This is a genomic window from Ruegeria sp. CG3 (assembly GCF_056537205.1).
In genome coordinates this window covers 53,385-109,163 of the sequence record NZ_JBQFRC010000003.1, presented here as the reverse complement: position 1 = coordinate 109,163, position 55,779 = coordinate 53,385, and the positions used below count along the sequence as shown (strand labels likewise).

56 protein-coding genes (2 of these 56 running past the window's edge) are annotated in these 55,779 nt (G+C 62.0%); 22 read left to right on the top strand and 34 right to left on the bottom strand.

Annotated elements, in window-relative coordinates; genetic code table 11:
• The 9 genes from ACR0NB_RS13815 to ACR0NB_RS13775 all read right to left on the bottom strand — a co-directional run.
• A protein-coding gene (locus tag ACR0NB_RS13815; RefSeq protein ID WP_093963455.1) for an ABC transporter ATP-binding protein crosses the window boundary here: on the bottom strand, positions 1-1,419 show its 5' portion. The gene continues 111 nt to the left of window position 1, outside the view; only the first 1,419 of its 1,530 coding nucleotides appear in the window; it begins with the start codon at positions 1,417-1,419; the stop codon falls past the left edge of the window.
• A 112-nt stretch (positions 1,420-1,531) separates the two neighbouring features.
• Positions 1,532-2,530, bottom strand: a complete 999-nt coding sequence (locus ACR0NB_RS13810) for a BMP family lipoprotein (RefSeq protein WP_093963454.1) — start codon at positions 2,528-2,530, stop codon at positions 1,532-1,534.
• Between the two features lie 159 nt (positions 2,531-2,689).
• Positions 2,690-3,103 (bottom strand): GNAT family N-acetyltransferase, encoded by a 414-nt coding sequence (locus ACR0NB_RS13805; protein WP_170438471.1) that lies wholly within the window; start codon positions 3,101-3,103, stop codon positions 2,690-2,692.
• Positions 3,100-3,690 carry a tRNA (adenosine(37)-N6)-threonylcarbamoyltransferase complex dimerization subunit type 1 TsaB gene (gene tsaB, locus ACR0NB_RS13800; RefSeq protein ID WP_480775979.1) on the bottom strand — a complete coding sequence of 197 codons (591 nt, stop codon included), beginning with the start codon at positions 3,688-3,690 and terminating at the stop codon, positions 3,100-3,102. The genes ACR0NB_RS13805 and tsaB overlap by 4 nt, the downstream gene beginning before the upstream one ends.
• On the bottom strand, positions 3,680-4,243 hold the full coding sequence (locus ACR0NB_RS13795; RefSeq protein WP_093963451.1) for a NifU family protein: 564 nt from the start codon (positions 4,241-4,243) through the stop codon (positions 3,680-3,682). The genes tsaB and ACR0NB_RS13795 overlap by 11 nt, the downstream gene beginning before the upstream one ends.
• A gap of 68 nt (positions 4,244-4,311) precedes the next feature.
• Complete coding sequence (locus tag ACR0NB_RS13790) at positions 4,312-4,905, bottom strand: 2-hydroxychromene-2-carboxylate isomerase (protein ID WP_170373067.1); 594 nt, start codon at positions 4,903-4,905, stop codon at positions 4,312-4,314.
• Positions 4,905-5,360, bottom strand: coding sequence for a universal stress protein (locus ACR0NB_RS13785; protein ID WP_170342153.1), 456 nt, complete (start codon positions 5,358-5,360; stop codon positions 4,905-4,907). Before ACR0NB_RS13785 ends, ACR0NB_RS13790 begins: the two co-directional genes overlap by 1 nt.
• Before the next feature lie 75 nt (positions 5,361-5,435).
• The gene (locus ACR0NB_RS13780; protein ID WP_480775978.1) at positions 5,436-6,299 is read right to left on the bottom strand and encodes a branched-chain amino acid aminotransferase; all 864 of its coding nucleotides are present in this window, start codon (positions 6,297-6,299) and stop codon (positions 5,436-5,438) included.
• Positions 6,300-6,357: 58 nt separating this feature from the next.
• Positions 6,358-6,819 (bottom strand): Lrp/AsnC family transcriptional regulator, encoded by a 462-nt coding sequence (locus tag ACR0NB_RS13775; RefSeq protein ID WP_170360173.1) that lies wholly within the window; start codon positions 6,817-6,819, stop codon positions 6,358-6,360.
• 129 nt (positions 6,820-6,948) lie between these two features.
• On the opposite strand from ACR0NB_RS13775, the gene ACR0NB_RS13770 reads away from it, so the two are divergent.
• Complete coding sequence (locus tag ACR0NB_RS13770) at positions 6,949-7,998, top strand: Glu/Leu/Phe/Val family dehydrogenase (RefSeq protein ID WP_480775977.1); 1,050 nt, start codon at positions 6,949-6,951, stop codon at positions 7,996-7,998.
• 58 nt (positions 7,999-8,056) lie between these two features.
• On the opposite strand, the gene trpS is transcribed toward ACR0NB_RS13770, so the two are convergent.
• Positions 8,057-9,085 (bottom strand): tryptophan--tRNA ligase, encoded by a 1,029-nt coding sequence (gene trpS / locus ACR0NB_RS13765; protein ID WP_170360177.1) that lies wholly within the window; start codon positions 9,083-9,085, stop codon positions 8,057-8,059.
• Between the two features lie 86 nt (positions 9,086-9,171).
• Between trpS and ACR0NB_RS13760 the strand changes: the two genes are divergently transcribed.
• Positions 9,172-9,858, top strand: a complete 687-nt coding sequence (locus tag ACR0NB_RS13760) for a rhomboid family intramembrane serine protease (RefSeq protein WP_170342144.1) — start codon at positions 9,172-9,174, stop codon at positions 9,856-9,858.
• A 5-nt stretch (positions 9,859-9,863) separates the two neighbouring features.
• Here ACR0NB_RS13760 and murJ read toward each other — a convergent pair whose 3' ends face one another.
• Genes murJ through ACR0NB_RS13745 form a run of 3 tightly spaced genes read right to left on the bottom strand, consistent with a single transcriptional unit; the run spans position 9,864 to position 15,341 of the window.
• Entirely contained in the window at positions 9,864-11,405 is a 1,542-nt protein-coding gene (gene murJ, locus ACR0NB_RS13755; RefSeq protein ID WP_480775976.1) for a murein biosynthesis integral membrane protein MurJ, read from the bottom strand.
• Positions 11,402-14,221: a [protein-PII] uridylyltransferase gene (locus ACR0NB_RS13750; protein WP_480775975.1), complete on the bottom strand. Its 2,820-nt coding sequence runs from the start codon at positions 14,219-14,221 to the stop codon at positions 11,402-11,404. The genes murJ and ACR0NB_RS13750 overlap by 4 nt, the downstream gene beginning before the upstream one ends.
• Positions 14,181-15,341: a penicillin-binding protein activator gene (locus ACR0NB_RS13745; protein WP_480775974.1), complete on the bottom strand. Its 1,161-nt coding sequence runs from the start codon at positions 15,339-15,341 to the stop codon at positions 14,181-14,183. The genes ACR0NB_RS13750 and ACR0NB_RS13745 overlap by 41 nt, the downstream gene beginning before the upstream one ends.
• An 88-nt stretch (positions 15,342-15,429) precedes the next feature.
• Here ACR0NB_RS13745 and rsmI point away from each other — a divergent pair, with 88 nt between their 5' ends.
• The 3 genes from rsmI to gshB all read left to right on the top strand — a co-directional run bounded on the left by rsmI (position 15,430) and on the right by gshB (position 17,654).
• Positions 15,430-16,287, top strand: a complete 858-nt coding sequence (gene rsmI / locus ACR0NB_RS13740; protein ID WP_480775973.1) for a 16S rRNA (cytidine(1402)-2'-O)-methyltransferase — start codon at positions 15,430-15,432, stop codon at positions 16,285-16,287.
• Between the two features lies 1 nt (position 16,288).
• Positions 16,289-16,660 carry a YraN family protein gene (locus ACR0NB_RS13735; RefSeq protein ID WP_480775972.1) on the top strand — a complete coding sequence of 124 codons (372 nt, stop codon included), beginning with the start codon at positions 16,289-16,291 and terminating at the stop codon, positions 16,658-16,660.
• Positions 16,661-16,721: 61 nt separating this feature from the next.
• Positions 16,722-17,654 (top strand): glutathione synthase, encoded by a 933-nt coding sequence (gene gshB / locus ACR0NB_RS13730; RefSeq protein WP_170360189.1) that lies wholly within the window; start codon positions 16,722-16,724, stop codon positions 17,652-17,654.
• On the opposite strand, the gene ACR0NB_RS13725 is transcribed toward gshB, so the two are convergent.
• The 4 genes from ACR0NB_RS13725 to cobU form a co-directional block, all read right to left on the bottom strand.
• On the bottom strand, positions 17,651-19,165 hold the full coding sequence (locus ACR0NB_RS13725; protein ID WP_480775971.1) for a YifB family Mg chelatase-like AAA ATPase: 1,515 nt from the start codon (positions 19,163-19,165) through the stop codon (positions 17,651-17,653). The two genes, gshB and ACR0NB_RS13725, sit on opposite strands and share 4 nt — an antisense overlap.
• Before the next feature lie 64 nt (positions 19,166-19,229).
• Complete coding sequence (locus ACR0NB_RS13720; RefSeq protein ID WP_480775970.1) at positions 19,230-20,108, bottom strand: glutathione S-transferase N-terminal domain-containing protein; 879 nt, start codon at positions 20,106-20,108, stop codon at positions 19,230-19,232.
• A 58-nt stretch (positions 20,109-20,166) separates the two neighbouring features.
• Complete coding sequence (locus ACR0NB_RS13715; RefSeq protein WP_480775969.1) at positions 20,167-20,745, bottom strand: histidine phosphatase family protein; 579 nt, start codon at positions 20,743-20,745, stop codon at positions 20,167-20,169.
• Positions 20,742-21,263, bottom strand: a complete 522-nt coding sequence (gene cobU / locus ACR0NB_RS13710) for a bifunctional adenosylcobinamide kinase/adenosylcobinamide-phosphate guanylyltransferase (RefSeq protein ID WP_170343289.1) — start codon at positions 21,261-21,263, stop codon at positions 20,742-20,744. The genes ACR0NB_RS13715 and cobU overlap by 4 nt, the downstream gene beginning before the upstream one ends.
• A 101-nt stretch (positions 21,264-21,364) precedes the next feature.
• Between cobU and ACR0NB_RS13705 the strand changes: the two genes are divergently transcribed.
• From ACR0NB_RS13705 to ACR0NB_RS13680, 6 genes are all read left to right on the top strand, one after another.
• Positions 21,365-22,243, top strand: coding sequence for an RNA polymerase factor sigma-32 (locus ACR0NB_RS13705; RefSeq protein WP_093963433.1), 879 nt, complete (start codon positions 21,365-21,367; stop codon positions 22,241-22,243).
• Entirely contained in the window at positions 22,240-23,064 is an 825-nt protein-coding gene (locus ACR0NB_RS13700; RefSeq protein WP_480775968.1) for a ChaN family lipoprotein, read from the top strand. The genes ACR0NB_RS13705 and ACR0NB_RS13700 overlap by 4 nt, the downstream gene beginning before the upstream one ends.
• Before the next feature lie 64 nt (positions 23,065-23,128).
• The gene (coaBC, locus tag ACR0NB_RS13695) at positions 23,129-24,325 is read left to right on the top strand and encodes a bifunctional phosphopantothenoylcysteine decarboxylase/phosphopantothenate--cysteine ligase CoaBC (RefSeq protein WP_170360365.1); all 1,197 of its coding nucleotides are present in this window, start codon (positions 23,129-23,131) and stop codon (positions 24,323-24,325) included.
• A gap of 39 nt (positions 24,326-24,364) precedes the next feature.
• Positions 24,365-24,820 (top strand): dUTP diphosphatase, encoded by a 456-nt coding sequence (gene dut / locus ACR0NB_RS13690; RefSeq protein ID WP_170342597.1) that lies wholly within the window; start codon positions 24,365-24,367, stop codon positions 24,818-24,820.
• The gene (locus ACR0NB_RS13685) at positions 24,820-25,866 is read left to right on the top strand and encodes a HesA/MoeB/ThiF family protein (protein WP_480775967.1); all 1,047 of its coding nucleotides are present in this window, start codon (positions 24,820-24,822) and stop codon (positions 25,864-25,866) included. The genes dut and ACR0NB_RS13685 overlap by 1 nt, the downstream gene beginning before the upstream one ends.
• Positions 25,867-25,925: 59 nt before the next feature.
• The gene (locus tag ACR0NB_RS13680; RefSeq protein ID WP_480775966.1) at positions 25,926-27,941 is read left to right on the top strand and encodes a M3 family metallopeptidase; all 2,016 of its coding nucleotides are present in this window, start codon (positions 25,926-25,928) and stop codon (positions 27,939-27,941) included.
• 47 nt (positions 27,942-27,988) lie between these two features.
• Here the strand turns inward: ACR0NB_RS13680 and ACR0NB_RS13675 are convergent, their stop codons facing one another.
• The 6 genes from ACR0NB_RS13675 to ACR0NB_RS13650 form a co-directional block, all read right to left on the bottom strand.
• Positions 27,989-28,921, bottom strand: a complete 933-nt coding sequence (locus ACR0NB_RS13675) for a 2-hydroxyacid dehydrogenase (RefSeq protein ID WP_480775965.1) — start codon at positions 28,919-28,921, stop codon at positions 27,989-27,991.
• A gap of 15 nt (positions 28,922-28,936) precedes the next feature.
• The gene (gene rodA / locus ACR0NB_RS13670) at positions 28,937-30,076 is read right to left on the bottom strand and encodes a rod shape-determining protein RodA (protein WP_480775964.1); all 1,140 of its coding nucleotides are present in this window, start codon (positions 30,074-30,076) and stop codon (positions 28,937-28,939) included.
• On the bottom strand, positions 30,073-32,019 hold the full coding sequence (gene mrdA, locus ACR0NB_RS13665) for a penicillin-binding protein 2 (RefSeq protein ID WP_170391925.1): 1,947 nt from the start codon (positions 32,017-32,019) through the stop codon (positions 30,073-30,075). The genes rodA and mrdA overlap by 4 nt, the downstream gene beginning before the upstream one ends.
• Entirely contained in the window at positions 32,016-32,552 is a 537-nt protein-coding gene (locus ACR0NB_RS13660) for a rod shape-determining protein MreD (RefSeq protein WP_170438452.1), read from the bottom strand. The genes mrdA and ACR0NB_RS13660 overlap by 4 nt, the downstream gene beginning before the upstream one ends.
• Positions 32,545-33,447, bottom strand: a complete 903-nt coding sequence (mreC, locus tag ACR0NB_RS13655) for a rod shape-determining protein MreC (RefSeq protein ID WP_170365324.1) — start codon at positions 33,445-33,447, stop codon at positions 32,545-32,547. The genes ACR0NB_RS13660 and mreC overlap by 8 nt, the downstream gene beginning before the upstream one ends.
• 61 nt (positions 33,448-33,508) lie before the next feature.
• Positions 33,509-34,555, bottom strand: coding sequence for a rod shape-determining protein (locus ACR0NB_RS13650; RefSeq protein ID WP_093963423.1), 1,047 nt, complete (start codon positions 34,553-34,555; stop codon positions 33,509-33,511).
• A gap of 156 nt (positions 34,556-34,711) precedes the next feature.
• Between ACR0NB_RS13650 and ACR0NB_RS13645 the strand changes: the two genes are divergently transcribed.
• A complete protein-coding gene (locus ACR0NB_RS13645; RefSeq protein ID WP_170438451.1) occupies positions 34,712-35,497 on the top strand; it encodes a 23S rRNA (adenine(2030)-N(6))-methyltransferase RlmJ in 786 nt (261 codons plus the stop codon).
• A 168-nt stretch (positions 35,498-35,665) separates the two neighbouring features.
• Here the strand turns inward: ACR0NB_RS13645 and ACR0NB_RS13640 are convergent, their stop codons facing one another.
• Entirely contained in the window at positions 35,666-37,237 is a 1,572-nt protein-coding gene (locus ACR0NB_RS13640) for a 2-isopropylmalate synthase (RefSeq protein ID WP_480775963.1), read from the bottom strand.
• Positions 37,238-37,524: 287 nt separating this feature from the next.
• On the opposite strand from ACR0NB_RS13640, the gene ACR0NB_RS13635 reads away from it, so the two are divergent.
• Positions 37,525-38,190, top strand: a complete 666-nt coding sequence (locus ACR0NB_RS13635) for an SDR family NAD(P)-dependent oxidoreductase (protein WP_480775962.1) — start codon at positions 37,525-37,527, stop codon at positions 38,188-38,190.
• 4 nt (positions 38,191-38,194) lie between these two features.
• Here ACR0NB_RS13635 and ACR0NB_RS13630 read toward each other — a convergent pair whose 3' ends face one another.
• On the bottom strand, positions 38,195-39,667 hold the full coding sequence (locus ACR0NB_RS13630; RefSeq protein WP_480775961.1) for an MORN repeat-containing protein: 1,473 nt from the start codon (positions 39,665-39,667) through the stop codon (positions 38,195-38,197).
• Between the two features lie 156 nt (positions 39,668-39,823).
• Between ACR0NB_RS13630 and ACR0NB_RS13625 the strand changes: the two genes are divergently transcribed.
• From ACR0NB_RS13625 to ACR0NB_RS13615, 3 genes are all read left to right on the top strand, one after another.
• Positions 39,824-41,482 (top strand): NAD+ synthase, encoded by a 1,659-nt coding sequence (locus tag ACR0NB_RS13625; RefSeq protein ID WP_480775960.1) that lies wholly within the window; start codon positions 39,824-39,826, stop codon positions 41,480-41,482.
• Positions 41,483-41,782: 300 nt separating this feature from the next.
• On the top strand, positions 41,783-42,058 hold the full coding sequence (locus ACR0NB_RS13620; protein WP_170343276.1) for a hypothetical protein: 276 nt from the start codon (positions 41,783-41,785) through the stop codon (positions 42,056-42,058).
• A 144-nt stretch (positions 42,059-42,202) separates the two neighbouring features.
• Positions 42,203-43,534: an NAD(P)/FAD-dependent oxidoreductase gene (locus tag ACR0NB_RS13615; RefSeq protein ID WP_480775959.1), complete on the top strand. Its 1,332-nt coding sequence runs from the start codon at positions 42,203-42,205 to the stop codon at positions 43,532-43,534.
• Here ACR0NB_RS13615 and ACR0NB_RS13610 read toward each other — a convergent pair whose 3' ends face one another.
• The gene (locus ACR0NB_RS13610) at positions 43,535-44,467 is read right to left on the bottom strand and encodes an MBL fold metallo-hydrolase (RefSeq protein WP_093963417.1); all 933 of its coding nucleotides are present in this window, start codon (positions 44,465-44,467) and stop codon (positions 43,535-43,537) included.
• A 115-nt stretch (positions 44,468-44,582) separates the two neighbouring features.
• Between ACR0NB_RS13610 and ACR0NB_RS13605 the strand changes: the two genes are divergently transcribed.
• Together ACR0NB_RS13605 and gltX are read left to right on the top strand one after the other, a co-directional pair.
• The gene (locus ACR0NB_RS13605; RefSeq protein WP_480775958.1) at positions 44,583-45,017 is read left to right on the top strand and encodes a DUF1801 domain-containing protein; all 435 of its coding nucleotides are present in this window, start codon (positions 44,583-44,585) and stop codon (positions 45,015-45,017) included.
• Positions 45,018-45,091: 74 nt separating this feature from the next.
• Positions 45,092-46,417 carry a glutamate--tRNA ligase gene (gene gltX, locus ACR0NB_RS13600; protein WP_480775957.1) on the top strand — a complete coding sequence of 442 codons (1,326 nt, stop codon included), beginning with the start codon at positions 45,092-45,094 and terminating at the stop codon, positions 46,415-46,417.
• A gap of 71 nt (positions 46,418-46,488) precedes the next feature.
• Here gltX and ACR0NB_RS13595 read toward each other — a convergent pair whose 3' ends face one another.
• The gene (locus tag ACR0NB_RS13595) at positions 46,489-47,058 is read right to left on the bottom strand and encodes a gamma-glutamylcyclotransferase family protein (protein ID WP_480775956.1); all 570 of its coding nucleotides are present in this window, start codon (positions 47,056-47,058) and stop codon (positions 46,489-46,491) included.
• A 97-nt stretch (positions 47,059-47,155) separates the two neighbouring features.
• Between ACR0NB_RS13595 and ACR0NB_RS13590 the strand changes: the two genes are divergently transcribed.
• Positions 47,156-47,602 carry an RrF2 family transcriptional regulator gene (locus ACR0NB_RS13590; RefSeq protein WP_480775955.1) on the top strand — a complete coding sequence of 149 codons (447 nt, stop codon included), beginning with the start codon at positions 47,156-47,158 and terminating at the stop codon, positions 47,600-47,602.
• 2 nt (positions 47,603-47,604) lie between these two features.
• Here the strand turns inward: ACR0NB_RS13590 and ACR0NB_RS13585 are convergent, their stop codons facing one another.
• Both ACR0NB_RS13585 and ACR0NB_RS13580 read right to left on the bottom strand, forming a co-directional pair.
• Positions 47,605-50,130 (bottom strand): ABC transporter permease, encoded by a 2,526-nt coding sequence (locus ACR0NB_RS13585; protein WP_480775954.1) that lies wholly within the window; start codon positions 50,128-50,130, stop codon positions 47,605-47,607.
• The gene (locus tag ACR0NB_RS13580) at positions 50,127-50,822 is read right to left on the bottom strand and encodes an ABC transporter ATP-binding protein (protein ID WP_170360235.1); all 696 of its coding nucleotides are present in this window, start codon (positions 50,820-50,822) and stop codon (positions 50,127-50,129) included. Before ACR0NB_RS13580 ends, ACR0NB_RS13585 begins: the two co-directional genes overlap by 4 nt.
• 49 nt (positions 50,823-50,871) lie before the next feature.
• Here ACR0NB_RS13580 and ACR0NB_RS13575 point away from each other — a divergent pair, with 49 nt between their 5' ends.
• A complete protein-coding gene (locus tag ACR0NB_RS13575) occupies positions 50,872-51,513 on the top strand; it encodes an arylesterase (RefSeq protein WP_254437125.1) in 642 nt (213 codons plus the stop codon).
• 3 nt (positions 51,514-51,516) lie between these two features.
• Positions 51,517-52,131, top strand: coding sequence for an SOS response-associated peptidase (locus tag ACR0NB_RS13570; RefSeq protein WP_170448395.1), 615 nt, complete (start codon positions 51,517-51,519; stop codon positions 52,129-52,131).
• 8 nt (positions 52,132-52,139) lie between these two features.
• Here the strand turns inward: ACR0NB_RS13570 and ACR0NB_RS13565 are convergent, their stop codons facing one another.
• The 5 genes from ACR0NB_RS13565 to ettA form a co-directional block, all read right to left on the bottom strand.
• Positions 52,140-52,700, bottom strand: a complete 561-nt coding sequence (locus ACR0NB_RS13565) for a L,D-transpeptidase (protein WP_480775953.1) — start codon at positions 52,698-52,700, stop codon at positions 52,140-52,142.
• Positions 52,676-52,867, bottom strand: coding sequence for a hypothetical protein (locus ACR0NB_RS13560; protein ID WP_480775952.1), 192 nt, complete (start codon positions 52,865-52,867; stop codon positions 52,676-52,678). The genes ACR0NB_RS13565 and ACR0NB_RS13560 overlap by 25 nt, the downstream gene beginning before the upstream one ends.
• A gap of 22 nt (positions 52,868-52,889) precedes the next feature.
• A complete protein-coding gene (locus tag ACR0NB_RS13555) occupies positions 52,890-53,096 on the bottom strand; it encodes a cold-shock protein (protein WP_170360243.1) in 207 nt (68 codons plus the stop codon).
• A 352-nt stretch (positions 53,097-53,448) separates the two neighbouring features.
• The gene (locus tag ACR0NB_RS13550; protein WP_480775951.1) at positions 53,449-53,883 is read right to left on the bottom strand and encodes a hypothetical protein; all 435 of its coding nucleotides are present in this window, start codon (positions 53,881-53,883) and stop codon (positions 53,449-53,451) included.
• An 84-nt stretch (positions 53,884-53,967) separates the two neighbouring features.
• The gene (gene ettA, locus ACR0NB_RS13545) at positions 53,968-55,635 is read right to left on the bottom strand and encodes an energy-dependent translational throttle protein EttA (protein WP_170391952.1); all 1,668 of its coding nucleotides are present in this window, start codon (positions 55,633-55,635) and stop codon (positions 53,968-53,970) included.
• Between the two features lie 136 nt (positions 55,636-55,771).
• Between ettA and ACR0NB_RS13540 the strand changes: the two genes are divergently transcribed.
• On the top strand, positions 55,772-55,779 hold the beginning of the coding sequence (locus ACR0NB_RS13540) for an MOSC domain-containing protein (protein ID WP_480775950.1). It continues 463 nt past the right edge of the window; 8 of the gene's 471 nt are visible here — the first part of the coding sequence; the start codon lies at positions 55,772-55,774; its stop codon lies beyond the right edge, outside the window.

Here is a 55,779-nt window from a genome sequence, read left to right as displayed (position 1 = left end):
GTCGGACAGAGAGAAGATCTCTTCCAACTCGACCGAGACCAGCAGGATCGCCTTGCCCTGATCGCGCAGGGCGACGATCTGCTTGTGAATGAACTCGATCGCGCCGATGTCCACGCCGCGGGTCGGCTGGCCCACCAACAGCAAATCGGGGTTCCGCTCGATCTCGCGAGCAACCACGATCTTCTGCTGGTTTCCACCCGAAAAGTTCTTGGCCGACAGCCAGCCATTGGGCGGACGCACGTCGAATTTCTCGATCTTGCGTTCTGTGTCGGCGCGCAGGGCGGCGTTGTTCATGAAAATCCCGCGCTGATAAGCGGGGTCGCGGTGATAGCCGAAGGCCACGTTTTCCCAGGCGTGGAAGTCCATGATCAGACCTTCGCGCTGCCGGTCTTCGGGCACATGCGCGATGCCTTGGGCGCGCCGCGCCTGACCGTCGGCCTCGGGTCCGCTGAGCGCCAGTGGCGTACCATTCAGTTTGATCACGCCTGATCCCGGGCGCATTCCGCCCAACACCTCGAGCAGCTCGGACTGCCCGTTGCCGGCGACGCCCGCGATGCCCACGATCTCGCCCGCGCGGACGGTCAGGTCGATACCTTTGACGCGCTCGACGCCCGCCGAATCCGTCACCCGCAGGTTCTCGATTTCAAGGATGGGCTTGCCGGGTTTGGCCGGCACCTTGTCGACGCGCAGCAGAACCTTGCGCCCGACCATCAGCTCGGCCAGCTCCTCGGGGTTGGTCTCGGCGGTCTTGACCGTAGCGGTCATCTGTCCGCGGCGCATCACCGACACGGTGTCGGTGGCCTCCATGATCTCGCGCAGCTTGTGGGTGATCAGGATGATGGTCTTGCCTTCGGCGCGCAGCCGGTCGAGGATGCGGAACAGCTGGTCGGCCTCGGCCGGGGTCAGCACCCCGGTGGGCTCGTCCAGAATCAGGATTTCCGCCTTGCGGTACAGCGCCTTGAGGATTTCGACCCGCTGCTGCATGCCCACGCCGATCTCGTCTATACGCTTGTCGGGGTCTACGAACAGCTCGTATTCTTCCTCGAGCTCTTTCAGCTCTTTCCGGGCCTTGGCCAGCGAGGGGGCCAGCAGCCCGCCATCTTCGGCGCCCAGAACGATGTTTTCCAGAACGGTGAAATTCTCGACCAGCTTGAAATGCTGAAAGACCATGCCGATCCCCGCGGCGATCGCGGCCTGGCTGTCGGGGATGTCGGTCTTTTTGCCGTTGATCCAGATTTCACCTTTGTCGGCCTTGTAGAAGCCGTACAGAATGCTCATCAGCGTGGATTTGCCCGCACCGTTTTCACCGATGATCCCGTGGATCGTGCCGGGGGCGACGCTGATCGAGATGTCCTTGTTCGCTTGAACTGGCCCAAAGGCTTTGGAAATCCCTTTGAGCTCGATGGCGGGGACTGTCATGTCTTGTCCTCGATTGCCGTAGAAGCTGCGCTGATTTCGCGATCATTCTTTCGTGGCGAAACAGCGGCATGAGTGGATGCGGGACGGGAGGTTTCCCCCGCCCCGCGCGATATCAGAACTGCAGTGCCGGGCAGCTGTCGTTCTCGTAGTAGCTGACGACGGTGACATTGCCGTCGATGATGTCGCGGCGCGCCTTTTCGACGGCGGCCTTCATCTCGTCGCTCACCAGCGAGGCGTTGTTTTCATCCATGGCAACGCCGACACCGTCCTGTGCCAGACCCATGGTGAACTTGCCGGTTTCGACATCTTCGCCTGCTTTCATGGCGTCATAAACGGCCACGTCCACGCGCTTGAGCATCGAGGTCAGAACCTTGCCCGGGTGCAGGTGGTTCTGGTTGCTGTCCACGCCGATCGACAGGATGCCTTCGTCGGCCGCGGTCTGCAGAACACCGACGCCGGTACCGCCTGCGGCAGCGTAGATCACGTCAGCGCCTTGGCTGATCTGAGCTTTGGTCAGCTCCGAACCCTTCACCGGGTCGTTCCAAGCGGCCGGGGTGGTGCCGGTCATGTTGGCTACGACGTTGATGTCAGGGTTCACGGCCTTCGCGCCCTGGGCGTAGCCGCAGCCAAAGTGCCGGATCAGCGGAATGTCCATGCCACCGATGAATCCGACCGTACCCGACTTGGATGCCATCGCGGCCATCATGCCGACCAGGTACGAACCTTCATGCTCGGCGAACGAGACCTGGCGGATGTTAGGCGCGTCCAGCCAGCTGACGTCGACGGCAACGAACTTGGTGTCGGGATAGTCAGGTGCGACGGCGGCCAGCGGATCAGCCATGGCAAAGCCCATGGTGATGATCGGGTTTGCACCGGCTTCAGCGAAGCGACGCAGGGCTTGTTCGCGCTGCGCTTCCGACTGCAGCTCGATTTCGCGATAGGATTTGCCGGTTTGGTCGGCCCAGCGCTTGGCGCCGTTATGGGCTGCTTCGTTGAACGATTTGTCGAACTTGCCGCCCAGATCGAAGATGATCGCCGGTTCGGCCAGCGCCGCACCTGCGGTCAGTGCAAACGCGGCGGCCGCGCCCATCAAGGATTTCATCAGGGTCATCATATACTCCCGTTGTTTTTTATGGCTTCGGGGCAGGGGCTTTTGCCCAGCCCCGCTCAGAGCGAGCAGAACTGCTGTGATAGCGGCAATTAAGGCCGTCTGAAACAGCCATGGTCAACCGCTTTTTGACCATTTGGTCTCAGAAATGCCCGGCTTTCGTCAGGGTAGCGCGCGCTCCATCAAGATTGCATCTACTTTGTCAGCCTTGCCGCGCCGGTAATATCCCGGCCGAAGACCGCAGCGCGCATAGCCGCAACTTTGGTAGAGTGCAATGGCGGCCGCGTTGTCCGATGCCACCTCAAGAAACGCCCGGCGCGCACCCAGATCGTGAGCCTTGTCATGCCAAGCCTGCATGCAGGCGCGGCCCAGACCCTGCCGCTGATGATCGGGATGCGTCGCGATGGTCAGCAGCTCGGACTCGTCGCCGATGACCTGGATCAGGGCAAATGCTGTTTTGTTTCCAACGACATGGGTGAAGCGGCTGGCAAGCAGATCAGCGAATTCATCATTAGTCCAGGGGCGGGACTGGGTGAAAGCCGCGCCGTGGGTCTCGGCCATTTCCTGTGGGGTCATGGGTCCAGCAAAGGCGGCGGCGTATCGCGCGACGGGGCGGCGTCTGCGGCACGAACGTACAGGGGGGCCGGGGGACCTGACACAAGGTCAACACGTTCGGATGCAATCCGGGCGATGGCCCGGACGACTGCATTCGCATCGTCGCACAAAAACAGAGCGCCAAGTGATTCTGTCTGTTCCTGCGTCATCAGCTGCGGCGTCCCGTCGGGCGCTTGCAGGTAAACATGTTCCCGGGGGGCTGGAATGGCTGGGGTCCGCCCTTCAGGTGCCAAAGCCGCAAGGGCTTCAAGGCCCGAAACGCCGATTGCCGGTTTGTTCAATCCAAGCGCCAGCCCCCGGGCGGCAGAGACCGAGATGCGAATTCCAGTGAAATTGCCCGGACCCGTCCCGACACCGATCGCGTCGATATCCGCCCAAGAAACCCCGCCTTCTGCCAGGATGTCCTGAAGCAAAGGCATCAGGCGTTCCGCCTGGCCGCGGGTCATGGTTTCGGCGCGGCTCACGACGATGTCTGGCCCGCGCAGCAAAGCGGCCGCGCAATGCGCGGCCGATGTGTCAAATGCCAGAATTGTCTGATCAGACGGCAACAGGGCGAACCTCGGTCACCTCGGGGATGTAATGGCGGAGCAGGTTCTCGATGCCCATTTTCAGGGTCAGCGTCGAGGATGGGCAGCCTGCGCAGGCCCCTTGCATATGCAGGTAGACGACGCCGCGGTCAAAGCCGTGGAAGGTGATGTCACCGCCGTCCTGCGCCACGGCGGGGCGTACGCGGCTGTCCAGCAATTCCTTGATCTGGTTGACGATTTCCGAGTCCTCACCCGAATGTTCAGCATGGCCGGACGCGGTTTCCACCCCGGCCCCCATCACCGGCTGGCCGGACTGGTAGTGCTCCATCACAGCGCCCAGGATGGCGGGTTTGATGTGGTCCCACTGCACGCCGTCGTCTTTGGTGACGGTTACGAAGTCATTGCCGAAGAAAACTCCGGTCACACCGCTGACCGCAAAGATGCGCTGCGCCAGCGGCGAGTTCTGCGCGGCTTCGGCGGTCGGGAAATCCGCTGTACCGGCCTCGAGCACGGTCTGACCGGGCAGGAATTTCAGCGTGGCCGGGTTGGGTGTGGATTCGGTCTGGATGAACATGGCGCGCTCCGTATCAGTTGGCTCTGATATGCGCGTCAGCGGCCGGGAAGTCAAGATTTGGAACGGTTCTAAATCGCTGCAGCCTGTCGGATGGCCATGTCCAGTCGGTCATCGCCCCAGTAAAGCTCCTCATCCACGACAAAACTGGGGGCGCCGAAGATCCCCAGCGATTTGGCGCGGGCAACCTGGTCGAACAGAGCACTCTTGATGTCAGAGTCTGCGGTTCGGTCGATCATGTCCTCGGGGAGGCCGGCGGCGGACAGGGCGCTGCGCAGGACTGGCTCTACCGAAATGTTCAGGCCTTGGCCAAACTGCGCGGCAAAAACGGCGCGGGAGAATGCAGCGCGCGCTTCGCGTTGAGGGATGGCGAGCGCAAGGCGTGCGGCCTTAAGGCTGTTTTGCGGAAACTCGGCAGGTCGGGTCAAGGGCAGGTCACGCTGCCGGCACAGCCGTTCCATGTCGCGCCACATGTACCGCCCCTTGGCCGGATAGATGTTGAACGGTGAGGTTTTCCACCCCTGTTCGGCAAAAATGGGACCCAGAAGGAATGGCTGCCAGTCCACCTGCACGCCACAGGCTGCTGCGTCCTGTTCGACCCGCATGGCGCTGAGGTAGGAATAGGTCGAGGCGAAATCGAACCAGAAGTGCAGGGTGGCGGGCATCAGGTGATCTCTTCGAGCTTCTCCTTGCTCAGGTCGCCCGGAACGATGGTAATCGGAATCGGCAAGCTGCCGGAATTCCGCGTCAACTGAGTGACCAGTGGACCGGGGCCCTTCTTGTCAGTACCTGCACCCAGAACAAGGACGCCGATTTCGGGATCCGAGCGCACATGCTCAATGATCTGCGGAACGGGTTCACCCTCGCGGATCGCCAGTTCAGGCTCGATCCCCTGCTTGTCGCGCATCCATTTGGCAAACACCTCGAAATGCGCATGGATACGTTCGCGGGCTTCTTCCCGCATCACTTCGGCCACGCCGATCCAGTGGTTGAACTCGTCCGGAGGAATGACCGAGAGGATGGTCACCCCCCCGCCGGTATGCGCAGCACGCATCGCGGCGAAACGCATGGCGTTCAGGCACTCGCGGCTATCGTCAAGAACTACAAGGAACTTGCGCATGAATGTCCTCTTCGGTTTTCGGGATCATGCCCGAGCATTCGGTGTCTGGCAACTCGGGCCGCGACGGACCGTCGCTTATTGGTTGCTGGCTGCCCAGTCCCAGTAGAGCGCGCGCGTGCGGCGCGTGATAGGGCCAATCTGATATTGCGTGTCATCCAGTGCGGTCACGGGCGTGACCTTGTTCATGTTGCCGGACATGAACACTTCGTCCGCGTCGTGGAAATCGTCGAAGGTCAGAACAGTTTCGTGAACCGTCACCCCGTCGCGACGCAGGTTGTCGATGTGCCGAGCGCGCGTGATGCCTGCAAGGAAGGTTCCGTTCGGTGCCGGAGTAAACACCTCTCCATCCTTGGCCATGAAGATGTTGGCCGTTGCGGTTTCTGCCACGTTGCCCATGGCGTCGGTCACCAATGCGTTTGAAAACCCCTTGGATCGCGCTTCCGCCAGCATTCGGGCGTTATTTGGATACAGGCACCCGGCCTTGGCGTTGACGACCGCGCTTTCCAGAACCGGGCGGCGGAAGCGGGTGGTCGTCAGAGTGACCGAGGCCGCCTCGGGTGCCATTGGGATCTCTTCGAGGCAGATGGCGAAACCTGTGCTGTCACCCTGCGGTACGATCGCGGTCGCGTCGCCGTCGATCCCCCAGTACATCGGGCGAATGTAGACGGCGGCCTCGGTCGGGTATGCTTCCAGACCTTCGCGGATCAGTTCGACCATTTGTTCGGTGGTCACGGTCGGAGTGAGCATCAGCGCCTCGGCCGAGCGGTTCACCCGGTCGCAATGCGCGACCAGATCAGGGGTCATGCCATCAAATCGGCGGGCCCCGTCAAACACCGACGAACCCAACCAGGCCCCGTGGTCCGCAGCCCGCATGATCGGGGCATCGCCATCGTGCCATTTGCCATCGAAATAAGTGCGGATATTCTTGCCGACTGCCATTGTGCCCTCCGTCAATTCCGCCGAACCGTAGGAGCGCGCGCGCCCGAGGTCCAGCAGATTATCCGGCCGACGATGGCAACACGTCGCGCTTGACCATCGCGCGCAGGGCGAAGTTGGAGCGCAGGTTGCGGATGCCCGGAATCTGCATCAGCCGGTTTTCCAGAAACGCATCAAAGGCGGTCAGGTCACGCGCCACGACGCGCAGCAGGATGTCGCGCGAGCCTGTCATGAGGTAACACTCCATAACCTCATCGCAGCGCAGGATGGCGCGTTCGAAGGCGTCGATGGCGTGGCGGTCCTGTTTCTCCAGTTCGACCGACACGAAAATCGTGACGCCAAAGCCCAGCTTCTCAGGGTCGACCTGCGCCGAATATCCGGTGATCACCCCGTCGCGGCGCAGGCGGTCCAGGCGTCGCGCGCAGGGTGTGGGCGACAGGCCCACCTTTTCGGCCAAGTCCAGAACGGTCATGCGCCCGTCCTGCTGCAGCGCGCGCACGATCTTGCGGTCGATCTGGTCCATGGAGAAAATCCCTAAAATTGTCGGTTCAGTTTACCATTATCGCCAAGAAGGATGTGTTGGCCAGCATGTATTGGCGAAAATCGCTCGGTCGAATGTGGCAGACTCCATCTGTCTTTCCGGAGGAGCAAAATGGAAATAACCACGATTGACGCGCCAGATCACGAGCGTGTGGTCGAATTCAAAGACGCCGCCAGCGGGCTTTCGGGCTTTGTGGCAATCCACTCCACGCAGTTGGGGCCTGCAGCGGGCGGCGTGCGGATGCGCACCTATGGCCACCCGTCCGAGGCGCTGGACGATGCGCTGCGCCTGTCGCGGGGCATGACCTACAAGAACGCGGCGGCCGATCTGCCGCTGGGCGGGGGCAAGGCCGTGATCATCGGCGACCCGAACGCGGACAAGACGCCTCGGTTGCTGCAGGCCTTCGGGCGCGTGATTCAAAGCCTTGGTGGCCGGTACTGGACGGCCGAGGACATGGGGATGACCCCGGCCGACATGGCCCAGATCGGCACCGAAACCGAATATGTCGCCGGTCTGCCCGACGGCCCGTTCGCCAGCGGCGACCCGTCGCCGGTCACCGCCCGCGGGATCTTCAACGCCATCCGCGTGACTGCGCGGCATCGGTTCGGGTCCGCGGACCTGAGCGGCAAGACCGTCTCGGTGCAGGGTCTGGGCCATGTGGGCGAACATCTGTGCGCGCTGCTGAATGATGCCGGGGCGAAACTGGTGATCACCGACATCGATACGGGCCAGACCGCCCGGTTGGCGGACCGGTTCGCAGCGCAGGCTGTCGCGCCCGATGCGATCTATGCGGCCGAGGCGGATATTTTCGCGCCCTGCGCCATCGGCGGCATCCTGAACGAAACCAGCATTCCGTTGCTGAAGGTCGGCGCGGTGGCCGGAGGGGCCAACAACCAGCTGGCGACCAATGCCGACGCGCAGCGCCTGCATGACCGCGGCATCCTCTACGCCCCGGATTTCGTGGCCAATGGCGGCGGGATCGTGAACGTCGCGACCGAGATCCTGAAGATCAAGGACCGCGAAGCCTGGGTCGGTCAGCGGCTCGAGGCGCTGGAGCGGACGATGGACCGCATCCTGACCCGCGCCAAGGTCGATGGCGTCAGCCCCCATGCGGTAGCCGAATCCATCGTCGAGGAAAAACTGCACCCGCAGGCCGCCTGACCTGCAACGAAAAACGCCGCCCCGGGTCAGGGGCGGCGCTGATGTTTCCGTCTGGGTCTCAGGCGCGGCCGGCACCCACCATCCCCACGATCTCGTAGGTGCGGCTGAGGATCGGAGCCGCGATTTCCCGCGCCCGTTCCGCGCCACGGTCCAGGATCCTGTCGATCTCGGCCTGATCGCCCATCAACCGCGCCATCTCGGTCGAGATCGGCGACAGCTTTGCGACCGCCAGATCGGCCAGCATCGGCTTGAATTCACCGAACTGCTTGCCACCGACTTCGGCCAGAACCTGCTCGACCGTCTGATCGCTGAGCGCGGCATAGATGTTGACCAGGTTGCGCGCCTCGGGGCGGCCTTCCAGCCCGTCCACCTCCGAGGGTAGGGCATCGGGGTCGGTCTTGGCCTTGCGGATCTTCTTGGCGATGGTGTCGGCATCGTCGGTCATGTTGATCCGGCTCATGTCGGACGGGTCCGACTTGGACATCTTCTTGGCCCCGTCGCGCAGGCTCATCACGCGCGTCGCCGCGCCCTCGATCACCGGCTCGGTGATCGGGAAGAAATCGACGCCATAGTCGTGGTTGAACTTGATGGCGATGTCGCGGGTCAGCTCAAGATGCTGTTTCTGGTCGTCGCCCACCGGGACATGGGTCGCGTGATAGACCAGAATGTCGGCGGCCATCAGCGAGGGATAGGCGAAAAGGCCCAGCGAGGCGTTCTGCTGGTTCTTGCCCGCCTTGTCCTTCCACTGGGTCATGCGCTGCATCCAGCCCATGCGCGCAACACAGTTGAAGATCCAGGCCAGTTGCGCGTGCTCGGGCACCTGCGACTGGTTGAACAGGATCGACTGCTCCGGGTCGATGCCGGCGGCGATGAAGCCCGCGCACAGCTCGCGCGTGGAATGAGCCAGTTCTTTGGGGTCCTGCCAGACGGTGATCGCGTGAAGATCGACCATGCAGTACACGGTCTCCATCTCCGGCCCCTGCATATCCACAAAACGCTTGAGCGCACCAAGGTAGTTGCCAAGATGCAGGTTTCCCGAGGGCTGAATGCCGGAAAACACGCGCGGCGTGAACTTGGTTTCGGTCATGGAAGGGAACTCCCGTCTGGAAAAATAAGCCTCCGTCGCTTACCCATGAGGCAAAGGGACGTCAACAGCCGCGAAAGGCCCGCCCAATGAGCAGCGAGCATTACACACCCCCCGTGAACCCCCTGCCGCCCGTGGTGGTGGCGCTGGTCTTGTTCATCATGGGGATCGAACTGGCCTTCACCCTCGGCACGCGCGGCCTGGTCGGCGGACCGGGCGCGGTGGGATGGCGGCTAGAGGCGATTCAGCGCTATTCCTTCTCGGCCGACATCTTCGACTGGATGGTGATGAACGGGCGTTGGCCGGTCGAGCATGTGATCCGGTTCTTCACCTACCCCTTCGTGTCAGGCAGCTTTACCCAAGCGCTTTTTGTCTGCGTCTTCGTTCTGGCGATGGGCAAGATGGTGGGCGAGGTCTTTGGCGGTTTTGCGATGCTGGTGATCTTTGTGTTGTCCGGCGTGGGCGGGGCGTTGGCTTATGCGGTGCTGCTGGACCCGCGCTATCCGCTGGTCGGGGGCTTCCCGCCGGTCTATGGCCTGATCGGCGCCTTCACCTGGCTGCTGTGGCGCAGGCTGTCGCTGGTCGGAGAGAACCAGGCGCGGGCGTTCCAGTTGATCGCGGTGCTGATGGGCATCCAACTTCTGTTTGGGCTGATCTTCGGCGGTACCTCGGATTGGGTGGCCGACCTGGGTGGCTTCGCGACCGGGTTCGGGCTGTCGTTCTTCGTGGCACCGGGCGGATGGGCGCGGCTGGTGGGCCGTATCCGGCGGGATTGAGGCGGTCAGGATCTCCGCAGGGCGGACCGGAACTCGGACAGACGGAATGCGCCCAGCAGGTGGCCCAGAAGGAAGTAAGACACTGCGGCGACCACGATCAGGCCCAGCAAGGCCAGATAGCGCCAGCCCGGAACCTGGAACGTCCAACCGAACAGCTGCATCGCTGCGATCAGCACCACACCCATTCCCATTGAGGCGGCCAATATCCTGGGCGCGCGGCGCTTGAACCGGTCGTCGAAACGGGCCTCGTCGCCCATGCGCCTTGCACCCAGTGCCAACAGCGCCACCATGCCCCACCCGGCGGCCGAGGCCGCGATGGCCGGGGCGATCCAGCCGACGATCGGGTACAGCCCAAAGGCCAGCACGGCGTTGATGACCATCGCCACAACGGCATACCGGAAGGGCGAGCGGGTATCCTCGCGCGCGAAGAACAGCGGCTGCAGCAGTTTTTGCAGCATGAAGGCCGGCAGGCCGATGCCATAAACCGCCACGGCCAGCGCAGTGGCAGCCGTGTCTTCGGGGGTGAACTGTCCACGTTCGAACAGGACCGAGACCAGCGGCACCGGGATGAGCACGAAAGCCACGGTTGCCGGAATAGTCAGCAACAGGGTGAACTCTCCGGCGCGGGAAAAGGCGTTGCGCGCGCCATCGCCGTCCCCCGCGCGCAGGCGGCGCGACAGGTCGGGTAACAGCACGATGCCCACGGCGATGCCAACCACGCCCAGCGGCAGCTGATACAGCCGGTCGGCAGCAAAGAGCCAGCTGATGGCCTTTTCGGTCTTTGACGCGACCAGCTGCCCGACAACGAGATTGACCTGCGTCACCCCCATGGCAAGTGCCGCCGGTACCGCGATACGAACCATGTTGCGCATTTCAGGGCTGAGCTTCGGTCGGCCGAACCGGATGCGAATTCCGGCGCGTTCGGTGGCGACCCAAACCAGCGCCAGTTGAGCAACCCCGGCAATGGGTATGACGGCGATGAGCCAACGGATGACCTCGCCACCGGTTGCCGCGCCTACGATCAGTGCTGTGCAGGCGAAGATGTTCAGCAGGACCGGAGCCGCAGCAGCGGCGGCAAAGCGCCCCGTGGCATTGAGAACCCCGGAAAACAGCGCGGCCAGAGACATGAACAGGATGTAGGGAAAGACGACATACCCGTAGCCGACCGCCAGATCGAAACGTTCGTCGCCATAAAACCCTTCGGCCGTCAGCCAGACCAGCCCCGGCATGAACACCATGGCCAGCCCGACCAGCGCCAAAACGGCCGCCGCCAGCAGGTTGAACGCATCCTGCGCAAACCCCTGCGCGTCTTCGCCCCCTTCCAGCCGTTTCGAGAACATCGGAACGAAGGCCGCATTGAAAGCGCCCTCGGCGAAGAACCGGCGGAACATGTTGGGTAGGCGGAAGGCTGCGACGAAAGCATCCATGACCGGCCCCGGCCCGATATAGGCTGTCAGCAGGATTTCCCGCAGAAAGCCCAGAATACGGCTGGCAAGGGTCCAGAACCCGACCGTGAACAGGCCCGAGAACAGGCGGATCTGCTTCATGAGGCCGCCCGCTCGGCGCCTTCGGTGATCGCGGTGCGCAGCTTGGCTTCCAGCGTCCTCTGCTTGGCCTCCGAGTGGTATTTGAGCCCGAACATGTCCTTGACGTAGAACGTATCCACCACCTGCTCGCCATAGGTCGCGATCACGGCATTGGCGATATAGACATTGGCGGCGGCAAGGGTCCGGGCCAGATCATAGAGCAGGCCCGGCCGGTCGCGGGTGTCGACTTCGATGATCGTGTAGATCTCGGACCCTTCATTGTCGAAGGTGATGTGCGTCGGGACGTTGAACGCCTTTTCCCGCTTCTTGATCTTGTCGCGGGACTTGAGCGCCTCGCGGGCCACCACCTCGCCCTTGAGGGTGCGGTGGATCATCTGGGTCAGGCGCGGCAGACGCGACAACTCGAACGGGTGTCCGTCAGCGTCCTGAATCCAGAATGCGTCAGTCACGTAGCCGTCCTTGGTGGTATAGCTGCGGGCATCGACCACGTTTGCGCCCACAAGTGCCAGTGCACCCGCAATCCGGGAAAAGATGCCGGGATGGTCGGCCATGGCAAAACAGGCCCGGGTCGCATCCCGGTCTTCGTCCGGGTGCAGCCGGATTTCCATCGCCGCCGGATCCGCGCTTTTTTCCAGCGCGCGCAGCATTTCGGCGAACTCGACATGGGTCGAGAGGTTGAGCCCCTGCCAATACGGATCGTAGTGCCGCCCGGTTTCCGTCTTGAGGTCGGCCTTGGACCAGGCTGACAACGCGTCACGCAGCGCTTTCTTGGCCTCGGCGCCGCGATTGGCACGGTTGAGGTCCTCCATGCCGGTTTCCAGCGCGCGCTTGGTTTCCGCGTGCAAGGCCCTTAGCAGAGTGGCCTTCCAGTTGTTCCAGGTGTTCGGCCCAACGCCGCGGATGTCGCAGACTGTCAGAACCGTCAGCAGATCCAGCCGTTTGACGGTCTGAACCGCCTTGGCAAAGTCGCGCACCGTGCGCGGGTCCGAGATGTCACGCTTCTGCGCCATGTCCGACATCAGCAGGTGATAGCGCACCAGCCATTCGACAGTTTCGCAGTCTTTCTTGTTCAGCCCCAGCCGAGGCGCGACCGTCCGTGCGATCTTGGCCCCCAGGATCGAGTGATCCTCGGGGCGGCCCTTGGCGATGTCGTGCAACAGCAAAGCGACGTAAAGCACACGCCGGTTCACTCCGCCCTCGAGGATCGACGAGGCCAGCGGCAGCGCTTCGACAAGTTCGCCCCGCTCGATTTGCGCTAGGTTGATTATGCACTGGATCGTGTGCTCGTCCACCGTGTAGCTGTGGTACATATTGAACTGCATCATCGCCACGATGGGCTCGAACTCGGGGATGAAGGCCGACAGAACGCCCAACTCGTTCATGCGGCGCAGCGCGCGTTCGGGATTGCCGTGTTTCAACATCAGATCCAGAAAGATGCGCCTCGCCTCTTTGTCGTTGCGCATTTCGTCATCGATCAGGTGCAGGTTGGCCGTGACCAGCCGCATCGCATCGGGATGGATCAGCATACCCGTGCGCAGACCTTCTTCGAACAGACGCAGTAGATTCAGCTTGTCGGACAAAAAGCTTTTTGGGTCGGCCACATCCAGCCGGCCATGAACAACCCTATAGCCCGGCTTGACCCGTGGCTTGCGGCTGAAGATGCGTTCCAGCAACGGCGCGTTCTTCATATGTGCCGCTTCAAGCTTGGTCAGGAAGATCCGTGTCAGTTCTCCCACCTGAGTGGCTTCTCGGAAATAGCGTTGCATGAAGATTTCGACGGCCCGGCGGCCGGCTCGGTCTTCGTAACCCATGCGGTCGGCCACCTCGACCTGCAGATCAAAGGTCAACTGTTCGGTTGCGCGCCGTGTCACCAGATGAAGATGCGAACGTACGGCCCAAAGGAAATCCTCGGCCTGCACGAACGTGTTGAATTCGTCTTGGGTGAACAGCCCCAGCGGGACAAGTTCAGCCACGTCCTGAACGCCATAGATGTATTTGGCGATCCAGTACAGCGACTGCAGGTCACGAAGGCCGCCTTTACCTTCTTTCACGTTCGGTTCGACCATGTAACGCTCGCCCTGCTTGTGGTGGCGTTCGTCGCGTTCATGCAGTTTGGCTTCGATGAATTCGCGTTCGGTTCCTTTGAACAGCTCGGATTTCAGCCGGCTTTCCAGCTCATCCGCAAGGTCCCGATTACCGGCCAGATAGCGCTGTTCCAGCATCGCTGTCCGGATCGTGAAATCCTCGTCTCCCAGACGCAGGCAATCACGGATCGTGCGCGAGGAATGCCCGACTTTCAGCCGCAGGTCCCAGAGAATGTACAACATCGACTCGATCACGCTCTCGGCCCAGGCCGTGATCTTGTAAGGAGTCAGAAACAGCAGATCGACATCCGAAAACGGCGCCATCTCGCCGCGCCCATAGCCGCCCACCGCCAAAACCGCCATCTTCTCGCCCTGGGTCGGGTTGGCCAATGGATGCAGATGCTGTCCGGCCACAGTCATCGCGGCGCAGACAAGCCCATCGGTCAGATAGGTGTAGGACCGCGTTAACGGCCGGGCGTCAAAGGGCCGGGCGGCGAACGCCTCCTCGATGGCCTGTCGCCCGGATTTCTGAGCATCCCGCAGAATCCGGACGGCCTCGTTTCGGGCTGCGGCCGTCTCCGGAATGTCTTTCAAGGCCTTCGACAGCAGCGCGTTGACCTTTTCGCCATCGAAGATTTCGCTGGCGTCGCAGATCAATGCGCCAGCCGGCGCGGGGATCGTCACAAGCTGATCAGAAACCGGCGCCAGAGAAGCTTTGCGGGGCAGGGTCAATCACAACTACCTGTTTGTTCTGGATCGTGGCCACGGCCAGACCTCGTTCATTCGTACCGTTCGGGCGCAGACGGAAAATTCCGCCAACACCCTGGAACCCGGCATTCTGGGTCAGGGCCGCGGCGGAAAGGGCATTGGACTTGCCTTGGCTGGCCAGAGCGCCGATGGCGGCGATGCCGTCATAGGCCAGGCCGCTGATCGGATGCGGTGCCTCGCCATAGGTCGCGTTGTAGCGCACGCGATAGGCCTGGGCCTTGGCAGGGTCGGGCAAGGCAAACCACCCGCCTTGCACGCCCGGTAGTTCCAGCGTCTGGGCCGGAATGTCCCAGCGGGTCAGGCCAATATATTGCACGGTTGCCGGTGGGACACCGGCCTCGGGCAGCAACTGGCTGAAGAGCGGCAGCGCACCGGCGGTCGTAGCGGTCAAAAAGAGCGAATCCGCCCCCGTCGAATCCACAGTTGCCTTGATTGCAGGGATGGCGTCGATCACACCTTGCTGAGATCGATCAAAACCGACCACACCCGCATTCGCCACACGGCTGTTGCCAAGTGCGTTCGAGATTGCCGCCTGGCCCAATTGGCCTGCCGCATCATTGCTGTGCACGATGACTGTGCTTTTCTTTCCCTGTTTGCCGGCGTAGCTGACAAGCCGGTTGGCCGTGTTGTCGAAGGTCGGGCCAAGGACAAACACGTTTCCGCCGGCAATGCTTGTATTGTTCGAGAAGGACAGAACGTTCACGTTCTTGCTCAGAACCGCAAGGCCCGCAGCATTTGCAGCCTGCGCGTAGACCGGCCCCAAAATGACCTTTGCGCCGTCGGCAACGGCCTGCTGCGCAACTGCGGCTGCCGTGTTCGGATTGCCGGCAGTGTCATAGACGCGAAGATCGATCTTGACGTTGTTCAGATCGGCCATGGCCAGCCGTGCAGCGTTCTCAAGGCTTTGCGCCAACGCGGCGTCGCCCGATTTGGGCACCAGCAGGGCAACGGGGATCGGCTCTGACGTGTCTATCGACGGTCCGCGCCCGGTGGCGCCGGGTTCGCAGGCGGCCAAAAATGCCGCCGCGGTCAGGCCGATGGCGAATTTCGCCAGTTTGCGAACGGGCTTGCAAACGGTAAACATCTAAATGAAAACTCCCTGATCCGGCGGCAAAGAACGCTGCTGTTCTATCACGCCGCGATAATAAACGTCACGCTGCGAGGGTCCAGCTTTGAATTTCCAAAAGGTAAGATTGGCTGGGGGGCTGTATTTTGTTGCCACTCCGATCGGAACGGCGCGCGACATTACGCTCAGGGCGCTGGACGTTCTGGCCTCGGCTGATGTGATCGCGGCGGAAGATACACGCAGCCTGCGCAGATTGATGGAGATTCACGGTGTACCCCTCGAAGGGCGGCGCATCCTAGCCTATCACGACCACAGCGGCACGGCTGCGCGTGAAAAACTGATTGCCGAACTGTCCCAGGGCAAGTCCGTGGCCTACGCGTCCGAGGCCGGCATGCCCCTGATCGCCGACCCGGGTTATGATCTGGGCAAGAAGGCGGCCGAGGCCGGGTTCAGCGTGACCTGCGCCCCTGGAGCGTCAGCCGTCGTTACGGCGCTGACCCTGGCGGGCTTGCCGACGGACGCCTTCTTTTTTGCCGGATTCCTGCCGAATGCGTCAGGCGCCCGCCGAACACGGATCGAGGCGTTGCGGGATGTTCCCGGGACGCTGGTGTTCTACGAATCTCCCAAGCGTTTGGGGGCGTGCCTGTCGGATCTGGCGCAGGTTCTGGGTGGCGAGCGACAGGCCGCGATCTGTCGTGAACTGACCAAGAAGTTCGAGGAAGTCCGGCGGGGTAGCCTGGCAGAGCTGTCCGAACAGTATCGAGATGCCACTGTGAAGGGGGAGATCGTCTTGCTGGTGGACCGTGCCCATTCACAAGCCGTCAACGATTCAGATGTAGAAGAAGCGTTGCGACAGGCTCTGGAAACGCACTCGGTCCGGGATGCGGCGGATCTGGTGTCCAGGATGTATGACCTGCCGCGACGGCCGATTTATCAGAAGGCCCTGAAGATGGGAAAGGGATGACATGGCGCGACGGTCGGTCCAAGGCTCGGTTTCCTATCACGCCGGGCAGGCTGCCGAGCACAGCGTCGCTGCCGACTACGAAAGACGAGGGTTCGAGGTCTGTCAAAGGCGCTGGCGCGGCGCAGGGGGTGAGATCGACCTGATCGTTCGGGATGCGCAGGGCCTTGTGTTCGTCGAGGTCAAGAAAAGCCAAAGCTTTGACACCGCCGCCGCGCGGATCAGCAAACGGCAGATCGACCGGATATGCGCCTCGGCGGCGCAGTATTTGGCGCAGGAACCGGGCGGGCAGCTGACCAATGTCCGGTTCGATGCGGCGCTGGTGGATGCAACAGGCGCAGTGCAAATCGTCGAAAACGCCTTTGGTCAGGGCTGATCGCCATTGAACACCCGTCCCCGCTGGGCCATGTATCTGGCGTGACTACGAGGGACACGCCATGAAAATCGCCTTTCAGATGGACCCGATCGGGGCCGTGGACATCAATGCCGACAGCTCGTTCCGGCTGGCCGAAGAAGCCCAAGCCCGTGGGCACCAGCTGTTTTACTACGGACCCGATCAGTTGGCCTATCAAGAGGGGCGCATCACCGCCCGCGGTCACGACATGACGGTGCAGCGGGTTGCGGACCAGCCGGCGGTTCTGGGGCCTGAGCGCGAGGTTGATCTGGCGGATTTCGATGTCGTCTGGCTGCGGCAGGACCCGCCGTTCGACATGCACTATATCACCTCGACGCACCTGCTGGATCGGTTGCGCGGACAGGCGCTGGTGGTGAATGATCCGTTCTGGGTGCGCAACTACCCGGAAAAATTGCTGGTTCTGGATTTTCCCGACCTGACACCGCCCACCACGATCGCCCGCGATCTGCAGACCATCAAGGCGTTCAAGGAAAAGCACGGCGACATCATCCTCAAGCCGCTCTATGGCAATGGCGGGGCCGGCGTGTTCCGGCTGGATGCCGATGACCGCAACCTGACCTCGTTGCACGAGCTGTTCACCGGTTTCTCGCGAGAGCCGCTGATCGTTCAGAAATTCCTGCCGGATGTGCGCAACGGCGACAAACGGGTGATCCTGGTCGATGGCGAGCCGGTCGGTGCGATCAACCGCGTTCCGGCCGAGGGTGAGACCCGGTCGAACATGCATGTGGGCGGCCGTCCCGAAAAGATCGGGCTGACCGACCGCGATCTTGAAATCTGCGCGGCCATCGGCCCACTGCTGAAGGAAAAGGGCCAGATCTTTGTGGGTATCGACGTGATCGGAGATTATCTGACAGAAATCAACGTGACCTCGCCCACCGGAATCCAGGAATTGGAGCGGTTCAACGGTACAAATATTGCCGAAAAGATCTGGCAGGCGATCGAGGCCAAGGTCTAAGCCGAAACTCGCGCGCTGATCCTGTAGCTCAGCGCCTCGGCCACATGCGGGCGGCGCACATCGGGCGCGCCCTCGAGATCGGCAATGGTGCGGGCCACGCGCAGGATGCGGTGGTAAGCCCGTGCCGACAGGCCGAACCGCTCGGCCGCCTTGACCAGCAGGTCCTTGCCCTCGGCATCTGGTGCGGCGACCTCTTCCAGCAGATTGCCCTCGATATCGGCGTTCTGGCGAATCCCGGGCGTGTTCTGAAAGCGCCGGGCCTGAACACCGCGCGCCTGTTGCACCCGCGCGGCGACGGTGGCCGAGCTGTCGCCGGATGGCGGCAGGTCAAGGTCGGTAAAGCCCACGGGCGGCACTTCGATCCGCAGGTCGAACCGGTCCATCAGCGGCCCCGAGATGCGGCCCAGATAGTCCTCGCCGCAGACGGTTGCGCGCGAGCAGGCGCGGGACGGGTCGCTGAGATATCCGCATTTGCAGGGGTTCGCCGCCGCCACCAACATGAACCGGCAGGGGTATTTTACATGGGCGTTGGCGCGGGCGACCATGACTTCGCCGGTCTCGATGGGCTGGCGCAGGGTTTCCAGAACCGTGCGTGGAAATTCGGGGAATTCGTCCATGAACAGGACGCCGTTGTGGGCCAGGGAAATCTCGCCGGGTTTCGCGCCTTTTCCGCCGCCCACGATCGCCGCCATCGACGCCGTATGATGCGGTTCGCGGAACGGGCGGGTCCGGCTGATGCCGCCTTCGTCCAGCATGCCGCACAGCGATTGGATCATCGAGGTCTCGAGCGCTTCGGTGGGCGTCAGCGGCGGCAGAATGCCGGGCAAGCGGGCGGCGAGCATGGATTTGCCCGATCCCGGCGTGCCGATCATGATCATGTGGTGACGGCCGGCCGCTGCGATTTCCAATGCGCGTTTTGCCCGTTCCTGCCCTTTTACGTCGCGCAGATCGCGGGTCGAGGGCTCCAACCTGACCTCGCCGGGCTGGGCGACCGGCAGGGGCGACTGGCCGGTGAAATGGCGCACGACGTCGGCCAGGGACGCGGCCCCGATCACCTGGGTCGCGTCGACCCAGGCCGCCTCGGCACCTGACGCGCGCGGACACAGCAGCGTGCGGCCCTCGGCCGCGGCGGTCATTGCGGCGGGCAGGGCGCCGGCCACGGGCACCAATGAGCCGTCCAGCGAAAGCTCGCCCAGAGCCATGGTGCCTTCGGCGGCGTCGGCGGGCAGGATGTCGATGGCACAGAGCAGGGCCAGCGCGATCGGCAGGTCGAAATGGCTGCCCTCCTTGGGCAGGTCAGCGGGCGACAGGTTGATCGTGATGCGTTTGGAGGGCAGCGCAATGGCCATCGCGCCAAGCGCGCTGCGCACGCGTTCGCGGGCCTCGGACACGGCCTTGTCCGGCAGGCCGACGATCGAAAAGGCGGGCAACCCGGGGGAAACGGCGCATTGCACCTCGACCGGGCGGGCCTCGACCCCCTGAAAGGCAACGGTATGAGCGCGGGCGACCATGGCGATCCTGTTCTTGGTTAACAGGACCTTGCTGCCATGGCGCCGGTTTAGGAATGGTTAACGGTCACACTGCCTGCCGGATCATTTGCGTGAATTTCGGCCATGCGCCGGGGTCGGCCACGGTTTTGTCGCGGCAGAAGGTGTTGCAGAAGCCCCATCGTTTGCCATCCAGCTCCAGAAATGCGGTCACCGGCTTGCCGGAATAAGGGCAGAGGTCATTGACCGATGACGCCGCCTCAACTACGCGGGCCGTCGAGGCTCCGCCGATCGGCCAGGGCTCGGCGTCGAGCGGCTGGTCATAGGGGAACGGGTCGTAGTCGACCGTCAGCCCCATCGCGCGCCATTGCCGAACCGCCGGGTCTGACAACAATTCCATGCAATAGTCGTGGTTCTGCACGGACACGGGCAGACCGTAGCCGATGATCCGGGCTGCGACCGGCGTATAGAACACATCGGCCAGGGAATAGCTGCCGAACAATGGGCCGGTCTCCGTGCCTGAGATTTTGCGCGCATGCGCCCACAGGGTCTCGATCCGGGTCAGATCGGCGCGGGTTTCGCCTGACGGCTCGAACCCTTTCCAGCGGTGTTTGAGTTGCATGGGGCAGGCCGACCGCAGCGCGTGGAACCCGGCGACCATCTCGGCACACAGCCAACGGGCGGTTGCGCGGGCGGCGGCGTTCCGCGGCCAAAGCCCCGCATCGGGGTGGCGTTCGGCGAGCGTCTCGGCCATGGCGAGGCTTTCACCGACCACCGTGCCGTCGGGCAGGCGCAGCGCGGGGACCAGACGGGCCGGGACCAGCGGCTGCATGTCCCGGGCCATCGTGCCCGAATACAGGCCGATCATGTGGGTCGTGTAGGGCAGGCCGAATTTTTCCAGTATCAGCCAGCCGCGCATGGACCAGCTGGAAAACAGGCGGTCCCCGATGAAAAGGTCATAGGTCATGGCCCGAGGATGGCCGAACTTCTGGAATCAGTAAAACGCCGATTTGTGCGTGTTGCGTTCACGGAAGATGATTGATCCGGCCGGCCGACCAAGTTCTGCCGTCAAAGGCCAGCTCGGTCACCGACAGGTTGTCGATGCGATGGGCAAAGGTCCGTTGCGCGTCCATGTCAAGGGCGCGCTGTACCTGGGTCAGGATTACGCCGAAATGGGCCACGATCACCAGATCGGCGCCTGTATGCATACCGATCAACCCGTCGATCGCCGCGTCGACCCGCGCGCGGACCGCGTTCCAGCTTTCGCCGTTGGGCGGGCGCACGTCGCCGGGGCTGTCCCAATAGGCAAAGGCCAGTTCGGGGTCTTCGGCCTCGATCTCGGCGAATGCGCGCATCTCCCACGTGCCGAAATGGATCTCGCGTAGGTCGGGATGGTGCGGCAGCCGGCGACGCGTGCCCTGAATGGCCGTGGCCGTATCCGCGGCGCGCGACAGGTCCGACGAAATGACCAGCGCATCCTGCGGCAGGTGGTCATGCAGGCGCGCGATGGCCGCGTGGTCGCTCAGGTCGGCGGGAATATCGGACCAGCCCACCATCGTTTTGGCATGGGTCGGGCCATGGCGGACAAGATATAACCGGGTCACGGCAACTGGCCTTTCAAAATCTGCGGCAGCCCCGCGATGACCTGAACCACAAGGTCGGCTTGGGCGGCGAGGGCGATGTTCAACCGCCCCTGCGCCTCGCGGAATTTGCGGGCCAGCGCATTGTCGGGGACGATACCGTGCCCCACCTCGTTCGAGACGATCACGACCTGCGCGGGGCAGGTCCGTAGCGCGGCCAGAAGGGCGGCCTGTTCCTGTTCAAGATCGCTGTCGGCCAGCAGGTGATTGCTGAGCCACATCGTGGCGCAATCGATAAGACAGACCTGATCCCGGCTCAGCCCCGCCAGCGCCGGGCGCAGGTCCATCGGGGCTTCGATCGTGGCCCAGCCGTCGCCTCTTTGGTCCACATGGCGCCTGATTTTTAGGCGCATCTCATCATCAAACACTTGTGATGTTGCTAGGTAGACGCGGGTTTTTCCTGTTGAAACAGCAAGTTGTTCGGCAAATGCAGATTTTCCCGATGCCGCGCCACCCAGCACAAAGGTTAAATCGGGATGCATTTTTTACTACCTTTACAGTGATCCACCCGGTGCGCCCTTGCGTATCGACCATACGTCGGCAAGGCAAGACCGGCGGCGCCTACGACAGATGGGAGAGCTGCATGGCACTGGATAACCCGAACGACTTCTCGATGTCCCGGCAGGCTATGAAAGCCGAATTGCTGGATGCGGAAACCGAATTGCGCCTGGCTTATGCTTGGCGCGACGAGCGCGACGAACAGGCCCTTCACCGGTTGATAACGGCCTATATGCGTCTGGCCATTTCAATGGCGGCCAAATTCAAACGCTATGGCGCTCCGATGAATGACCTGATCCAAGAGGCCGGGCTGGGTCTGATGAAGGCCGCTGACAAATTCGACCCGGATCGCGGGGTCCGGTTTTCGACCTATGCGGTGTGGTGGATCAAGGCCAGCATTCAGGATTACGTGATGCGCAACTGGTCGATGGTACGGACAGGTTCTACATCGTCCCAGAAATCCCTCTTCTTCAACATGCGTCGCGTGCAGGCTCGGCTGGAGCGCGAAGCCGCGACCGATGGTGTCGAATTGGACCGTCATCAGCTGCACCAGATGATCGCGGCCGAGATCGGTGTACCGCTGCGCGATGTGGAAATGATGCACGGCCGGTTGGCCGGCTCAGACTTTTCGCTGAACGCCGTTCAATCGGCTGACGAGGATGGTCGCGAGTGGATCGACGCGTTGGAGGATGATCGCGAGCAGGCTGCGGAAACTGTCGAGAACAGCCACGATACCCGCCAGTTGCGCGAATGGTTGATCACGGCGATGCAAGCGCTCAACGACCGGGAACGTTTCATCGTGCGCGAGCGCAAGCTGCGTGAGCCGGCGCGCACATTGGAAAGCTTGGGTCAGGAACTGGGTTTGTCCAAGGAACGCGTGCGACAGCTTGAGGCAGCGGCGTTCGTGAAGATGCGCAAGAACCTTGAAGCTCAATCGCGCGAGGTGCAACACTTCTTCGCATGAGACATCTTGCGATTCTGACGGCGGCCGTGCTGTCGCTGACACTTTTGACCCGGCCAGTTCTGGCCGGGGACCTTATTGCCGACGATATATTGGCACAGATGAGGGACGCCGATGTCGTGATCCTTGGCGAAGTTCACGACAACCCGCTGCATCACCTGGTCCAGACCGAAGCGATTGCGGACATCGATCCGTCTGCGATGGTCTGGGAAATGGTGACCGAGGAAGGGGCTCAGAGACTGGCGCAGACTGCCGCCTCGAACCCCGAGGAGCTGTCACGCATCCTGAGATGGGCCGAAACGGGATGGCCGCCGCTCAGCATGTATTACCCTGTTTTCCAAGCATCAGAGGCCCCGGTATACGGAGCGATGGTGCCGCGCGCGGCTGCGCGGGCTGCGATGGAACGCGGTGCCGCAACGACTCTGGGCGCGGATGCGGCGCGATATGGGTTGAACATTCCGTTGGCGCCCGAGGATCAGGCGGCGCGCGAGGCCGAGCAATTGGCAGCGCATTGCAACGCACTTCCCGCCGAGGCTTTGCCGCAACTGGTGGCGATCCAGCGTCTGCGCGATGCTGTTCTGACCCGGGCCATTCTGCGTGCAATTGATGAAACTGGCGGTCCGGTGGCGGTGATTACCGGAAACGGGCACGCGCGCAAGGATCAGGGCATTCCGACCTTTCTGTCGCGCCTGCGTCCGGGCCTTAAGGTTTTTGTTCTCGGTCAGGCCGAAGACGGTGTCGTGACCGGTGAATTTGACGCGGTGATTGACAGCCCCGCGGCCGAACGCGAAGACCCCTGCACGGCCTTCGAGTCTCAGAATTAAGCGCTGGAACTCGGGGCACGGGTTGCATAGTGTCGAGGCCGAGCACGACCGGGAAGGGCTGAACATGCTGGCATCCAAACGGATCCTCCTGATCCTTGGCGGTGGGATCGCGGCCTACAAATCGCTGGATCTGATCCGAAGGTTGAAGGAGCGCGGGGCGGCGGTGACCCCGGTCCTGACCCGCGCTGCCGAGGAATTCGTGACCCCCTTGTCCGTGTCTGCACTTGCCGGTGAAAAAGCTTATCGTGATCTGTTCGACCTGACGGACGAGGCCGAGATGGGACATATCCAGCTGTCACGTTCGGCCGATCTGATCGTCGTGGCACCGGCGACCGCGGATTTGATGGGAAAGATGGCCGGGGGGCTGGCCAATGATCTGGCATCGACCCTGTTGATGGCCACGGATACCCCTGTTTTGTGCGCGCCGGCGATGAACGTGCGGATGTGGAACCATCCGGCAACGCGTCGGAACCACAAGCAGCTGATCGCGGACGGCGTCCGGTTTGTCGGACCCAATGACGGTGACATGGCTTGTGGCGAGTTCGGTCCCGGCCGCATGTCGGAACCTCTCGAAATCGTGGCGGCGGTCGAGTCTGCCTTGTCGGATGGCCCACTGAAGGGTAAGCGGATTCTCGTGACGTCGGGGCCGACGCATGAGCCGATTGATCCGGTTCGGTACATCGCAAACCGATCCTCGGGGGCGCAGGGGACGGCGATTGCCAACGCTTTGGCGGCCCTGGGGGCCGAAGTCGTTTTCGTAACCGGCCCCGCGGATGTGCCACCACCCCAGGGCGTCCAGGTTGTGCAGGTTGAGACTGCGCAACAAATGTCGGATGCGGTGGACGCGGCTCTGCCGGTGGATGCGGGCGTGTTTGCCGCAGCCGTGGCCGATTGGCGGGTAGACGGGGCATCAGACCGCAAGTTGAAGAAAAGCCGCGACGGAATGCCTGCACTGCAATTTGCCGAAAACCCGGACATCCTCAAACGGATTTCGCATCTGGAGACCGGCCGACCCAGCTTGGTCGTGGGTTTCGCCGCCGAGACGGATGATGTGATCGCCCACGCAACCGCCAAGCGGGCGCGCAAAGGGTGCGATTGGATTCTGGCCAATGATGTCAGTTCGGTGACCGGCATCATGGGTGGGGCCGAAAATGCGGTCGTGCTGATATCGGATGCGGGTGCCGAGGAGTGGCCGCGCATGGGCAAGGACGCAGTGGCCGTACGGCTGGCGGAAAAGATCGCGGCCGCGCTGGCGCTGTGATGCGGTTGTTTGACAGAAGATGAAGGTTGGGATGCGCTGATGGTGGCAATCCGGGTGATTCGAGAAGACGGGGCCGATCCGGCCATTGCATTGCCGTCCTATGAAACGGCCGGGGCAGCCGGCGCGGATGTGCGGGCCAACCTGCCTGATCGAGGATCGATCACCCTTCAACCCGGTGAGCGCGCCTTGGTTCCGACCGGCCTGCGGGTAGAGATTCCGGATGGATATGAGATCCAGGTGCGTCCGCGCTCGGGACTTGCGTTGAAACACGGGATCACGCTGCCGAACGCACCGGGCACGATCGACAGCGACTATCGCGGTCCCTTGGGGGTGATCGTGCTGAATGCGGGTCAGGAAGCCTTTGAGATCGGACATGGCGACAGAATTGCGCAGCTTGTCGTGGCCCCGGTGATCCAGGCGCGGTTCGAGATGGCGGACAGCCTGCAGGAATCGCAGCGCGGTTCCGGTGGGTTCGGATCCACGGGGCGCGCCTGATGGTTCTGGTACTGGCACTGGCAGCGGGGCTGTGGGGGCTTGGCTACCTCGCTGGTGCCTCGCGTACTGCCCGTTGGGTGTCGGTTTTGGTGTTGCTGGCAGGTGTGGTTCTGTCTCATCTGGTTTTGCCCGACGGGAACCCACTGCGCGAGGCCACAGGCGGCTCGGCCGCGATGTGGCTGATCCTGGGTGGCTTCGTTCTGCTGGCCATGGGTTATGGCGCTGTGGTGAAAGCCCTGAGGCGCCGGGCCAATCCTCCGTCGGATATTCGACCGCGCAGCCCATCTGACCAGTTCAGCGAAGCCGAACTGGAGCGCTATGCCCGTCACATCGTCCTGCGCGAGCTTGGTGGACCCGGGCAGAAACGGATGAAGACCGCTCGTGTATTGGTGATCGGGGCAGGTGGATTGGGCGCACCGGCGCTGCAGTACCTTGCCGCCGCCGGCGTGGGCACGATTGGCGTCATTGATGATGACGTCGTCGAGAATGCCAATCTGCAGCGGCAGGTCATCCATCGGGATGCAGACATCGGAATGCCCAAAGTCTTTTCTGCGCAGCAAGCAATGGAGGCGCAGAACCCCAATGTCATCGTTCGCCCCTATCACCGCCGCCTGACGGACGACATCGCGGCCGACCTGTTCGCGGATTATGACCTTATCCTCGACGGCACCGACAATTTCGAAACCCGGTATCTGACCAACCGCACCGCGGTGGCTTTGGGCAAGCCCCTGATCTCAGGCGCGCTGTCCCAATGGGAAGGCCAACTGAGCGTGTTTGACACCGCCAACAACGCTCCCTGCTACCAATGCATTTTTCCCGAAGCGCCTGCGCCGGGTCTGGCGCCCTCCTGCGCCGAGGCCGGGGTGGTCGGGCCACTGCCGGGCGTGGTGGGGGCGATGATGGCGGTTGAAGCGGTCAAGGTAGTCACGGGTGCAGGTCAGGCCTTGCGTGGCGAGATGCTGATCTATGACGCGCTTTATGGCGAAAGCCGCAAGATCACCCTGTCCCGGCGGGACGATTGCCCGGTTTGCGGTCAACCCGTTTGATCGCGGCCACTGGACGAGCTTGCCCGGCATTCCTAGCTTGACGCTTGAAGGAGACCCCAATGACCAATCCGATCCTGTCCGACTGGACGATCCCGTTCGAAATCGCGCCCTTTGCCGAAATCTCGGATGACGATTTTGCCCCGGCACTGGAAGCTGCTCTGCAGGCCCATGCCGACGAGATCGACACCATCGCGACGAATACCCAGCCCGCGAGTTTTGCCAATACGATCGAAGCGCTGGAAGCGGCGGGCGAGGCCTTGAACAAGGTTCTGTCGGTGTTCTTCACGGTCGCTGGCGCAGACAGCAACCCGGAGCGCGAAGCGCTGCAACGGGAGTTTTCGCCCAAGCTTGCAGCCCATTTCGCCGCGATTTCCTCGAACAAGGCGCTGTTCCAGCGTTTGGACGACCTTTGGGCGAAACGAGATACGCTGGATCTGACCGAGGAACAGGATCGGGTTTTGATGCTCACCCATCGCGGGTTCGTCCGCTCGGGTGCAGCGCTGCACGGTGCGGAAGATGCCCGGATGCAGGAGATTAAGGCGCGTCTGGCGTCATTGGGCACCGCGTTCACGCAAAACCTGCTGGCGGACGAGCGTGGCTGGTTCATGGAACTGACCGAAGATGACCTGGCGGGACTGCCGGGTTTCGTGGTTGATGCGGCACACGCGGCCGGTCGGGAAAAAGGGGCCAAGGGGCCGGTTGTCACGCTGTCGCGGTCTCTGATCGTGCCGTTCCTGCAGTTCTCGCCACGTCGTGACCTGCGCGAAAAGGCTTACCGCGCCTGGGCGTCACGCGGGGCAAACGGAGGCGAGACCGACAACCGCGCGATTGCCGCCGAAATCCTTCAGCTACGCGAGGAACGGGCCAAGCTGCTGGGCTATGACAGCTTTGCGGCCTTCAAGCTGGAGACCGAGATGGCCCGAACCCCCGAACGGGTGCGCGACTTGCTGATGCAGGTCTGGGCACCCGCCAAGGCCCGGGCCGAGGCCGACGCGGAGATCCTGACGCGGATGATGCAGGAGGATGGCGTCAACGGTCCGCTCGAACCCTGGGACTGGCGGTATTATGCCGCTAAACGGCGCAAGGCCGAGCATGATCTGGATGAGGCAGAACTCAAACCCTACCTGCAGCTGGAGCGCATGATCGAAGCCGCCTTTACCTGCGCCAACCGCTTGTTCGGTTTGGAGTTCGCGCCGTTGGATGTGCCGCTGTACCATCCGGATTGCCGAGCCTGGGAGGTGACCCGGCGTGGCAAACACGTTGCCGTGTTCATCGGAGACTATTTTGCGCGTGGATCGAAACGGTCGGGTGCGTGGTGCAGCGCGATGCGCGCGCAGGCCAAGTTTCCCAAGGTCCAGACGTCAATCGTCATCAATGTTTGCAATTTCGCCAAGGGCGATCCGGCGCTGCTGTCATATGACGACGCACGGACCCTGTTTCATGAATTCGGGCACGCGCTGCACCAGATGCTGTCGGATGTGACTTATGACAGCATCTCGGGGACCAGCGTTGCGCGGGATTTCGTGGAGCTGCCCAGCCAACTGTATGAGCATTGGCTGGAAGTACCGGAGGTTCTGGCCGAGTTCGCAACTCATGCCGAAACCCGAGCTCCGATGCCACCGCAACTGCTGGACAAAGTTCTGGGCGCCGCCAATTTCGATCAGGGTTTTCAGACGGTCGAATACGTCGCCTCGGCGCTGGTCGACCTGGCCTTCCACGACGGTCCGGCCCCGGCTGACCCCATGGCGAAGCAGGCTGAGGTTCTGGCCGAGATCGGGATGCCGCATGCCATCGGTATGCGCCACGCGACGCCGCATTTCGCTCATGTATTTGCGGGTGATGGCTACAGCTCGGGTTACTACAGCTACATGTGGTCCGAAGTGATGGATGCCGACGCATTTGCTGCCTTCGAAGAGGCAGGAGGCGCGTTTGATCCCGAGCGGGCGCAGGCTCTGGAGGACAATATTCTGTCCAAAGGAGGCTCGAAGGAAGCCGAGGATCTGTATCTGGCGTTCCGGGGCCGGTTGCCGGGTGTCGAAGCCCTGCTGAAAGGTCGGGGACTGGTGGACTCGTAGCGGTCGAATAGCGCCCGGCAAGACGGGGGCGGCGGCCCCCGATGGCCTTAGTACCCGAGTGCGCGGTCGACGAGATGCAGCAGCGGCCGTCCGGATTCGCTGCGTTGGATGTTTTGGCAGATCACCTGCGCAGCCGTTTCGGGCCGGGTTTCCGACGCGATATGCGGCGTCACGGTCACATTTGGATGCGCCCAGTACGGATGATCGGGGGGCAGCGGCTCGGTTCGGAACACATCCAGCGTGGCATGCCCCACTTGGCCGGTGTTCAGCGCCTGCAACAGCGCTTCGTCGTCAATCAGCGGGCCTCGGCCGGGGTTCAGTATGCGCGCACCTTTTGGCAGAAGTGCCAGAGTGTCCGCGTTCAGAGTGTTCTCCGTGGCTACCGTTTCAGGCAGCAGCAGGACGAGTATCTCGGCCTGGCTCAGGGCGACGCGCAGCCCGTCCGATCCGTGCAGGCACGTGACACCAGACACGTCCTTGGCCGAACGGCTCCACCCTGTCACGTTGAAGTTCAACGCCGCCAGCGCCCGTGCCGCAGCCCGGCCCAGGGCGCCAAGTCCCAAAACGCAGACCGATCGCTGTGTGGCGAGCGGAGGCGGATCCGGGGCCCATACCCCATCCTGGACCGTGATGTGTCGATCCATGCCCAGATGGTAGCGCAGAACGTGCCCCACGACCCATTCGGTCATGCCCTGGGTAAGACCGCGATCGACCATCCGGGCCAGCGGCACGGTCAGCGTGTCGTTCGAGGCTATCTTCTCGACACCGGCCCATAGGCTGAGCACGGCCTTAGCGCGCGTGTAGGGCGTGAAATCAAGCAGCCCGCCATTGGGTGCATAGACGATGTAATCCACCTGATCGGGCGGCAGGTCGGTGGCGATAGTGGCTTTGACCCCTGCATCGGCCAGCCCGGTGTTCAGCAAGGGCTCGTAAACCGGCCAAAGTGCCGGGCGGGCGGAAAACAGGACGTTCACGGACATGGTCGGCCTTTCGGATCAACGAGGACGGTGAATATGCGCGCTTTGCACGATGCCGAAGGCGGCCATCAGAACCAACATGGCCGAGCCCCCATAGCTGACCATCGGCAACGGAACACCGACCACCGGCGCCAGCCCCATGACCATCGACATGTTGACGGCGAAGAACAGAAAGAAGTTCAGCGAAATGCCCAGTGTCACCAACGATGAGTACCTGTCCTTGGTCGACAGCGCCGTGACGAGGCAGAAGATCAGGATCAGTCCGTAAAGCAGCAACAAGGTAGTGCCCCCGACAAAGCCGAACTCTTCGGCCAGTGTCGTGAAGATGAAGTCGGTGTGCTTTTCGGGCAGGAAGTTCAGGCGTGACTGGGTGCCTTGCATGAAGCCTCGACCGTTCCAGCCGCCGGATCCCAGGGCAATCTTGGATTGTGTGATGTGATACCCCGCGCCCAACGGATCGGTCGAGGGGTCAAGGAATGTGTCGATGCGCCGGAATTGATAGTCCTTGAGCAACTGCCAATCCGTGCCACGGCTTTTGAACACCGTTGAGATCAAGCCGACACCCGCCGCGATGACCGCTGCGAAATAGGCCCAATGCACGCCCGCCAGAAACATCAGGCCTCCTCCGGCCGCCAATAGCAGGATTGCAGTTCCCAGATCGGGCTGACGCAGCACCATGAAGGTCGGGATCAGGATCAGGACAACCGGGATCAAGACCCAAATCGGGCGCGAGGTTTTGTAGGAGGGAAGCCAATCGTAGTAGGCCGCCAGCAACATGACCAAAGTCACCTTTGCCAGTTCGGAGGGCTGCAGACGCATGAACCCCAGGTCGATCCAGCGTTGCGCACCCATGCCGATGGTGCCGAACAGTTCGACGAACAGCAGAAGTCCCAAAGATACAAGATAGGCGACGACGGACATGTTGCGCCAGAACCAGATCGGAACCAATGCGACGATGAACATGACTGTCAGGCCCAAGCCAAACCGTTCCATCTGTGGTTCCGCCCACGGCGACCACGAGCCGCCGGCCACCGAATACAGCATCAGAATACCGGCACTTGCGACGCTGATCAGCAAAAGCGTCAGCGGCCAGTTCATGTACAGAACCTTGCGGATCCCCGTCGGCGTGGTCTTGACCGCATATTCAAGATAGCTCATGCGCGGTCCTTTTCGTCAGGGCGCGCTTTCGGGCGGCGATCACCTTCCAGACGTTTCTGCTGTTCCTTGATGCGGTCGCGGTCGGCCACGGGATATGCTTCCAGCGGCGGGGTGCCGTTGTACAGAGCCTGCAGCATCACGTCCCGGGCTACGGGGGCTGCAGCCTTCGAACCGCCGCCGCCATGTTCGACCACGACGGCCACCGCATATTTCGGATTGTCGTAAGGGGCAAAGCTGACATACAGCGCGTGGTCCCGCCGTTCCCAGGGCAGGTCTTCGTTGCGGATGACCCCGGCGGCCCGTTCGGCCTTGGTGATGTTGCGGACCTGGCTGGTGCCCGTCTTGCCGGCCATGCGGAATTCGTCTGCGATGATCCGGCTGCGATAAGCGGTGCCGCGACGGTCGTTCGAGACCTTGTACATCGCGTTGCGCACCTGTTCCAAGTTGGCCGGATTGACGTCCAGCGGCTCGCCCGCGCCCGAAGGCTGTTCGACCCCGTCGACACTGCGGATCAGACGCGGTGTCACCGATCGGCCGGTCGCGATGCGTGCAGTCATGACGGCCAGTTGCATCGGCGAGGCCAACATGAAGCCCTGTCCAATCGAGGCGTTTGCCGTGTCGCCGACCAGCCAGTCCTGTCCGTGGGTGGTCTGCTTCCATTCCTGGTTCGGCGCTAGGCCGGCCGCCACGGCAGACATCGGCAGGTCGTGTTTGATGCCGAGGCCGAACTTGCGCGCCATGTCCGAAATTTTGTCGATCCCGACCCGCAGGGCGACGTCGTAATAGTAGACGTCGCAACTGCGCTTCAACGAGGTTTCCAGATCGACCATTCCGTGTCCGCCGCGCTTCCAGCAGTGGAATCGACGGCTGCCCACCTTCAGGTAGCCGGGACAATAGACGGTGTTGCCCGGGCCGACGACGCCGGCCTCGAGCGCGGCCAGCGCGGTGATCATCTTGAAGGTCGAACCGGGCGGATAGGTGCCCTGAACCGTCTTGTTGGCCAACGGGCGGTGGTTGTCCTGGGTCAGGGCCTGGTAATCCGCCACCGAGATCCCGCGCACGAACAGGTTGGGGTCGAAGCTGGGGGTCGAACTGATGGCCCGCAGATCGCCCGTCTCACAGTCGATCACGACCACGGCGGCGCTTTCGCCGGCCAGCCGGGCCTGCGCGTATTCCTGCAGGTCGGCGTCGATGGTCAATTGCAGGTCGGCGCCGGGCTGGCCCTCGCGGCGGTCAAGTTCCCGCATCACCCGGCCAGTCGCGTTGACCTCGACCCGCTTGGCGCCCGCCTTGCCGCGCAGCAGGTCTTCCTTCTTGGCCTCAAGCCCGACCTTGCCGATCTGAAAGCGCGGGATCATCAGAACCGGCTCGGGGTCTTCCATCTTGCTCAGGTCATAGTCGCTGACAGGTCCGACATACCCGACCACGTGGGCGAAATCCTCGTAGCGGGGATATTGACGGGTCAGTCCGACCTCGGGCGTGACGCCGGGAAGGGCGGGGGCATTGATCGCCACCTTCGAGATATCTTCCCAGGTGACCTGGTCGGCCAGCGTAACCGGCAGAAACGGCGCCGTGCGTTTCATCTCGGCTTTGGCCCGCTCGATCTCGTCTTCGTTCAGCGGGATCAGCTGTGACAGTTTGGCAATGACCTTGTCGACGTCGCCGGCATCCTCGCGCACGATCACGATGCGGTAGGACGGCGCATTCTGCCCGATGATCTGACCATTGCGGTCGTAAATGCGCCCTCGGGTTGGCGGAATGAGCCGGATGTTGATGCGGTTTTCTTCGGCCAACAGGCGATATTGGTCGGCCTGATCGACCTGCATGTAACGCATGCGGGCCGCCAGACCGCCGACGAATGCGAATTGCATACCCCCCAGCACCAGCGCGCGCCGGGTCAGCCTTTTGTATGCGGCGCCTTGTGTTTTGGGTGTGCGTTTCATGAGCGTGTTCCCACAGTGGCAACATCTACCGCAGATGGCCTGCGGACGCCAAATATGGTTTGGCTGAATGCAACGACAAGCGGGTAGGCCAGGACCGTGAAGACCACTTGGACAAATACCGGGCCAATGCTGGCCTGACTGACGGACAGCAGCGCCAGAACCGTCCGGTTGAAGGCAAAGATTGCCGCGATGACGACGCCCACCGTCGTCCACTCGCCCACGAATCCGACGTCGCGCATTCCGGGGCCTGCCGATCGCAGATAGGCGGAACCGATGACAACGGATGCCGCCAGCAGCCCCGGCGGCCGTTGCAGCAGCAGGTCGGCCATCAGCATGACCGCAGCGATGCTGAGTGTCGGTACATATTCCGGCCGCCTGAGGACCCATGCAAAGGTCAGGCAGATCAGGAAGTCAGGAAAGGGCAGACGACCCGGTTGCGTGTTCAGAGGCAACAGGTGAAAGAACATCACCGTCAGAGCGAGGAACAGGTACAGGCCCCGCATCAGCCATAGGCGTGACGTGGCGCTATCCATCGGCGGCCTCCTCGGTCGGGAGAAGAGCCTCGGGGCGCGGAGGTCCGACGATGCCGCCCGGGTCTCGGATCGGGGCGGCCGAGTGGTAGCGCAGGACTCGCAGGAATTCCAAACGTTCGAAATCCGCGGACAGTCGGACGCGCAGACGCCCCCCCGGATCGGCGGCGATCTGGCCGATCAGAAGGCCCGCAGGAAATACGCCGCCATCGCCTGAGGTCACCACACGGTCGCCGGGTCGCACCAGTTCACGGCTTTCAAGAAACTCGACGGCTGGGGCAGGGGTATTGTCACCGGTAATCAGCGCGGTCTGGCCCGAGGGCTGGATCGTGGCGGGAATCGCGCTCGAGGCGTCGGTCAACAGGATGACCCGCGCGGTATCCGGGCCAACGCCAGAAATCCGGCCCACCAGCCCGATGCCGTCCATTGCGGCCCAGCCGTCGACGATCCCGTCACGCTCGCCGACGTTCAGCAAGACAGATTGCCGAAATGGCGAGCCGCTGTCGGCCATGACGACCCCGGTAATATAAGTCAGACGCGGATCCAGTCGAACGTTGTTGAGGTCCAGAAGCCGCGCGTTTTCCTGCTCCAGCTGCAGGGCCGCCTCTTTCCAGGCGCGCATGCGGCGCAGTTCACTGCGCAGTTCCTGGTTCTGCTCGCTCAGCCTTTGGTAGCTTTGGAAATCCCGTACGAGGTTAATCGCGGCCGTGACCGGAACCATCGCCCATTCCATCGAGGGCACAACGGCATCCACCACTTGGGCCCGGAACCTTTCGACCCGCGGGCTGTCGATGCGCCAAATCAGGAATATGCCCAGCAGACACAGAACAAGGATCCCCATGAACAAGCGGCGCAAGGGGGTGGTGTAGTCGTCGCGCTGTGCTCGGTCTTTTGCCACAGGACTCCTTCCCGTGCTGCTCGTGCCCGATCTTGAACCCTCAGATCAGAGGGTGCGCGCCTTAGCTTTCGTAGTCAATCGCGTGGCGCAGCTGTTTTTCGTATTCCAGTGCCTTGCCGGTGCCCAAAGCCACACAATTCAGGCTTTCGTCGGCAATCGACACGGCCAATCCGGTCTGTTCGCGCAGGGCCAGGTCCAGATCACCCAGCAGCGCGCCGCCACCGGTCAGCATCACGCCCCGGTCCACGATGTCCGCGGCCAGATCCGGCGGGGTGGTTTCCAGCGCGGTCATCACCGCCTCGCAGATCTGCTGGACGGGTTCCGACAGCGCCTCGGCCACCTGGGCCTGGCTGATCTCGATTTCTTTGGGAACACCGTTCAGAAGGTCGCGCCCGCGGATGTGCATCGACTGCCCGCGCCCGTCATCGGGCATCCGGGCGGTGCCGATGGTGGTCTTGATCCGCTCGGCGGTGGATTCGCCCACCAGCAGGTTCTGCTGACGACGCAGGTACGAGATGATCGCCTCGTCCATGCGGTCGCCCCCCACGCGGACTGAGCGAGCATAGACGATGTCTCCCAGCGACAGGACAGCCACTTCGGTGGTTCCGCCGCCGATATCCACGACCATGTTGCCGGTGGGATCGGTGATCGGCATCCCGGCTCCGATGGCGGCGGCAATCGGCTCGGCGATCAGACCCGCGCGCCGCGCGCCTGCTGACAGAACCGATTGACGGATTGCGCGCTTTTCAACCGGCGTTGCCCCATGGGGAACGCAGACGATGATCTTGGGCTTCGAGAAGGTCGAACGCTTGTGCACCTTGCGGATGAAGTGCTTGATCATCTCCTCCGCGGTGTCGAAATCGGCGATCACCCCTTCGCGCATGGGGCGGATGGCCTCGATCGAGCCGGGGGTGCGGCCCAGCATCAGCTTGGCGTCTTCGCCCACGGCCAGAACCTTCTTGACCCCATCCTTGACATGGTAGGCAACAACCGAGGGTTCCGACAGGATCACGCCACGCCCCTTGACGTAGACCAGCGTGTTGGCCGTCCCGAGGTCGATGGCCATATCCGCTGTGAACAGGCCGCCCAAACTGTCAAAGATCCCCATATTCCCCTGATCCTGTCTGTCAGATGTTTTCTACTGCCCGCGACTCGACGGTTCCGGGACGGATGACTTATAGGGTGCCATGACGCCCGGTTAAAGGCCTGATTCCGCGTAAATCAGCACCTTTCCGCCTCTTTGACAGGGACTTTAGAAGGCAACATGCTCTCATATCAACACATTTACCACGCGGGAAATCTGGCGGACGTGCAAAAGCACGCTTTGTTGGCATGGATGCTGGACTACATGACCCGCAAGGACAAGCCGATCAGCTATCTCGAGACCCATTCGGGGCGTGGTCTGTACCACCTCGATGCGGCCGAGGCCGTGCAGACCGGAGAGGCGGCGGCAGGGATCGGGCGCGCGCTGAGCAACGGGTGGTTTGCCGACGATCACCCGCTGGCACGCGCGTTGCGCTCGGTGCAGGCGAAGTTTGGCGAAACGGCCTACCCGGGCTCGCCGATGATTGCGGCAAGCCTGCTGCGTCCGCAGGACAGTCAGCATTTCGCCGAGCTTCATCCGCAGGAATACGCGGCGTTGAAAAAAGCGCTGACCGGGCGCGGTGCCAAGACCTACAGACAGGACGGGTTCGAGCTGGCTCAGTCGGTTCTGCCGCCCACGCCTCGGCGCGGGGTGATGCTGATTGACCCTAGCTACGAGGTAAAGGCGGACTATGGCCGCCTGCCGGGGCTGATCGCCAAGTTGCACCGCAAGTGGAACGTGGGTCTCATTGCGCTGTGGTATCCGATCCTGACAGACGATCGGCATGTTCCGATGGTGTCGGCACTGAAGGGCTTGGACCTGCCCAAAACGTTCGTGCACGAAGTTCGGTTTCCGCCTGCGCGTGAGGGTCATCGGATGATCGGTTCGGGCATGTTCGTGGTCAACGCGCCCTTCGGGATCGAAGACGAGGCGGCGCGCCTTTCCGACCTGTTCGCAAAGATCTGACGGTGCTTCAGGGGCGAAGGCCTCCCGCCCCGTCTGACAGCATCAAAGATGCCGCTAAACGTGTTGGGCCCGGCACCGCGCCTTGGCGCGGTGCCGGGCCCAAGTCCGTCAGGCTGCGCGGCGAAGCCGGGCTGCCGCGGGCGCGGGAGCCCTGCCTGCCATGTCTGATCAGGTCAGATCCTTGTAGCTGATCTCGCGCGCATCCGCGCCCGGGCCGGCCTTTTCGCGGCGCATGATCAGACGGTTCAGCGCGCTGATATAGGCCTTGGCCGACGCCACCACGGTATCCGTGTTCGCGGATTGGCCCGTGGCGATCATGCCGTCTTCCTCCAGGCGTACGGAAACAGTGGCCTGTGCGTCGGTGCCCTCGGTGACGGCATGCACCTGGTAGAGCTGCAGATGCGCCTTGTTCGGGTAGATGGCCCGGATCGCCTTGAAGGTCGCGTCGACCGGTCCGTCGCCGTGCTCGGTGGCGATGACATCCTTGCCGTCGACCTCCAGTTCGACCGTCGCTTCGGCCTGACCGCCGGTGCCGCAGGTGACTTTCATCGAGACCAGCTGCAGGTGGTCGTTGGCCTCGTCATCTGCACTCATCAGCGCGATCAGGTCGTCGTCGAACACCTCTTTCTTGCGGTCGGCCAGATCCTTGAACCGCACGAAGATGTCCTTGAGCTGGTTGTCCCCGATCTCATAGCCGAGTGTCTCCAGTTTGTCGCGCAGCGCGGCCCGGCCGGAATGCTTGCCCAACGGAAGCGAGGTGCCTGAAAGGCCGATATCCTCGGGGCGCATGATCTCGAAATTCTCGCGGTTCTTCAGCATGCCATCCTGATGGATGCCGCTTTCATGTGCGAAGGCGTTCTTGCCGACGATAGCCTTGTTGAACTGCACCGGAAAGCCCGAAACCGTCGCCACCCGACGCGAGATGTGCATGATCTTGGTGGTGTCGATGCCCGTCTTCCACGGCATGATGTCGTTGCGGGTGCGCAGGGCCATCACGACCTCTTCCAGCGCGGTATTGCCCGCGCGTTCTCCCAGGCCGTTGATCGTGCATTCGATCTGCCGGGCCCCGCCTGAAACGGCGGCCAGAGAGTTGGCGGTCGCCATTCCAAGGTCGTTGTGGCAATGGGTGGCGAAAATCACTTCGTCCGCGCCCGGAACGGTTTCGATCAGACGTTTGATCAGGTCCGCGCTTTCAATCGGCGCGGTGTAGCCTACCGTATCGGGAATGTTGATCGTGGTCGCGCCGGCCTTGATCGCAATCTCGATCACGCGGCACAGGTAATCCCATTCGGTCCGGGTCGCATCCATCGGCGACCATTGCACGTCTTCGCAAAGATTGCGGGCGTGGCTGACGGTCTCGTGGATCTTTTCGGCCATCTCGTCCTGCGTCAGGTTCGGAATGGCGCGGTGCAGCGGCGAGGTGCCGATGAAGGTGTGGATCCGGTTCTTTTCGGCGTGTTTCACCGCCTCCCAGCAGCGGTCGATATCGGCGAAATTGGCGCGCGCCAGGCCGCAGATGCGGGCGTTCTTGGACCGCTGCGCGATTTCCGACACGGCCTTGAAATCACCCTCGGAAGCGATGGGAAAGCCGGCCTCGATGATGTCGACGCCCATGTCATCCAGAAGCTCGGCAATTTCCAGCTTTTCGTCATGGGTCATGGTTGCGCCGGGGCTTTGCTCGCCGTCGCGCAAAGTGGTGTCAAAGATCAAGACGCGGTCTTGGTCGGTCACGTTGGTCATGGGGGTCACTTTCTTGTCTGTCCTAAAGCCAATGGCGCGCAGGCGTCCTCCTCTGAGCGGGCGCGCCGGATGGCACGCTCAGAGGCGGATTAGGATCAGTAGGCCACGCAGGGCAGCGCCGGCGGACGCGGCGAAAGCAAATGGGATATCTGCGCGGTTGATCATGGGTTCGAGGTTATACACCCCGAACCGGGAATGAAAAGAAAGAAAATGCGCGGCTGTCCGATTTCGCGAAAGGATCGGAAACGGGGATTGATTGCGTGAGCAACTCCGCTAGCTGGAGGGCGATGAGAAACGCATTGGTCATAGGTTCAAGCGGGGGGATCGGCCGGGCCGTCTGCAACGAGCTTCTGTCGCGGTCGGTTCATGTGGTCGGTCTGTCGCGGTCGGAAAATGGGCTGGATTTGATGCAGCCGGAACTGGCCGACGAGATTCTAGGCCGGATCGAGGGGCCGTTCGACCTTGTTCTGGTGGCATCCGGTGCGCTCGAGATCGACGGGGCGGAACCGGAAAAGACCATTCGGGCGGTGTCGGCCAAGGCCATGATGGATCAATTCGCCCTGAACGCAGTGGGCCCGGCCTTGGTGTTGAAACACGCGCATCGCTTGTTGCCGCGCAATGGGCGGTCGGTTTTCGCCGTGCTGTCTGCGCGCGTGGGCTCGATCGGGGACAACCGTCTGGGCGGCTGGGTCAGCTATCGCGCGGCCAAGGCGGCGGTGAACCAGATCGTGCACACGGCCGCAATTGAACTGGCCCGAACCCACAAGGATGCGATCTGCGTCGCCCTGCACCCCGGAACGGTCAAGACCCCGTTCACGCAGAAATACCTGGGCCGCCATCCCGCGGTCGAGCCGAGTGACGCCGCCCAAAACCTTCTGCGGGTTGTGGATGGTCTGACGGCTGATCAGACCGGCCAGTTCTTCGACTGGGCCGGCCAACCGGTTCCCTGGTAGCGGGCTATCCGTCCGATGGGGTGACTTCCGGGTCCTGTTCGGCCTCAGGCGGCTGCGGCTCGTTGCCCGCGGGTTGCGCCGCGCCTGCTTCGGACAGAGCGCCGTTTTCCCACGTGCCGCTTTCCTCTTCGCCATTTGCATAGCGCATTGTTCCAGTGCCTTGGCGTTTGCCGTTCACGAAGTTGCCTTCATAGACATCGCCATTTGCATATGTCGCGACACCTGCGCCGGTGATTTTGCCCTCGGTCCACTGGCCGGAATACTTGAAGCCATTCGCCATCACGACCTCGCCCTGGCCATGGCGCTGACCGTTCTGGAAATCACCTGTGTAGACCGTGCCATCCGCGTAGGTGGCGGTACCCTTGCCTTGACGCACGCCGTCTACCCATTCGCCATCGTAGCGAGAGCCGTCGGCACGGGTCAGAACGCCGGTGCCATGCGTTCGGGCATTCTTGAACTGTCCTTTGTAGATCGTACCATTTGTGTAGGTCGCGGTGCCCTGACCCTCGATCACCCCTGCAACCCAGTCGCCGTCATAGGACGACCCGTCGGGATAGGTGATCCGGCCTTTGCCATCGGCGAGGTCCGCCTTGAAGTCACCGACATAGACCGAGCCGTCGGGATAGGTCAGTTCGCCCAACCCTTCGATCTGACCGTTTTTCCAGTCTCCGGTGTAGACATAGCCGTCGGTGCCAGTGAACGTACCCTTGCCGTGTCGGCGGTCGTCGACGAAATCGCCTTCGTAGGTATCGCCGTTCGCGTAGGTCGCCTTTCCCTTGCCCTGCCGGCGCCCGTCCACCAGGGCGCCTTCGTATACGTCACCGTTGGCCTGTTTCAGTACGCCGGTTCCGGTGATCCGGTCCTCGGTCCATTCGCCGGAATAGATCATGCCGTCGGGCAAGGTCAGCGATCCGTTGCCCTGACGCTGGCCGGCAATGATATCGCCTTCGTATACCGCGCCGTCCGCATAGGTGATCTTGGCCTTGCCCTGGCGAACGCCGTCCACCCAGTCGCCATCATAGGCATAGCCGCCGGGGTCTGTCATGACGCCTTTGCCGTCATGCTGGGCATTCATGAAGCCGCCTTCGTAACGCATTCCGTTTGCGTATTTCGCGATGCCGGTTCCGTTTATCGCGCCGTCGGTCCAGTCGCCCTCGTAGGTGCCGCCGTCGGCAAAGGTGATCTTGCCTTTGCCGTGCGGGCGACCTTTGACGAAATCGCCCTCGTAGACCGATCCATTGGCGTAACGTGCCACGCCTTTGCCCTGAATTTCTCCTTCGACCCACTCACCGGTGTATTCAAAGCCGTCGGGTAGGCGATAGGTGCCGGTTCCGTGACGCAGCCCGTTTTCAAAGGTGCCTTCGTAGACCCCGCCCACATCGTCATCTGCGGTGATGATCTGGCCCTGCTGCGCGGACGCGCTCTGTGCGGCGATGCCCATTGCGGCAACGGCAATCGTTGTACGAAAAGCGTTCATGGTAGTCCCTGCCTGCCCGATTGTCCCGTGGTGCATTGGTTCGTGCAAAACTATGACACTGATGAAGGTCGGGCAACGGGTTTTGCCGCATTGGCCTTTCACTTGCGGCCTGATCTGTTAAATGCCTTTTCAGGTGACGAGGGCAAGAGGGCAAAGATGGCCGACCATTTCCGCATCACGCTGGCGCAGCTGAACCCGACGGTGGGCGACATTGCAGGCAACGCCGCAAAAGCCCGTTCCGCATGGGAGCAGGGCCGCGCTGCGGGGGCCGATCTGGTGGCTCTGCCAGAGATGTTCGTCACCGGTTACAACACTCAGGACCTGGTTCTGAAGCCGTCGTTTCACATGGCTGCCATGGCGGCTGTGCAGCAGTTGGCGGAATCCTGCGCGGATGGACCGGCGATGGCCATTGGTGGGCCTTGGGTCGAAGGTGGCAATCACTACAACGCCTATCTGATCCTCAGCCGGGGGCGGATCGTCAGCAAGGTGTTGAAACACCATTTGCCCAACGAAACTGTGTTCGACGAGGTTCGGTTGTTCGACGCCGGGCCGTTGGGTGGCCCCTATGCGGTGGGCAACACACGCATCGGCAGTCCGATCTGCGAGGATGGTTGGCACGAGGATGTTGCCGAGACGTTGCAGGAGACGGGCGCCGAGTTTCTTCTGATCCCCAACGGATCACCCTATTTCCGCGACAAGCACGATGTGCGCCTGAACCAGATGGTGGCCCGTGTGGTCGAAACCGGGCTACCGGTGATCTACCTCAACATGGTGGGCGGGCAGGATGATCAGGTTTTCGATGGCGGGACATTTGGCCTGAATCCCGGCGGCGAACTGGCCTTTCGAATGCCAGTCTTCGACGAGGCGGTGATGCAGATCGATCTGCGGCGCGGTGATGAAGGATGGGCCATCGTCCCCGCCGAAATCGCCGAGCAGCCTGACGCGTGGGAGCAGGACTATCGCGCCATGGTGCAAGCGTTGCGCGACTATATGGGTAAGACCGGGTTTTCCAAAGCACTGCTGGGACTGTCCGGAGGGGTCGATTCCGCGCTTGTTGCGGCCATCGCGGTTGACGCTCTTGGGGCCGACAATGTGCGTTGCGTGATGCTGCCGTCGGAATACACCAGCGCCGAGTCGCTGGAGGATGCCGAAGCCGTCGCCAAGGCGCTGGGTGTGCGATACGACTATGTTCCGATCAGCCAGTCCCGCGCCGCCGTCACCGAGACCCTGGCGCCGCTGTTTGATGGTCTTCAGGCCGACATTACCGAGGAGAACATCCAGTCCCGTCTGCGCGGTCTGCTGTTGATGGCGATGTCCAACAAGTTTGGCGAGATGCTGCTGACCACCGGCAACAAATCCGAAGTGGCGGTCGGGTATGCCACGATCTATGGCGACATGAATGGCGGCTACAACCCGATCAAGGATCTGTACAAGACCCGGGTGTTCGAAACCTGCCGCTGGCGCAATGCCAATCACCGCGACTGGATGAAAGGACCGGCCGGCGAGGTCATTCGCCCCTCGGTCATCGACAAACCACCCAGTGCCGAGCTGCGCGAGGATCAGAAGGACAGCGACAGCCTTCCCGATTACCCGGTCCTGGACGGCATTCTCGACATCTTGGTTGATCAGGATGGCTCGATCGCGGATTGTGTTGCAGCCGGGTACGACGAGGCTGATGCCCGCCGGGTCGAGCACCTGATCTATATCAGCGAATACAAACGCTTTCAGTCCGCGCCGGGCACGCGCCTGACACCTCGGGCCTTCTGGTTGGACCGGCGCTATCCGATCGTGAATCGTTGGCGCGATCCGAGCTGACGGAAACTGCGGCTGAGCGCCCCGTGCCCGGGTCCGGGTGTTTGTTTACAAATGGGCGGCAATGAGGGGGGTCTCATGCTAACTGTTCTGCAGGTGGGGCGGAATTGCTGACAGCGCTTGGCCGCATCCTTGTTTTTTGGACATTTTTTTGCCATAGTTTAGGACCGATCTTGCCACATATTTTGAAAGATCGGCGCGCGGGGGCCGGGCATTGATTTGTCGGCCGAACCGCAGTTGAAGACCAAGTTTTCTGGTGACGCATCCGTGGTGGGGTGCCGGTTATAAGGTTTAGGTGGTCCGATGGTTGATGGATATGACAAACCGCTGCATGCGCCGTTGAGGTACAAGACAATGGAGACGCCGGCGCGCGAATTGGATGAGGCGCGTCTGGAAGCGGCAATCGCCGGTGTGTTGGCCGAGGCTGACGCAGAGAGCGAGGAGCCGTCCGAGGAGTTCTCAGCCAAACACCCGGAATTGCCCGAGCTTCAACCCGAAGAGACCGAGACAGAGACCCAAAACTCGGGTGTCGCTGCTTTGTTGCGTCAGAAATGGGCCGAGTTCTCGGGTGCGGCCTGAACCGCGTGCCGGTCTAGTTCCATTGTGGCGTTTGCATCGACGCCACACAGCCGAACAAAGTGATGCTTTTTCCGTTATTCAGGATTGCCGGATGACGTTTGCCAAGGCTCGATGAAGCTCGTGTCTGACTAACAAGATCCGTTGATGCCCGGCCCCAAGCCCAACCCTGTTGAATCCGATCTTTGCCTGCCCAAATCCGTTGACGTCGTGATCGTCGGCGGAGGGATTATCGGTGTCTCAACTGCGCTGGAACTGGCGGAACATGGCAATTCCGTCCTCTTGTGTGAAAAGGGCCAGATCGGCGCTGAACAGAGTTCCAGGAACTGGGGCTGGGTTCGCCTGGGGCTGCGCGACCCGCGCGAAATACCGTTGATGACCGAGTCGCTCAGGATCTGGCAATCGCTTGATGAGCGGATCGGGTGCAAAACCGGCTATGTGCAATCCGGCATTCTGTTCGGTGCGCGGACCGACCGGTCCGCAGCTGAAATGGAACGCTGGTTGCGAAACCTCGAAGGCTACCAGACCGGAGCGCGCATGGTTTCCGGATCCGAGTTGGAACAGCACATGCCTGGCCTCAAGACCAAGCTGAAGGCCGCGCTTTTCATGCCTCAGGACGGACGGGCCGAGCCGCAATGGGTTGCTCCGGCGTTGGCCGAGGCGGCGCGTGAGCAAGGCGCGGTCATCATGACGAATTGCGCGGTACGCTGCCTCGACCTGCAAGCTGGTCGTGTTGCCGGGGTTTACACGGAACGGGGGCGGGTCGCTTGCGATCAAGTGGTTCTGGCCGGGGGGACTTGGTCTCGGTTGTTTGCCGGTAACGAAGGAATTGCCCTGCCACAGCTGAAGGTGCTGAACACGGTTCTGCGGACCTCGCCTGTGGAACCGGGTCCGGAAACAGCTCTGTGGTCGGATGATTTTGCCATTCGCAAACGCGCCGACGGCGGGTACACGATCGCCTCGGGCCATGAAAACACGGTGGATATCGTTCCTGACAGTTTTCGGTTGGCCGCGAAATTCCTTCCGGCATTCGCACAGGAATGGAAATCGCTCAGATTCCGCCTGTCGCACCGCTGGACCATTGAGGCGCGTCAGCGCCGGTCATGGGCGTCCACCGACGTAACCCCGTTCGAACTCTGTCGGATACTGGACCCCGAGCCGTCGCAGAAGGCGCTCCGCAAGTCATGGGCCAAGGCCCGTCAGGCGCTTCCGGCACTGGTTGGTGCCGAAATCGTGCAGAGCTGGGCCGGGATGATCGATGTGACCCCGGATGCAATCCCGGTCATCTCGAACGTGCAGGAGATCCCGGGACTGGTGATCGCAACCGGATTTTCGGGACATGGATTTGGCATAGGTCCCGGTGCTGGCCGCCTGGTTGCCGATCTGTTGACGAACACTTCGCCTTGTGTGGACACGGCCGCCTTTCGACTGTCGCGGTTTTCGGACGGTACGAAAGTACGGCCGGACCCGGGGTATTGATCAGCCCATCATCTGATAGCTGACAGGTACAAAGCGGAAGCCTTCGCCGCGCGGCTCGACATAGCCGGCGGCCGGGAAAGGCATGTGGTACCCGATCATCGGGACCTTGTCCGCAGCCAGCATACCCAACACGTTCCGACGGGATGCGGTAGCCGCTGCTTTGTCCATGTCAAACCGGACTTCCCATTCCGGATGCGCGAAGGACCAGACATAGTGATTGGCAAGATCGGCGGTCAGGATCAGCCGCTGACCGTTGCTTTCGAGATGATAGACCATGTGTCCGGGTGTATGCCCGAAGGCCGCCATGGCGGTAACGCCGGATGCGACCTCGCCTCCGTCTTCGATGAACGACATCTTTTCAGCCATCGGGGTGACCTTGGCTGCCACAAGATCGCCGACGCGGTTGCCGGCCTCCTGTGCTGACCAGAAATCATACTCGGCCGCGGCGGTCACATAGCGTGCGTTCGGAAAGGTCGCGGCATCGTTGGTCGTCATGCCGCCAATGTGGTCGGGGTGCATGTGGGTCAGGACGACGACGTTGATCGCCTCAGGGCCAACGCCCGCATCGGCCAGAGCCTTCTGGATACCGCCTTGGCCCAATCCCGTGTCAAACAGGATCAGTTCGGATCCGGTATTGACGAGCGTTGGCGTGAAGAAGAACTGGGCAATGTCGGGCGAGATGAAATTGTCGGCCGATACCTTGGCAAACTCCTCGTCTGACGCGCCACCGCCGAAAATCTCTTGGGCGCCGTCTCGCGGCAAGCTGCCATCCAGCAGGGTTGTGACCGTGAAATCGCCCAGTTGAAAGCTGCGGGCGACGGTCGAGTTGGCCTTGGTTTCGGCCCCGGCAGCCAGTGACTGTGTCGCGATAGATGCAAAAGGTAGCGCAGCGGCCGTGCCCAAAGCGGCCCGGCGGGTCAGTTTCATGGTCATTTCAAAGTCTCCCTGTCAGATTACGTGCATCGAATTAGAACGCTTTCGGATAATTGCCACTTTCCACTCTACCATATGGGCTGCGCGCTGGCCGATCGCATGTTAAATCTTGTTCATGTCCCGCTCAGGAAACAAAACCGTTCCGACCGATCAAAGCGTCCAGGAGTTTTTGGCGGCGATCCTGCCGGCCGCGCGCGCTGCGGATGCGCAGAGGCTGAACACCCTGTTTGAAACCGTCACCGGGTTTCGGCCAGTCATGTGGGGGCCATCCATCGTTGGATACGGGCGATATGACTACCGCTACAAGTCCGGGCGGGAAGGCACGTTTCTTGCCACCGGGTTTTCCCCACGCAAGGCCGAGTTTTCGATCTATATCATGCCGGGCTACTCCGACTTCGACAGTATTCTGGCGCGGCTGGGCAAGCACAAGACCGGCAAGTCATGTCTGTACGTGAACAAGCTGTCGGACATTGACGAGGACGTGTTGGCCGAATTGATCCGCGCAGGGTTGGATGACCTGTCATCACGTTGGCCCATCAAGTCCGAGTAAACGGCAAGCATTCGCACCGCCTTCTGGACAAAAACGCGCTCATGTGACATGAGCCGCGCCAACAGGAGACATCCATGACAACCACCCGTTTCGCCCCTTCGCCCACCGGTTATATTCATGTGGGCAACCTGCGCACCGCGCTGATGAACTATCTGATCGCCCGCAAGGCCGGCGGCACGTTCATCCTGCGTATCGACGACACCGACCCCGAGCGGTCTAAGGAAGAATATGTTGATGCGATCAAGCAGGATCTCGAGTGGCTGGGTCTGCACTGGGATCGGGTCGAGCGGCAGTCGGACCGGCTGGACCGCTATGCGGAAGCCGCCGACAAGCTGCGCGAGATCGGCCGGTTCTACGAAGCCTTTGAGACCCCGACCGAGCTGGACCTCAAGCGCAAGAAGCAGCTGAACATGGGAAAGCCGCCGGTTTATGACCGCGCTGCCCTGAACCTGTCGGATGCCGAGAAAGAGGCGCTGCGGGCCGAGCGCGGCAACGGTGTGTGGCGGTTCAAGCTGGACCATGAGCGCATCGAGTGGACGGACGGCATTTTGGGCGACGTGTCGATCGACGCGGCCTCGGTATCGGATCCGGTGCTGATCCGCGGCGACGGGCAGGTGCTGTATACGCTGGCCTCGGTCGTGGACGACACCGAGATGGGCGTGACCGACGTGGTGCGCGGCGCCGACCACGTGACCAACACAGCGACCCAGATCCAGATCATCACGGCGCTGGGCGGAACCGTCCCGCGTTTTGCCCATCACTCGTTGCTGACCGGCCCGCAGGGTGAGGCGCTGTCCAAGCGTCTTGGCACGCTGGCGCTGCGCGATCTGCGCGAGCAGGGCGTGCAGCCGATGGCGCTGTTGAGCCTGATGGCGCGGTCGGGCTCGTCCGACCCGGTGGAACTGCGCAGCGACATGGCCGAGTTGATCGAAGGTTTCGACGTGACCCGGTTCGGGTCGGCGCCGACCAAGTTCGACGTGCAGGACCTGTTTCCGCTGACGGCCCGATATCTGCAGACGCTGCCGCTCGAGAAGGTTTCCGACGCGGTGGCCGCGGCCGGTGTACCCGATGAACTGGCCGAGCCGTTCTGGATGATGGCGCGCGAGAACATCACCACGCTGAACGACCTGAAGGGCTGGTGGGAACTGTGCCGCGATGGCGCCGAGCCGCTGATCGACGACGAAGACCGCGAATTCGTCGCGCAGGCGATGGAACTGCTGCCCGAGGGGCCGTTTGACGGCGAGACCTGGGGCAAGTGGACGGCGGTCGTGAAAGAGGCGACCGGCCGCAAGGGCAAGGGCCTGTTCATGCCGTTGCGCAAGGCGCTGACCGGGATGGAGCGTGGCCCCGAGATGGCGACCTTTCTGCCGTTGCTGCAGGTCATGCGGGCGCGAAAATAAGACACCGCGGGGCGGTGTCGCCTTCAAACTGAACAAGAACCAGAGGCGGGTGCTGCAGGCGCCCGCCATTTTCACGCGGTCTGAACGATCCGGGCCGAGACCCGGGACAAGTGCTCATCGACCAAGGCTGTTTCGTCGAGGTGAAGCTGTTGGTGGCGCGGATAACGCGGCGCGTTCCGGTCATTCAGGATCGGCGCGTCCCACCCGTCGGTCGTGGCGAAGAAACGCTCGACACCCGGCAAGCCGAATGCGCGCAAATACCCCTGTACCACAACGTCCACATAGCTGAGCAAAACCGGGTGGCTGTGCGTCGGGTCCTTGCGGTGCTGTTCCGGAACCGCATAGACCGCAATCTCGACCTCTGTCTTCAGAGGATGAGTTATGGCGTGGGTGGCGGGGATCCGATCATAGGCCCACTCCCGTTCATCCAGTGCCGCCCAGTCGTTTTTGGGGACATGTGCGATCATGCCGTCGATCTCGCAGTCGGGATCCGGCACCGCGGTCAAGAAGGCGACCGGGCGCAGATCGGTATGCCGCCACGCCCGGCGCCAGCCCTTGAGTCGCGCCGGTCGCGGGTCGGGAAAGTCATGCGTGGCAAGGTTTACGAGGCTGCCATAGCCAAAGAAATAGGGCTCTGCCATGTCGCGTGCTGTCCTTTTTGACGATTGATGTATGTCAAACCGTTTTTTTGCGGCCTGTGCAATAAGGCTGCATCTTGAAATTCGGGGGGAGGATCTGATGCGGATCACCAAACGAACAAATATCGCCGTGCGGCTGTTGATGTATTGCGCTGCACATCCGGACCGGCTCGTTACGAAATCCGAGATTGCGAATGTCTGCAACATTTCGGAAAACCACCTGGCGCAAGTCATCAACCAGCTGGGTCAGCTGGGGTATCTGAGCACGCAGCGCGGTCGCAACGGCGGCATGACTCTGGGTCGGCCGGCGGACCAGATCCGGATCGGATCCGTCTTTCGCCATGTCGAGGGCAGTTTGCCGATCGCCGAGTGTTTTGCGGATGCTGACAACACCTGTCCGTTGACCGATGCCTGCCGCCTGCGTCTGGCGCTGCAGGACGCGGCCGAGGTCTTCTTTGCGTCGCTGGATGAAATATCGCTGGATGCTTTGGTATGCGACAACGATCCGCTGCTGAAAATTCTGCAACCCGTTACCTGCGCGCGTTGAATTCAATCGCTGGCCCGCAGGACGCGGGCCGGGCTGACGGATAGGGGGCGGAGGGCGAAGAACAGCCCCGCCAGCAGCGTGACGGCGAGCCCGGCAGCGACGATACCCAATGCCGAAGGCCATATCACCGCAAAGCTGGTATCGAAAATGAATGTCGCCACAGCCCAGCCGCCAAGGATGCCGGCCAGCAGCGCCACGCAGCCCGCAGCCGCACCCAGAAGCGCCGAGCGCAAGCCAAAACTGAGAAGTATCCGTCGGCGATCTGCGCCGATCGTCTTGAGGATTGCGGCCTCGTAGCGACGTGCGGGCTCTCCTGCGGCTGCAGCGCCGATCAGGACCAGAAAACCGGTCAGCAAAGAGACACCGGCGCCGTAGGAGGTGGCCGAAGCCAAACCGGCAAGCAGGCCCGAGACACGGTCGATCGCGTCCCGAACCCGGATCGCGGTGATGTTGGGGAACTGGGTCGCAAGGTCTTGAAGGATGGCTGCCTCGGCCTCTTCCTCGGCGTAAACAGTTGCAATGAAACTATGAGGGGCGCCGGCCAGTGCGGATGGATTCATCGACATAATGAATCCCATGCCCGCGTTCGAGAAATCCACCTCGCGCAGCGATGTTATGGTCGCGGTGATATCACGCCCGAGAATATTCACCGTCAGTTCGTCACCAAGCTTGAGACCCATTTCCTCGGCCTCTTCCGCGGCGAAGCTGATCTGAGGCGGGCCTGAATAGTCCTCTGGCCACCATTCCCCGGCGGTGATGCGGGCGTTTTGTGGCGCATTGTCCGAATAGGTCACGCCGCGATCGCCCTCCAGAACCCAATGATCGCCCGCAACCTGATGTGCGGGCTGGCCGTTGATCTGCGAGATGATTCCGCGCAGCATTGGTGCGCTTTCTACACGTGTGACACCGGGGTCGTTTTCAAGCCGGCTGCTGAAGCCGGGCATCTGGTCTTTTTGAATGTCCACGAAAAAGTACGACGGCGCCACGTCCGGCAGGTTCCCGGATATCGCATTGCGCAGAGTGCCGTCGATCTGTCCGACCGCAGCCAGAACCGACAGGCCCAATCCCAGAGACAGGACCACCGATGCGGCACCTTCACGGGGGTTGGAAATTGCGGCAAGTGCCCAACGCAACGCCGGGCGGCCACGGGCGCGTGTGGCGGCCCTTTTTGCCACATAGCGGATGCCTTGGGCCGACAGCGCCAACAGCACCAATGCGCCGACAAATCCACCTCCGGTCCAGAGAGTCAGCCAGGGGGATCCGCTGAACCAAGCGGCGGTGGCGATCAGTGTCGCCAGGGCAAGGCCCGTCGCCAACAGGTAAGCGGCGCGGGGCAACCTGCGGGCACTGCTCAGCTCATCGCGGAACAGGGTCGCTGCCCGGACGTCCTCCGCCCGGGCAAGGGGCCACAGGGTGAAAAGCAAGGCGGTCAGCAGGCCATACAATGCCGCCTCGAACAGCGGTTGCGGATAGACAGAGAAAACGGCCGGTACGGGAAGCCGGCTTTCAATCAGGGGTGCCAGGAGAATCGGCGCCAGCCCGCCAAGGGCTACACCAGCGGCGATCCCGACAACCGAAAGAACGCCGATCTGGATCAGATAGGTCTGAAAGATCGTGGCGCGGTCTGCGCCCAGGGTGCGCAGTGTGGCGATGGTTTCGGTCTTTCGGGCGAGATAGGCGCGTACGGCCGCGGACACGCCGATGCCGCCCACAGCCAGACCCGAGAGACCCACCAGCACCAGGAACGCGCCGAGGCGCGAGACGAATTCGGCAATTCCGGGTGCGCCGTTGCGCGCATCGGTCCAGCGCAGTCCTGAGCCTTGCAGAACGCTCTCGGCCTGTTGCGAGAGTTCTGCGAGGTCGGCCTCGACCGGCAGGTCCATACGGTATTTGGTTGAAAATAGCGTGCCGGGCTGCAATAGGCCCGAGTTTTTCAGATCGGTTGTGCGAACCAATGTGCGCGGGCCCAAGGTGAACCCATCTCCGGCCGCGTCGGGTTCGGATATCAGGGCGGCGGACAGCACAAAGTCCTGCGTGCCCAGTGCAAGACTGTCGCCGATGTCCAGCCCCAGACGCTCGATCAGAACCGGGTCCATCACTGCCCCGGGAAGAGTGGCATTTCCGTCCAACGCCTCGGACAGCGAGATTTCGGGGTCCAGTTGGACGGTGCCGATCAGAGGATAGGCGTCATCGATGGCCTTGACCTGAGTAAGTCCGCGTTGCGGTGCGTCGCTGCGGGTCACGGCCATCGAGCGGAAATCGACGACTTCGGACACGCGATCGGCGTTCTGCTTCATCCATGCGGTTTCTGCTTCGTTTGCGAAGCGGTAGGTCAGCTCGATCTGGGCATCGCCGCCCAGCAAGGCTGCGCCCTCTTGCGCAAGGCCGGTCATGATTGCTTGCCGCACCGATCCAACCGCAGCAATGGCGGCAACCCCCAGGGTCAGACAGGCCAGAAAAACCCGAAAGCCGCGTAAGCCGCCCCTGAGTTCACGTCGGGCCAGGCGCGTCGCCAGGCGCAAGCTCATTCCGCTGCCTCTTGGCTGGCCTCTTCGGTGATGCGGCCGTCGCGCAATCGGACGACCCGGTCGCATCTGCGGGCCAGCGAGTGGCTGTGTGTGACCAGAACCAGCGTTGCCCCGTGCCGGTCACGCAGGCCGAACAGCAAATCAACGATGGCCGCGCCATTCGCCTCATCCAGATTGCCGGTCGGTTCGTCCGCCAACAGGATCCGAGGCCGCGGGGCCGAAGCGCGGGCCAGCGCGACCCGCTGTTGTTCGCCGCCCGACAGTTGAGCCGGGTAGTGATCACGCCGATGCGAAAGCCCCACCGCCGCCAATTCGGCCTCGGCCCGCTCGAAGGCATCGCGGTGACCGGCCAGTTCCAGCGGGGTGGCCACGTTTTCAAGCGCCGTCATCGTTGGGATCAGATGGAAATTCTGGAAAACGACGCCCATCGCATCACGACGAAAGCGGGCAAGCGCGTCCTCACTCATCAAGGTCAGGTCCTGCCCCAGTGCGGTGATGCGACCCGCGGTCGTCTGCTCCAGCCCACCCATCAGCATCAACAGCGAGGATTTGCCCGAACCGGACGGGCCGACGAGGCCCAGCGTCTCTCCCTCTTTGACGGTCAGATTGATGTCCCGCAAGATTTCAACGGGTCCGGCATTGCCATCCAGCGACAAAGCGGCATTTTGGAGTGTCAGAACGGGTTCAGTCATAAGTCTTTCCGAAAGGGGCAGTCATTTGGGATATGGAGCGGTCAGGAATTTGCGCAAGGCTCTGGCGGCGGGGCTGTTGTCGCTCTGCGGCATTGCTGCCACAGCCGAGCCGGTGGTCCTGGCCGCTCTCGGAGACTCGCTGACTCAAGGCTACGGCCTTGTTGAGAAGGATGGGTTCGTCCCTCAACTGAACCGGTGGCTGGATGCGCAAGGCGTCGAGGTGAAGATAATCAACGCCGGTGTTTCCGGGGACACAACGGCCGGTGGTGCGGCGCGTGTGGGCTGGACCCTGACACCAGAGGTGGACGGGATGATCGTGGCGCTGGGCGGAAACGACGTTCTTCGTGGGATCGACCCGGCGGTCTCGAAGTCGAATCTGGAAAAAATTCTGACCGAGGCGCAAACGGCCAAGGTTCCGGTTCTGCTGATCGGCATGCAGGCTCCGGGCAATTATGGCGCGGACTACAAACAGGCGTTTGATGCGATGTATCCGGATTTGGCCACCCAGTTCGGCACACTTTATTCCCCCAGCTTTTTTTCCGGGTTGCAGGCGGGTGGCGACCCCGGAGCCGTGCAGACCTACATGCAACCAGACGGGATTCATCCCAATGCGCGCGGCGTTGCGCTGATCGTGGATGATCTTGGACCTGCTGTCCTTGATCTGATCGCCGCCGCAAAACAGCGGCCGTAAACCGTGCCCGGGCGGTTCTTTCTGACGCGGCCGTTTTCCCAGATTTCCGAATTCCTGGGTCGAGAAACTGCTTGGCCGGATGAACAGCCGCGCCAGAACATACAACCCGGTCAGGAAGTGATCGTTCTGACTGCTGAAGGCGTCGGGCCCATGCGGTGGGGCATGATCCCCGTAGGGCGCGTCAATGCCCGGGGGCGACCGGTCATGGAAACGATCATCAATGCGCGGTCGGAAACGGTTTTTGACAAATCTGCTTTTCTAGGTGTCGGTCGCGCGGTTGTTCCGGTTGATGGCTGGTACGAGTGGACCGGCGAAAAGCGCCGCAAAACCGCGTGGCGGATTGAATCCGCCGACGGAACCCCTTTGTTGTTTGCCGCGATTACGGACAGATGGATCGCGCCCGGTGGTCAGCATGTCGATCAGTTCGCTGCTGTGACCTGCGAGCCGAACGATGATCTGCGGCCGATCCACCACCGCATGGGTGTCCTGTTGCGGCCCGAAGACGTCCGGACCTGGCTGAACGGATCGGACAGGCAAGCGGCAAGCCTTTGTGTCCCGTGGCCAAACGGAAGACTGAAGATTGAAAAAGCCGAAGGGGTGGATTGGTCGGGGCCTTGACCGCTGCCTTAGACGACGGTGACGACCGTTCCGATCGGGACGCGGTTGTACAGGTCGATCACGTGCTTATTCAGCATTCTGATGCACCCGTTCGACACGGCTCGTCCGATGGTCTGCGGCTGGGTCGTTCCATGGATGCGGAAATACGTGTCGACGCCATTCTGAAACAGATACAGGGCACGGGCGCCCAGCGGGTTGTCTCCGCCACCGGGCTGGACATAGTCATTGTCCTTGAATTTGGCATAGGCAACGGGGTCCCGCTCGATCATCTCTTCGGTCGGGCGCCAGGTGGGCCATTCCTTTTTCACGTCGATCGTCGCAGTGCCGGTAAATTCCAGCCCGGCCTTACCGACGCCACAGCCATAACGGATGGCTTTGCGGGGCTCGGTCACGAAATACAGGTAGAACGAACGTGGCGCGACCAACAATTGCCCGGGCAAAAACTGCTTCTTGATCCGAACGATTTGCGGAGTCGGGTCGTACTCGACCGGCTTCTTCTTCGCGTGGGCCGTGCCTGGCGCGGCGCTGAGAGCAGCAGCGGAGATCAGAAAATTGCGGCGTGAGAACATGGCAATACTCGGCTAATCAACAATGAAAACAGGGTAACAGTCTGTTCAGAATAGCCGATCCGGTCAATTCCCGCGCGGGTTTCACCGGAAAGTGATGTTGTTTTCCTGCCCCACTGGGGCTGGAAAGCGCGATCAGAAACCGCGCAAAAAAAGGGGGCGACGGTCATCCGTCGCCCCCAGAGACCTGAATTAGGCCAGTTCGATGTTGTCGGCGCTTTCGCGACCGTCACGACCCGAACGCAGTTCGTAGGTGACTTTCTGGTTGTCGGCCAGGCCGGTCAGGCCCGAACGCTCGACGGACGAAATGTGCACGAACACGTCTTTGCCGCCCTCTTCGGGTGCGATGAAGCCGTAGCCTTTGGTGGTGTTGAACCATTTTACGGTGCCTGCGGGCATATCCGTATCTCCTGTTTTTAGTGCTGCCCACGGAATTGCGGCAGCCCGGCGTCGTTGTCTGGATCGATAGACTGAACGCCGAAAACGGAGACAGTAGGTCGAAGTAGAAAAACGTAAGCTCTTTGCATATGGCACTGAGAACGCCATGTGGCAAGGGCTGGTTGGGCAGAATGTGCTGCGCTTTCAGGGATCAACGGGCGTTTTGAACGTAAATCCGCCGAAGTGAATTCGAACCTGCCTCGGGCTTTTTTGTTGTCAGATTATCGCGCCCTACGCGGGCCGAACGGGCGCGAGGCCAGCAGCGGCACAACTAAGAAAGAGGATCGGTCACCTGTCTGATAGTCGACTCCATTCAATGGCATTCGGACGCCCGAAAGCCTGCATCGGCACAAGCAATCACCCAGATGCCGGGATGTCGTTTTCTAAATGTGTGCCGAGATGATGTTGAAAATCGCGAATGCAGCGACCCAAAGGAACACGGCAAAATCAAGGTCGCAAATGCCAGGAGGAGCATGCGAAAAAGGTTGCGATTTGGAGTGGTTTTGATTGCACCCGGTGCAGGTGAGTCGTGCCCCCAATCTATCTTAAAGAAATAGCTGTTAGCCCCGTAAACCGTCAGAAGCAGACGAAGACGGGTGGGCGGTGCGCCGCTTACCCTCAATAGATACTCGGTATACTCTTTCTTGAAGTTGAAGAATGGAAACACAGACGCCAAGATCAGCGAAGACACCCACGCCGAAATGCTTGCGAGCATAAAGAAACCAAGCAACAGTAGCGCTTCCGCCATACCGTTCTCCAACTGTCCATCATCCCGTTGATAGTATGGGCTGATTTCTGCCCACACTATCCATCCGGAGATGTGTCAGGAGTGTTATCGCGCAAATTTCTTGTGCTTCAGCCGCTTGGGCTCCAGCGCGTCCGGTCCCAGGCGGCGCTTCTTGTCTTCTTCGTAGTCTTCGAAGTTGCCCTCGAACCATTCGACATGCGCATCACCTTCAAAGGCCAGGATGTGCGTACAGATCCGGTCGAGGAAGAAACGGTCGTGCGAGATGACCACGGCGCAGCCTGCGAAATCGACCAGCGCGTCTTCCAACGCGCGCAGGGTTTCCACGTCTAGGTCGTTGGTCGGTTCGTCCAGCAGCAGGACGTTGCCACCCTCTTTCAGCAGGCGGGCCATGTGGACGCGGTTGCGCTCACCTCCTGACAGCAGCGAGACCTTTTTCTGCTGGTCGCCGCCCTTGAAGTTGAAGGACGAGCAATAGGCGCGGGAATTGACCTGCGCGTCACCCAGTTGGATGATTTCGGCACCGCCAGTGATCGCCTCCCACACGGTGTCGTTGTCGTTGAGGTCGTCGCGCGACTGATCGACATAGGACAGTTGTACCGTGTCGCCGTATTCGATGGTGCCGGCATCAGGCTTTTCCTGGCCGGTGAGCATTTTGAACAGGGTCGATTTACCGGCGCCGTTGGGGCCGATGACACCGACGATGCCGCCCGGCGGCAGGCTGAAGGACAGGTTCTCGATCAGTTGCTTGTCGCCCATATGCTTGGCCAGCCCGTTGACGTCGATCACCTTGCTGCCCAGGCGTGGGCCGTTGGGGATGACGATCTGGGCGCGGGTCAGCTTTTCGCGCTCGGACTGTTCCGCCAACTCGTTGTAGGCGTTGATCCGGGCCTTGGATTTGGCCTGACGGGCCTTTTGACCCTGACGCATCCATTCCAGTTCGCGTTGCAGGGTCTTCTGCTTGGATTTGTCCTCGCGGGCTTCCTGCTCAAGCCGCTTGGCTTTCTGCTCCAGCCACGAGGAATAGTTGCCCTCGTACGGGATGCCACGTCCGCGGTCCAGCTCGAGAATCCAGCCGGTGATGTCATCCAGGAAGTAGCGGTCGTGCGTGACGATCAGGATGGTGCCCTTGTAGTCGATCAGGTGCTGTTGCAGCCAGGCGATAGTCTCGGCGTCCAGGTGGTTGGTCGGTTCGTCCAAGAGCAGCATGTCGGGCGCTTCCAGCAGCAGCTTGCACAGTGCCACGCGGCGTTTCTCGCCGCCCGAGAGGTTGGCGATGTTGGCATCGTCCGGCGGGCAGCGCAGTGCCTCCATCGACACGTCGATCTGACTGTCGAGGTCCCACAGGTTTTCCGCGTCGATCGCGTCCTGCAGGGCGGTCATCTCTTCCATCAACTCGTCCGAGTAGTTCTCGGCAATCTCCATCGCGATCTCGTTGAAACGGTCGACCTTGGCCTTTTTCTCGGCCACGCCCAGCATGACGTTTTCACGGACGGTCAGGGATTCGTCCAACTGAGGTTCCTGTGGCAGATAGCCGACCTTTGCGCCCTCGGCGGCCCACGCCTCGCCGGTGAAATCGGTGTCGAGGCCGGCCATGATCTTCATCAGGGTCGACTTACCGGCGCCGTTCACGCCGACGACACCGATCTTTACGCCGGGCAGAAAGCTCAGGTGAATGTTTTCAAAGCACTTCTTGCCACCGGGATAGGTCTTCGAGACACCCTGCATGTGGTAGACATATTGATAGGCGGCCATGTCGCGTCCTCTGGGTCGGAGAATTCAGGTTGACCCGCTTGATAGCCAAGCGGGACGGGCGGGGCAAGCTGGTGCGTTGGCGAAATTCTGGCTGGCCTTATGCGCCGGCCGGACCGGACTGGGAGGGATGCTGGGAATGCCGGA

Coding starts and splice junctions, on each gene's coding strand:
- ACR0NB_RS13810 (WP_093963454.1), bottom strand. CDS start 2,530: ATGACCCTGATGAAATCCTTGATGGGCGCGGCCGCCGCGTTTGCACTG.
- ACR0NB_RS13805 (WP_170438471.1), bottom strand. CDS start 3,103: ATGACCCCACAGGAAATGGCCGAGACCCACGGCGCGGCTTTCACCCAG.
- ACR0NB_RS13795 (WP_093963451.1), bottom strand. CDS start 4,243: ATGTTCATCCAGACCGAATCCACACCCAACCCGGCCACGCTGAAATTC.
- ACR0NB_RS13790 (WP_170373067.1), bottom strand. CDS start 4,905: ATGCCCGCCACCCTGCACTTCTGGTTCGATTTCGCCTCGACCTATTCC.
- ACR0NB_RS13785 (WP_170342153.1), bottom strand. CDS start 5,360: ATGCGCAAGTTCCTTGTAGTTCTTGACGATAGCCGCGAGTGCCTGAAC.
- ACR0NB_RS13780 (WP_480775978.1), bottom strand. CDS start 6,299: ATGGCAGTCGGCAAGAATATCCGCACTTATTTCGATGGCAAATGGCAC.
- ACR0NB_RS13775 (WP_170360173.1), bottom strand. CDS start 6,819: ATGGACCAGATCGACCGCAAGATCGTGCGCGCGCTGCAGCAGGACGGG.
- ACR0NB_RS13770 (WP_480775977.1), top strand. CDS start 6,949: ATGGAAATAACCACGATTGACGCGCCAGATCACGAGCGTGTGGTCGAA.
- trpS (WP_170360177.1), bottom strand. CDS start 9,085: ATGACCGAAACCAAGTTCACGCCGCGCGTGTTTTCCGGCATTCAGCCC.
- ACR0NB_RS13760 (WP_170342144.1), top strand. CDS start 9,172: ATGAGCAGCGAGCATTACACACCCCCCGTGAACCCCCTGCCGCCCGTG.
- murJ (WP_480775976.1), bottom strand. CDS start 11,405: ATGAAGCAGATCCGCCTGTTCTCGGGCCTGTTCACGGTCGGGTTCTGG.
- ACR0NB_RS13745 (WP_480775974.1), bottom strand. CDS start 15,341: ATGTTTACCGTTTGCAAGCCCGTTCGCAAACTGGCGAAATTCGCCATC.
- ACR0NB_RS13735 (WP_480775972.1), top strand. CDS start 16,289: ATGGCGCGACGGTCGGTCCAAGGCTCGGTTTCCTATCACGCCGGGCAG.
- gshB (WP_170360189.1), top strand. CDS start 16,722: ATGAAAATCGCCTTTCAGATGGACCCGATCGGGGCCGTGGACATCAAT.
- ACR0NB_RS13725 (WP_480775971.1), bottom strand. CDS start 19,165: ATGGTCGCCCGCGCTCATACCGTTGCCTTTCAGGGGGTCGAGGCCCGC.
- ACR0NB_RS13720 (WP_480775970.1), bottom strand. CDS start 20,108: ATGACCTATGACCTTTTCATCGGGGACCGCCTGTTTTCCAGCTGGTCC.
- cobU (WP_170343289.1), bottom strand. CDS start 21,263: ATGCATCCCGATTTAACCTTTGTGCTGGGTGGCGCGGCATCGGGAAAA.
- ACR0NB_RS13705 (WP_093963433.1), top strand. CDS start 21,365: ATGGCACTGGATAACCCGAACGACTTCTCGATGTCCCGGCAGGCTATG.
- ACR0NB_RS13700 (WP_480775968.1), top strand. CDS start 22,240: ATGAGACATCTTGCGATTCTGACGGCGGCCGTGCTGTCGCTGACACTT.
- coaBC (WP_170360365.1), top strand. CDS start 23,129: ATGCTGGCATCCAAACGGATCCTCCTGATCCTTGGCGGTGGGATCGCG.
- dut (WP_170342597.1), top strand. CDS start 24,365: ATGGTGGCAATCCGGGTGATTCGAGAAGACGGGGCCGATCCGGCCATT.
- ACR0NB_RS13685 (WP_480775967.1), top strand. CDS start 24,820: ATGGTTCTGGTACTGGCACTGGCAGCGGGGCTGTGGGGGCTTGGCTAC.
- ACR0NB_RS13680 (WP_480775966.1), top strand. CDS start 25,926: ATGACCAATCCGATCCTGTCCGACTGGACGATCCCGTTCGAAATCGCG.
- ACR0NB_RS13675 (WP_480775965.1), bottom strand. CDS start 28,921: ATGTCCGTGAACGTCCTGTTTTCCGCCCGCCCGGCACTTTGGCCGGTT.
- rodA (WP_480775964.1), bottom strand. CDS start 30,076: ATGAGCTATCTTGAATATGCGGTCAAGACCACGCCGACGGGGATCCGC.
- mrdA (WP_170391925.1), bottom strand. CDS start 32,019: ATGAAACGCACACCCAAAACACAAGGCGCCGCATACAAAAGGCTGACC.
- ACR0NB_RS13660 (WP_170438452.1), bottom strand. CDS start 32,552: ATGGATAGCGCCACGTCACGCCTATGGCTGATGCGGGGCCTGTACCTG.
- ACR0NB_RS13650 (WP_093963423.1), bottom strand. CDS start 34,555: ATGGGGATCTTTGACAGTTTGGGCGGCCTGTTCACAGCGGATATGGCC.
- ACR0NB_RS13645 (WP_170438451.1), top strand. CDS start 34,712: ATGCTCTCATATCAACACATTTACCACGCGGGAAATCTGGCGGACGTG.
- ACR0NB_RS13640 (WP_480775963.1), bottom strand. CDS start 37,237: ATGACCAACGTGACCGACCAAGACCGCGTCTTGATCTTTGACACCACT.
- ACR0NB_RS13635 (WP_480775962.1), top strand. CDS start 37,525: ATGAGAAACGCATTGGTCATAGGTTCAAGCGGGGGGATCGGCCGGGCC.
- ACR0NB_RS13630 (WP_480775961.1), bottom strand. CDS start 39,667: ATGAACGCTTTTCGTACAACGATTGCCGTTGCCGCAATGGGCATCGCC.
- ACR0NB_RS13625 (WP_480775960.1), top strand. CDS start 39,824: ATGGCCGACCATTTCCGCATCACGCTGGCGCAGCTGAACCCGACGGTG.
- ACR0NB_RS13620 (WP_170343276.1), top strand. CDS start 41,783: ATGGTTGATGGATATGACAAACCGCTGCATGCGCCGTTGAGGTACAAG.
- ACR0NB_RS13615 (WP_480775959.1), top strand. CDS start 42,203: ATGCCCGGCCCCAAGCCCAACCCTGTTGAATCCGATCTTTGCCTGCCC.
- ACR0NB_RS13610 (WP_093963417.1), bottom strand. CDS start 44,467: ATGACCATGAAACTGACCCGCCGGGCCGCTTTGGGCACGGCCGCTGCG.
- ACR0NB_RS13605 (WP_480775958.1), top strand. CDS start 44,583: ATGTCCCGCTCAGGAAACAAAACCGTTCCGACCGATCAAAGCGTCCAG.
- gltX (WP_480775957.1), top strand. CDS start 45,092: ATGACAACCACCCGTTTCGCCCCTTCGCCCACCGGTTATATTCATGTG.
- ACR0NB_RS13595 (WP_480775956.1), bottom strand. CDS start 47,058: ATGGCAGAGCCCTATTTCTTTGGCTATGGCAGCCTCGTAAACCTTGCC.
- ACR0NB_RS13590 (WP_480775955.1), top strand. CDS start 47,156: ATGCGGATCACCAAACGAACAAATATCGCCGTGCGGCTGTTGATGTAT.
- ACR0NB_RS13585 (WP_480775954.1), bottom strand. CDS start 50,130: ATGAGCTTGCGCCTGGCGACGCGCCTGGCCCGACGTGAACTCAGGGGC.
- ACR0NB_RS13580 (WP_170360235.1), bottom strand. CDS start 50,822: ATGACTGAACCCGTTCTGACACTCCAAAATGCCGCTTTGTCGCTGGAT.
- ACR0NB_RS13565 (WP_480775953.1), bottom strand. CDS start 52,700: ATGTTCTCACGCCGCAATTTTCTGATCTCCGCTGCTGCTCTCAGCGCC.
- ACR0NB_RS13560 (WP_480775952.1), bottom strand. CDS start 52,867: ATGACCGTCGCCCCCTTTTTTTGCGCGGTTTCTGATCGCGCTTTCCAG.
- ACR0NB_RS13555 (WP_170360243.1), bottom strand. CDS start 53,096: ATGCCCGCAGGCACCGTAAAATGGTTCAACACCACCAAAGGCTACGGC.
- ACR0NB_RS13550 (WP_480775951.1), bottom strand. CDS start 53,883: ATGGCGGAAGCGCTACTGTTGCTTGGTTTCTTTATGCTCGCAAGCATT.
- ettA (WP_170391952.1), bottom strand. CDS start 55,635: ATGGCCGCCTATCAATATGTCTACCACATGCAGGGTGTCTCGAAGACC.